This is a genomic window from Caulobacter sp. GW821-FHT09B11 (genome assembly GCF_059418205.1).
Window position 1 is genome coordinate 56356 of record NZ_JBWKPK010000008.1, and the last position, 54731, is coordinate 111086.

At 69.9% G+C, this 54731-nt stretch carries 55 protein-coding genes (1 of these 55 running past the window's edge); 22 read left to right on the top strand and 33 right to left on the bottom strand.

The genetic code is table 11. The features are described from left to right. The first annotated feature begins 63 nt into the window (after positions 1-63). Positions 64-1203, top strand: coding sequence for a YadA-like family protein (locus tag AC07N1_RS07825; protein ID WP_494671284.1), 1140 nt, complete (start codon positions 64-66; stop codon positions 1201-1203). Between the two features lie 95 nt (positions 1204-1298). On the opposite strand, the gene AC07N1_RS07830 is transcribed toward AC07N1_RS07825, so the two are convergent. From AC07N1_RS07830 to tipF, 4 genes are all read right to left on the bottom strand, one after another. Further along, a complete protein-coding gene (locus tag AC07N1_RS07830; protein WP_494671285.1) occupies positions 1299-1985 on the bottom strand; it encodes a 2OG-Fe(II) oxygenase in 687 nt (228 codons plus the stop codon). Beyond that, positions 1982-2746 (bottom strand): methylated-DNA--[protein]-cysteine S-methyltransferase, encoded by a 765-nt coding sequence (locus AC07N1_RS07835; protein ID WP_494671286.1) that lies wholly within the window; start codon positions 2744-2746, stop codon positions 1982-1984. The genes AC07N1_RS07830 and AC07N1_RS07835 overlap by 4 nt, the downstream gene beginning before the upstream one ends. Before the next feature lie 71 nt (positions 2747-2817). Continuing rightward, the gene (locus AC07N1_RS07840) at positions 2818-3285 is read right to left on the bottom strand and encodes a nuclear transport factor 2 family protein (RefSeq protein ID WP_494671287.1); all 468 of its coding nucleotides are present in this window, start codon (positions 3283-3285) and stop codon (positions 2818-2820) included. 145 nt (positions 3286-3430) lie between these two features. Continuing rightward, positions 3431-4702 (bottom strand): flagella assembly cyclic-di-GMP phosphodiesterase TipF, encoded by a 1272-nt coding sequence (tipF, locus tag AC07N1_RS07845; RefSeq protein WP_494671288.1) that lies wholly within the window; start codon positions 4700-4702, stop codon positions 3431-3433. A gap of 199 nt (positions 4703-4901) precedes the next feature. Between tipF and AC07N1_RS07850 the strand changes: the two genes are divergently transcribed. The 4 genes from AC07N1_RS07850 to AC07N1_RS07865 are packed head-to-tail and all read left to right on the top strand — an operon-like array spanning position 4902 to position 7771. Beyond that, positions 4902-5222 (top strand): FeoA family protein, encoded by a 321-nt coding sequence (locus tag AC07N1_RS07850; protein WP_110119101.1) that lies wholly within the window; start codon positions 4902-4904, stop codon positions 5220-5222. Then, complete coding sequence (feoB, locus tag AC07N1_RS07855) at positions 5219-7090, top strand: ferrous iron transport protein B (RefSeq protein ID WP_494671289.1); 1872 nt, start codon at positions 5219-5221, stop codon at positions 7088-7090. The genes AC07N1_RS07850 and feoB overlap by 4 nt, the downstream gene beginning before the upstream one ends. A 37-nt stretch (positions 7091-7127) precedes the next feature. Then, entirely contained in the window at positions 7128-7394 is a 267-nt protein-coding gene (locus AC07N1_RS07860) for a hypothetical protein (RefSeq protein ID WP_494671290.1), read from the top strand. Beyond that, positions 7391-7771, top strand: coding sequence for a type II toxin-antitoxin system VapC family toxin (locus AC07N1_RS07865; protein WP_494671291.1), 381 nt, complete (start codon positions 7391-7393; stop codon positions 7769-7771). Before AC07N1_RS07860 ends, AC07N1_RS07865 begins: the two co-directional genes overlap by 4 nt. Positions 7772-7840: 69 nt before the next feature. Here AC07N1_RS07865 and AC07N1_RS07870 read toward each other — a convergent pair whose 3' ends face one another. The 11 genes from AC07N1_RS07870 to AC07N1_RS07920 all read right to left on the bottom strand — a co-directional run bounded on the left by AC07N1_RS07870 (position 7841) and on the right by AC07N1_RS07920 (position 17003). Then, positions 7841-8719 carry a 3-hydroxybutyryl-CoA dehydrogenase gene (locus tag AC07N1_RS07870; RefSeq protein WP_492853660.1) on the bottom strand — a complete coding sequence of 293 codons (879 nt, stop codon included), beginning with the start codon at positions 8717-8719 and terminating at the stop codon, positions 7841-7843. A gap of 173 nt (positions 8720-8892) precedes the next feature. Beyond that, the gene (locus AC07N1_RS07875; RefSeq protein ID WP_494671292.1) at positions 8893-9165 is read right to left on the bottom strand and encodes a GNAT family N-acetyltransferase; all 273 of its coding nucleotides are present in this window, start codon (positions 9163-9165) and stop codon (positions 8893-8895) included. An 87-nt stretch (positions 9166-9252) separates the two neighbouring features. Next, positions 9253-11691, bottom strand: a complete 2439-nt coding sequence (gene pheT, locus AC07N1_RS07880) for a phenylalanine--tRNA ligase subunit beta (protein ID WP_494671293.1) — start codon at positions 11689-11691, stop codon at positions 9253-9255. Next, complete coding sequence (locus tag AC07N1_RS07885) at positions 11688-12056, bottom strand: hypothetical protein (protein WP_494600818.1); 369 nt, start codon at positions 12054-12056, stop codon at positions 11688-11690. The genes pheT and AC07N1_RS07885 overlap by 4 nt, the downstream gene beginning before the upstream one ends. Beyond that, positions 12056-13129 carry a phenylalanine--tRNA ligase subunit alpha gene (pheS, locus tag AC07N1_RS07890; protein ID WP_494671294.1) on the bottom strand — a complete coding sequence of 358 codons (1074 nt, stop codon included), beginning with the start codon at positions 13127-13129 and terminating at the stop codon, positions 12056-12058. The genes AC07N1_RS07885 and pheS overlap by 1 nt, the downstream gene beginning before the upstream one ends. Positions 13130-13189: 60 nt before the next feature. Further along, on the bottom strand, positions 13190-13741 hold the full coding sequence (locus AC07N1_RS07895) for a hypothetical protein (RefSeq protein WP_494671295.1): 552 nt from the start codon (positions 13739-13741) through the stop codon (positions 13190-13192). A 170-nt stretch (positions 13742-13911) separates the two neighbouring features. Continuing rightward, positions 13912-14268 (bottom strand): 50S ribosomal protein L20, encoded by a 357-nt coding sequence (gene rplT, locus AC07N1_RS07900; protein ID WP_058347692.1) that lies wholly within the window; start codon positions 14266-14268, stop codon positions 13912-13914. A 15-nt stretch (positions 14269-14283) separates the two neighbouring features. Beyond that, complete coding sequence (gene rpmI / locus AC07N1_RS07905) at positions 14284-14484, bottom strand: 50S ribosomal protein L35 (RefSeq protein WP_018061454.1); 201 nt, start codon at positions 14482-14484, stop codon at positions 14284-14286. Between the two features lie 160 nt (positions 14485-14644). After that, positions 14645-15877: an MFS transporter gene (locus AC07N1_RS07910; RefSeq protein ID WP_494671296.1), complete on the bottom strand. Its 1233-nt coding sequence runs from the start codon at positions 15875-15877 to the stop codon at positions 14645-14647. A 98-nt stretch (positions 15878-15975) separates the two neighbouring features. After that, entirely contained in the window at positions 15976-16776 is an 801-nt protein-coding gene (locus tag AC07N1_RS07915; protein WP_494671297.1) for a transglutaminase-like domain-containing protein, read from the bottom strand. Positions 16777-16814: 38 nt separating this feature from the next. Beyond that, positions 16815-17003, bottom strand: coding sequence for a hypothetical protein (locus AC07N1_RS07920; protein WP_494671298.1), 189 nt, complete (start codon positions 17001-17003; stop codon positions 16815-16817). A 219-nt stretch (positions 17004-17222) separates the two neighbouring features. Between AC07N1_RS07920 and AC07N1_RS07925 the strand changes: the two genes are divergently transcribed. Further along, positions 17223-17768 (top strand): cysteine hydrolase family protein, encoded by a 546-nt coding sequence (locus AC07N1_RS07925; protein WP_494671299.1) that lies wholly within the window; start codon positions 17223-17225, stop codon positions 17766-17768. Continuing rightward, a complete protein-coding gene (locus AC07N1_RS07930) occupies positions 17765-18763 on the top strand; it encodes a GlxA family transcriptional regulator (RefSeq protein ID WP_494671300.1) in 999 nt (332 codons plus the stop codon). The genes AC07N1_RS07925 and AC07N1_RS07930 overlap by 4 nt, the downstream gene beginning before the upstream one ends. 183 nt (positions 18764-18946) lie before the next feature. Here the strand turns inward: AC07N1_RS07930 and AC07N1_RS07935 are convergent, their stop codons facing one another. The 3 genes from AC07N1_RS07935 to infC all read right to left on the bottom strand — a co-directional run bounded on the left by AC07N1_RS07935 (position 18947) and on the right by infC (position 22312). Then, complete coding sequence (locus AC07N1_RS07935) at positions 18947-20908, bottom strand: alpha/beta hydrolase family protein (RefSeq protein ID WP_494671301.1); 1962 nt, start codon at positions 20906-20908, stop codon at positions 18947-18949. A 78-nt stretch (positions 20909-20986) separates the two neighbouring features. Continuing rightward, positions 20987-21724 carry a 2OG-Fe(II) oxygenase gene (locus AC07N1_RS07940; protein WP_494671302.1) on the bottom strand — a complete coding sequence of 246 codons (738 nt, stop codon included), beginning with the start codon at positions 21722-21724 and terminating at the stop codon, positions 20987-20989. A gap of 66 nt (positions 21725-21790) precedes the next feature. Continuing rightward, positions 21791-22312, bottom strand: a complete 522-nt coding sequence (gene infC, locus AC07N1_RS07945; RefSeq protein WP_494671303.1) for a translation initiation factor IF-3 — start codon at positions 22310-22312, stop codon at positions 21791-21793. Positions 22313-22561: 249 nt separating this feature from the next. On the opposite strand from infC, the gene AC07N1_RS07950 reads away from it, so the two are divergent. The 3 genes from AC07N1_RS07950 (at position 22562) to AC07N1_RS07960 (ending at position 24568) form a co-directional block, all read left to right on the top strand. Beyond that, positions 22562-23191: a YitT family protein gene (locus AC07N1_RS07950; RefSeq protein WP_494671394.1), complete on the top strand. Its 630-nt coding sequence runs from the start codon at positions 22562-22564 to the stop codon at positions 23189-23191. Positions 23192-23300: 109 nt separating this feature from the next. Further along, positions 23301-24152: an aldose 1-epimerase gene (locus tag AC07N1_RS07955; RefSeq protein WP_494671304.1), complete on the top strand. Its 852-nt coding sequence runs from the start codon at positions 23301-23303 to the stop codon at positions 24150-24152. Beyond that, complete coding sequence (locus AC07N1_RS07960; protein WP_110119119.1) at positions 24149-24568, top strand: response regulator transcription factor; 420 nt, start codon at positions 24149-24151, stop codon at positions 24566-24568. The genes AC07N1_RS07955 and AC07N1_RS07960 overlap by 4 nt, the downstream gene beginning before the upstream one ends. 180 nt (positions 24569-24748) lie before the next feature. Here the strand turns inward: AC07N1_RS07960 and AC07N1_RS07965 are convergent, their stop codons facing one another. Next, the gene (locus AC07N1_RS07965) at positions 24749-25636 is read right to left on the bottom strand and encodes a LysR family transcriptional regulator (RefSeq protein WP_494671305.1); all 888 of its coding nucleotides are present in this window, start codon (positions 25634-25636) and stop codon (positions 24749-24751) included. A 76-nt stretch (positions 25637-25712) separates the two neighbouring features. Here AC07N1_RS07965 and AC07N1_RS07970 point away from each other — a divergent pair, with 76 nt between their 5' ends. Genes AC07N1_RS07970 through AC07N1_RS07985 form a run of 4 tightly spaced genes read left to right on the top strand, consistent with a single transcriptional unit; the run spans position 25713 to position 29808 of the window. Then, complete coding sequence (locus AC07N1_RS07970; RefSeq protein WP_494671306.1) at positions 25713-26933, top strand: MFS transporter; 1221 nt, start codon at positions 25713-25715, stop codon at positions 26931-26933. Then, positions 26926-27639: an alpha/beta fold hydrolase gene (locus AC07N1_RS07975; protein ID WP_494671307.1), complete on the top strand. Its 714-nt coding sequence runs from the start codon at positions 26926-26928 to the stop codon at positions 27637-27639. The genes AC07N1_RS07970 and AC07N1_RS07975 overlap by 8 nt, the downstream gene beginning before the upstream one ends. A gap of 2 nt (positions 27640-27641) precedes the next feature. Next, positions 27642-28031 carry a VOC family protein gene (locus AC07N1_RS07980; RefSeq protein WP_494671308.1) on the top strand — a complete coding sequence of 130 codons (390 nt, stop codon included), beginning with the start codon at positions 27642-27644 and terminating at the stop codon, positions 28029-28031. Between the two features lie 58 nt (positions 28032-28089). Next, positions 28090-29808 carry a hypothetical protein gene (locus AC07N1_RS07985; RefSeq protein WP_494671309.1) on the top strand — a complete coding sequence of 573 codons (1719 nt, stop codon included), beginning with the start codon at positions 28090-28092 and terminating at the stop codon, positions 29806-29808. A gap of 7 nt (positions 29809-29815) precedes the next feature. On the opposite strand, the gene fixJ is transcribed toward AC07N1_RS07985, so the two are convergent. The 4 genes from fixJ to cydD are packed head-to-tail and all read right to left on the bottom strand — an operon-like array spanning position 29816 to position 35215. Continuing rightward, positions 29816-30424 carry a response regulator FixJ gene (gene fixJ / locus AC07N1_RS07990; RefSeq protein ID WP_494595283.1) on the bottom strand — a complete coding sequence of 203 codons (609 nt, stop codon included), beginning with the start codon at positions 30422-30424 and terminating at the stop codon, positions 29816-29818. After that, positions 30421-31917: a PAS domain S-box protein gene (locus tag AC07N1_RS07995; protein WP_494671310.1), complete on the bottom strand. Its 1497-nt coding sequence runs from the start codon at positions 31915-31917 to the stop codon at positions 30421-30423. Before AC07N1_RS07995 ends, fixJ begins: the two co-directional genes overlap by 4 nt. Before the next feature lie 5 nt (positions 31918-31922). Continuing rightward, complete coding sequence (locus tag AC07N1_RS08000; protein WP_494671311.1) at positions 31923-33575, bottom strand: ATP-binding cassette domain-containing protein; 1653 nt, start codon at positions 33573-33575, stop codon at positions 31923-31925. Continuing rightward, positions 33572-35215 carry a thiol reductant ABC exporter subunit CydD gene (gene cydD, locus AC07N1_RS08005; protein ID WP_494671312.1) on the bottom strand — a complete coding sequence of 548 codons (1644 nt, stop codon included), beginning with the start codon at positions 35213-35215 and terminating at the stop codon, positions 33572-33574. The genes AC07N1_RS08000 and cydD overlap by 4 nt, the downstream gene beginning before the upstream one ends. A 124-nt stretch (positions 35216-35339) precedes the next feature. Here cydD and AC07N1_RS08010 point away from each other — a divergent pair, with 124 nt between their 5' ends. The 4 genes from AC07N1_RS08010 to AC07N1_RS08025 all read left to right on the top strand — a co-directional run bounded on the left by AC07N1_RS08010 (position 35340) and on the right by AC07N1_RS08025 (position 38777). Continuing rightward, on the top strand, positions 35340-36905 hold the full coding sequence (locus tag AC07N1_RS08010; protein WP_494671313.1) for a cytochrome ubiquinol oxidase subunit I: 1566 nt from the start codon (positions 35340-35342) through the stop codon (positions 36903-36905). Between the two features lie 13 nt (positions 36906-36918). After that, positions 36919-38061, top strand: a complete 1143-nt coding sequence (gene cydB / locus AC07N1_RS08015) for a cytochrome d ubiquinol oxidase subunit II (RefSeq protein WP_494671314.1) — start codon at positions 36919-36921, stop codon at positions 38059-38061. Positions 38062-38073: 12 nt separating this feature from the next. Then, positions 38074-38193, top strand: coding sequence for a cytochrome bd-I oxidase subunit CydX (cydX, locus tag AC07N1_RS08020; RefSeq protein ID WP_110119140.1), 120 nt, complete (start codon positions 38074-38076; stop codon positions 38191-38193). Between the two features lie 125 nt (positions 38194-38318). Then, positions 38319-38777, top strand: a complete 459-nt coding sequence (locus tag AC07N1_RS08025; protein WP_494671315.1) for a hypothetical protein — start codon at positions 38319-38321, stop codon at positions 38775-38777. Positions 38778-38789: 12 nt separating this feature from the next. Here AC07N1_RS08025 and AC07N1_RS08030 read toward each other — a convergent pair whose 3' ends face one another. The 6 genes from AC07N1_RS08030 to putA all read right to left on the bottom strand — a co-directional run bounded on the left by AC07N1_RS08030 (position 38790) and on the right by putA (position 47589). Next, positions 38790-40961: a hybrid sensor histidine kinase/response regulator gene (locus AC07N1_RS08030; protein WP_494671316.1), complete on the bottom strand. Its 2172-nt coding sequence runs from the start codon at positions 40959-40961 to the stop codon at positions 38790-38792. 90 nt (positions 40962-41051) lie between these two features. Further along, positions 41052-42392: a glycoside hydrolase 5 family protein gene (locus AC07N1_RS08035; RefSeq protein WP_494671317.1), complete on the bottom strand. Its 1341-nt coding sequence runs from the start codon at positions 42390-42392 to the stop codon at positions 41052-41054. A gap of 85 nt (positions 42393-42477) precedes the next feature. Next, positions 42478-43869 (bottom strand): alpha/beta hydrolase family protein, encoded by a 1392-nt coding sequence (locus tag AC07N1_RS08040; protein ID WP_494671318.1) that lies wholly within the window; start codon positions 43867-43869, stop codon positions 42478-42480. Positions 43870-43926: 57 nt separating this feature from the next. Beyond that, the gene (locus AC07N1_RS08045) at positions 43927-44208 is read right to left on the bottom strand and encodes a type II toxin-antitoxin system RelE/ParE family toxin (protein ID WP_494671319.1); all 282 of its coding nucleotides are present in this window, start codon (positions 44206-44208) and stop codon (positions 43927-43929) included. Further along, positions 44205-44462 (bottom strand): antitoxin, encoded by a 258-nt coding sequence (locus AC07N1_RS08050; RefSeq protein ID WP_494671320.1) that lies wholly within the window; start codon positions 44460-44462, stop codon positions 44205-44207. Before AC07N1_RS08050 ends, AC07N1_RS08045 begins: the two co-directional genes overlap by 4 nt. A 37-nt stretch (positions 44463-44499) precedes the next feature. After that, positions 44500-47589: a bifunctional proline dehydrogenase/L-glutamate gamma-semialdehyde dehydrogenase PutA gene (gene putA, locus AC07N1_RS08055; protein WP_494671321.1), complete on the bottom strand. Its 3090-nt coding sequence runs from the start codon at positions 47587-47589 to the stop codon at positions 44500-44502. A gap of 461 nt (positions 47590-48050) precedes the next feature. Here putA and AC07N1_RS08060 point away from each other — a divergent pair, with 461 nt between their 5' ends. Continuing rightward, entirely contained in the window at positions 48051-48512 is a 462-nt protein-coding gene (locus tag AC07N1_RS08060; RefSeq protein ID WP_110119836.1) for an Lrp/AsnC ligand binding domain-containing protein, read from the top strand. Here the strand turns inward: AC07N1_RS08060 and AC07N1_RS08065 are convergent. Further along, positions 48484-48855 (bottom strand): helix-turn-helix domain-containing protein, encoded by a 372-nt coding sequence (locus AC07N1_RS08065; protein ID WP_494671322.1) that lies wholly within the window; start codon positions 48853-48855, stop codon positions 48484-48486. The genes AC07N1_RS08060 and AC07N1_RS08065 overlap by 29 nt on opposite strands. Before the next feature lie 130 nt (positions 48856-48985). On the opposite strand from AC07N1_RS08065, the gene AC07N1_RS08070 reads away from it, so the two are divergent. Continuing rightward, on the top strand, positions 48986-49210 hold the full coding sequence (locus AC07N1_RS08070; protein WP_494671323.1) for a hypothetical protein: 225 nt from the start codon (positions 48986-48988) through the stop codon (positions 49208-49210). On the opposite strand, the gene AC07N1_RS08075 is transcribed toward AC07N1_RS08070, so the two are convergent. The 3 genes from AC07N1_RS08075 to AC07N1_RS08085 all read right to left on the bottom strand — a co-directional run bounded on the left by AC07N1_RS08075 (position 49207) and on the right by AC07N1_RS08085 (position 53157). Next, on the bottom strand, positions 49207-49491 hold the full coding sequence (locus tag AC07N1_RS08075; RefSeq protein ID WP_494671324.1) for a hypothetical protein: 285 nt from the start codon (positions 49489-49491) through the stop codon (positions 49207-49209). The genes AC07N1_RS08070 and AC07N1_RS08075 overlap by 4 nt on opposite strands. A gap of 14 nt (positions 49492-49505) precedes the next feature. Continuing rightward, positions 49506-51095, bottom strand: a complete 1590-nt coding sequence (locus tag AC07N1_RS08080; RefSeq protein WP_494671395.1) for a methyl-accepting chemotaxis protein — start codon at positions 51093-51095, stop codon at positions 49506-49508. Between the two features lie 262 nt (positions 51096-51357). Next, complete coding sequence (locus AC07N1_RS08085) at positions 51358-53157, bottom strand: IlvD/Edd family dehydratase (RefSeq protein WP_494671325.1); 1800 nt, start codon at positions 53155-53157, stop codon at positions 51358-51360. A 447-nt stretch (positions 53158-53604) separates the two neighbouring features. Between AC07N1_RS08085 and AC07N1_RS08090 the strand changes: the two genes are divergently transcribed. Together AC07N1_RS08090 and AC07N1_RS08095 are read left to right on the top strand one after the other, a co-directional pair. Next, positions 53605-54525 carry a Gfo/Idh/MocA family protein gene (locus AC07N1_RS08090; protein ID WP_494671326.1) on the top strand — a complete coding sequence of 307 codons (921 nt, stop codon included), beginning with the start codon at positions 53605-53607 and terminating at the stop codon, positions 54523-54525. A gap of 112 nt (positions 54526-54637) precedes the next feature. After that, positions 54638-54731: the beginning of an aldehyde dehydrogenase (NADP(+)) gene (locus AC07N1_RS08095; RefSeq protein WP_494671327.1), read on the top strand. It continues 1427 nt past the right edge of the window; 94 of the gene's 1521 nt are visible here — the first part of the coding sequence; it begins with the start codon at positions 54638-54640; its stop codon lies beyond the right edge, outside the window.

Consider the following 54731-nt stretch of genomic DNA (forward strand, 5'->3'; position numbering starts at 1 on the left):
GCTAAGAAGTCGGCTCTGTTCTGTTCGGCCGTTGTGATCTCGTTCTTCGCCGTCCAAGGCGCCATGGCCCAAACCGCTGTCAGCAGCGACAACACCGCCACCGCTACCGGCGGCTCGGCGACGGCGGTCGGCGACGGCGCTACGGCCAGCGGCGGCTATTCCAACGCATACGGTGAAAGCGCCGTGGCCAGCGGCTATCACGCCCTGGCCATCGGTCACGACGCGGTCGCCAGCGGCTACGGTTCGATCCAGATCGGCGCGCACGGCGAAGCTTCGGGCGCCTATTCGACCGTGGTTGGCAACTATTCGTCGGCGACCGGCGAATACAGCACCGTGCTCGGCGGCAACGCCTACGCCACGGCGAACAACAGCGTCGCCATCGGCTACGGCTCGATCGCCGATGAAGCCGACACCGTCTCGGTCGGCTCGTCGGGCGCTACCCGCCGCATCACCAACGTCTCGGACGGCGTCAACAGCACCGACGCGGTGAACCTGGGCCAGCTGGAAAGCTACAGCGCCTCGACCCTGTCCAGCGCCAACGCCTACACCGACACGGCCGTGGCCAGCATCGCCTCGACCGCCAACACCTATGCCGACACCCTGGCCGCCCAGACCCTGACGACGGCCAACAGCTACACCGACACCGTCGCGTCCCAGACGCTGACGACGGCCAACGCCTATACCGACACGGCGGCCGCCGCCGCGGTGACGACGGCCAACACCTATACGGACGCCAAGGCGGCCACGACCCTGGCCTCGGCCAACACCTATACCGACACGGCCGCCGCCGCCGCCGTGACCACGGCCAACGCCTTCACCACGGCCACCGCCGCCACGACGCTGTCGTCGGCCAACGCCTATACCGACACCAAGGCCGCCGCGACGCTGACCGCCGCCAACGCCTACACCGACTGGCGCGTCGACACCCTGGCCACCCAGATGGACAACCGCGTCAACGAGGTCTCCAGCCGCCTGAACGGCGTGGGCGCCATGAGCTCGGCCATGTCGATGATGGCCGCCAACAACGCCGGCCAGGGCGCGGGCCTGACCAATCGCCTGGCCGTGGCCGTCGGCGGCTATCGCGGCCAGGGCGCCATCGCCGTGGGCTACTCGCACAACAGCCGCGCCGTCAGCTACAACGTCGGCTTCTCGGCCACGGGCCGCGACGTGATGAGCGGCGGCAGCGTCGGCTTCGCCTGGTAATTTCACCCGGTAATCGGAGCGCAGAAGCGCCAGCCGCGCAGAAGGCGTGAAACGACACGGCCCCGGAGTTCGCTCCGGGGCCTTTTCGCGCGTCGTCAGGCCGCGTCGTGGAAGATCACGCCGAGCGTGCGCCGCGTTCCGCCGCGCACCTCGCTGACGCCGTGGCGCAGGATCCGGCGGTGGACGCCGCGCGAGCCTTCCGCCGGCCGTTCGCGCACGGCGAAGATCACGCCTTCGCCCTGGGCCAGCGGCACGACCTGGGCGGCCGACTGCTGGCGCGGGCGCTGCTCGACCAGCACGAACTCGCCGCCCTCGAAGTCGCGGCCCGGCCGATCCAGCAGCAAGGCGGCCTGCAGCGGGAAGACGTGCTCGCCGTAGAGGTCCTGGTGCAGGCAGTTGTAGTCGCCTGGGCCGTAGGTCAGCAGCAGGGGCGTCGGCCGCGCCTGGCCCGCGCCGTGACAGCGGTCGAGCATGGCCGCCAGGTCGTCTGGAAAGCGGCGCTCCTCGCCCAGCCGCTGCATCCAGCCGTTGGCGATGCGGGCCAGCGGCGGATAGAGGCCGGCCCGCAGCGTCTGCACCGTCTCGGGCAGGGGATAGGCGAAGTACTTGTACTCGCCGCGCCCGAAGCCGTGGCGGGCCATGACCACCCGGCTGCGGAACGGCGTCTCCTCGGCGTAGAGGCCGGCCAGGCGGGCGCAGGTCTCCGGCGTCAGCACCGGGCCGGTGGTCGCCCAGCCGCGGGCGTCGAGTTCGGCTTTGATGCGGGTCCAGTCCAGGTTCAAGCCGCGTGCTCCCCTTGGGCGGCCTCGCGGGCCAGCAGGGCCTGCTTGCGCTCGACGCCCCAGCGATAGCCGGACAGCCCGCCGTCCGAGCGCACCACGCGATGGCAGGGCGTCAGCACCGCGACCGGATTGGCCCCGCAGGCCTGGGCCACGGCCCGCACGGCCGAGGGCCGGCCTATGGCGCGAGCGACCTGCGCATAGGAAGCGGTGGTTCCGGCCGGGATGTCGCGCAGGGCCTTCCAGACGGCGCGCTGCAGGTCGGTGCCGCGCTCGTCGAGCGCCAGGGGGAGCGCCAGGTCGCCGGGGCGGCCGCTGTCGATGGCGGCGACCAGGGCGGCGAGGGCGGGGCCGGCGGCGGCGTCATCTTCCAGCAACCGGGCGCGAGGGAAGCGGGCGGCCAGGTCCTCGCGCATCTCCGCGCGGTCCCAGCCCATGATCAGCAGGACCAGACCCGTCTCAGAGGTCGCCGCCAGGGCCAGGCCCAGCGGCGTGTCGCCGAAGCCGTAGCTGAGGGTCTCGATCGGCTCGTCGGGCCGGCAGCGCAGGCAGGCGCGCAGGCCCGCCGCCCGTGCGGCCTCGCGGGTGTCGTAGAAGGCGACGTTCTTGCGCAGCGGTCGTCCCGAGCAGCTGGGACGGCAATAGACGCCGGTGGTGCGCACGCCGCAGAAGAAGGCGCCGTCGGCGGCGCGGTCGCGGCGCTCGATCGCGGCCCAGCGGGTCGCGTCGGTGGGATAGGCGGAAGAGGAGTGGGCGGTGGTCATGTCGGGCTCCTTTCGGATCTGAGCCCACCATCGAGCCGTCGCTCGCGCCCGTCATTCCGATGCTTGCGGTGTCAGCGTTCCGCCGCCGTGGCCGTGCGATGGCCGTAGCTGAGCACCCGCGTGGCGATCCAGGTTTCGCCCTGCCGCTTCCAGACGATGACGAACTTGGCGATCCCGGCGCAGCCCTGGTCCTTCTGGCAGAAGCGGTGCTCGCCCTCCTCGACCGCGCCGAAGTCCTTGATCGGATAGATGCGCAGTGTGCCGGGGATCAGCTCGCGCCGCACCTTGCCGCAGATGTACTTGCGGGTGTTGTCGATCACCGACTGGCGCTCCCAGGTGACGCCGCCCTCGTCGTGATAGAACTCGACGTCGGGCGCGAAGGCCGCGCCGAAGGTGTCCAGGTCGCAGGCGTTGTAGGCGTCGAAGATCCTGCGGTCCTGGGCCGTGATCGTCTCGGTCAGCGACGGCTCGGCCGCCCATGCCGCGCTCGCCCCGCCCATCGCCGCCAGCAGCGCCGCCGCCATCATCGCCTTGCGCATGATCCCCTCCCTGTCATGTCGCGAGGACCTTGGCGGGGCAGGGGGCGAGAGCCGAGTGAATTCCGGCTCATGACGCAGGCTTAATGCGAAACCGCCGCCCGGGGTGGCCCGGACGGCGGTCGAAAGGATCAGGTTTCTGGAAGGCCTACCAGTTGGCGGCGCGGCGGCGCAGCGGGGCCTGGACGAAGTCGGCCGGCGGGGCGGTCTCGGCCAGCACGGCGTCGCGGATCGCCCGCGGCTCGCCGAACAGGTGGCCCTGGCCGTAGCCGATATCGAGATCGAGGATCTCGGCGATCTGGCGTTCGCTCTCGACCTTCTCGGCGATCACCTCGACGCCGTAGCGGCGCATCAGGGCGGCGAAGTCGGCGGCGTTGAGGTCGGGCAGCGAGCTCAGAACCAGCTTGCCGTCCTGCTCTTCCAGCTGCTCGAGCAGCATCTCGGCGCCGACCTTGACGAACTTGACGTCGGCGCGGGCCAGATCCTGGAAGTCGAGGTCCAAGTCGACGATCTTGTCGAGGCTGAACTGGAAGCCCAGGCTCGCCAGGCGGGCCATGTGGCGGGCCTCGACCGGGCCGCGCTGGTTGAAGGCGGTCTGGCCCAGTTCGAAGATCAGCGAGCCGGCCAGGTCCTTGTGACCCTGCAGGAATTCGAGGAACTGCGGGAAGAAGCTCTCGTCGGCCAGGCTGGCCAGCGAGATGTTGCAGAAGATCCCGACCTTGCGGTCCTGCTTGGCCAGGCGGCGGACGATCTGCACGCAGCGGAACAGCAGCAGGTTGTCGATGGCCGTCATCAGGCCCTCGGACTCGGCGACGGCCAGGTACTCGGCCGGCATCATCACACGGCCGGTCTCGTCGCGCAGGCGCGAGAAGCTCTCGTAGAAGACGGTGCGGCGCTGGGGCAGGCTGACGACCGGCTGCAGGTAGAGGTCGACGCGGTTCTCGGCCAGGGCGTCCTGGACGATCTCCAGCATGGCGTTGACCGGGGCGGCGACGCGGGCGTTGGCGCTGGCGCTGTGACGGGCGGCCGCGACCTGGTGGGTCAGCTGGCTTTCCAGGCGCTCGCTCATGCGCTGCATCAGGTCTTCGAGCTGGTGGACCTCGCTGGTCAGCTCGGCCGAGCGCTTCTCGGCGTCCTCGGCGACGGTCTCCACCAGGGTGGTCATGCGGGCGTCGATCTTCTCGATCTGCTCGACCAGGATGGAATGGGCTTCGCGCACCGTCTCGATATCCAGCTTCAGCTGGGCGTTGTCGAAGACGTTGCTGATGATGCCGTGGAACGCGAAGCACAGGCCCAGCGACCCGATGAAGGCCGACAGGCCGACAGCGGGGGTCGCGCCCATGCGCCACAGCAGCAGGGAGACGATCAGAGCCAGGCAGAGATAGGCGCCGGTCAGAAGAGCCAGCTTTAGCCTTCGCATTTCAGGTCCCTACGAATCGCTTGCAAAAATTAATGCAACCGCTGCGGCCTTGAGTCGAATAGATTAACGCGGCTGGGCCATTACGCCGCGCATCCCCTGTTGATTTTTTTCGAGACCGCCGTTCGCGGCGGCCATCCTTTCGTCGACAGTGGCGGTTAGGGCTGATAACCGTTCGCAAGTTTTCGCCGCGAGGCCCCAGATGACCGACGCCGTCCTCACCGCCGACGCCTCCATAGCTTCCGACGCCCCGACCCGCGCCCTGAGCACGGCCGCGCGAGGCGACAAGGGCGTCATCGTGGCGGTGCGCGGCGAGACCGGCTCGCCCGAGGCGGTGGCCGCCGAGGAGCTGGAGCGCCGCCTGCTGGAGATGGGCTTCGTCGAGGGCGCGCGCATCGAGATCCTGCAGGAAGGCCTCTTCGGCCGTGATCCCATCGCCGTGCGGGTGGACGACACCCGCGTGGCCCTGCGCCGCCGCGAGGCGCGCGCCGTGACCGTTCAGTTCGACGGAAAGACGCTTTGACCGACACCGCTATCCGGCCCTCGCGCATCGCGCTGGTCGGCAATCCGAATTCCGGCAAGACCGCGCTGTTCAACGCCCTGACCGGGGCCCGCCAGAAGGTCGCCAACTACGCCGGCGTCACCGTCGAGCGCAAGGAAGGCCAGCTGGTCACGCCGGGCGGCCGCACGGTCAGCGTGCTCGACCTGCCGGGCACCTATTCCCTGCGCGCCCGCAGTCCGGACGAGGTCGTCACCCGCGACGCCGTGCTGGGCCGCCTGGCGGGCGAGACCGCGCCCGACGTGCTGGTCTGCGTGGCCGACGCCACCAACCTGCGCCTGGTGCTGCGCCTGGTGCTCGAACTGAAGCAGGTCGGCCGGCCGTTCGTGCTGGCCCTCAACATGTTCGACATCGCCCAGCGCCAGGGCCTGCGCATCGACCTCGAGCAGCTGGCCCGCGAGGTCGGCGCGCCGATCGTCACCACGGTGGCGACCCGCAAGCGCGGTCTCGACGAGCTGCTGACCCAGGTCGATACGCTGACGCTGACCCACTCGGGCGCCGGCGACAACAGCTGGCGCGAGCCGAACGCGGGCGAGATTCGCGCCGCCCACGCCGAGGCCCAGCGCATCTTCAAGGCCTGCGTGCGCCCGCCCGAGCGTCCCGACACGGTGACCGGCAAGATCGACTCGGTGCTGCTGCATCCGGTGGCGGGCCTGGCGATCCTGTTCACCCTACTGTTCGTGATGTTCCAGGCGGTGTTCACCTGGGCGACCATCCCGGCCGACGCCATCGACGGCGGCTTCGCCGCGCTCGGCGCCTTCGTCACCGCCCACCTGCCCGAGGGGCTGCTTTCCAGCTTCATCGCCGACGGCCTGATCGCCGGCGTCGGCAGCGTGCTGGTGTTCCTGCCGCCGATCCTGATCCTGTTCTTCTTCATCCTGCTGCTGGAAGACAGCGGCTACATGACCCGCGCGGCCTTCCTGATGGACAAGATCATGGGCGGGGCGGGCCTGCACGGCCGGGCCTTCATCCCGCTGCTGTCGAGCTTCGCCTGCGCGATCCCGGGGATCATGTCCACGCGGGTGATCGACAACAAGCAGGACCGGCTCACCACCATCCTGGTGGCTCCGCTGATGACCTGCTCGGCGCGGATCCCGGTCTACACCCTGATCATCGGCGCCTTCATCCCGCGGACCACGGTCAACGGCCTGTCGCTGCAGGGCCTGGTGATGTTCGGCCTCTACGCCGCCGGCATCGTCTCCGCCCTGCTGGTGTCGTTCGTCATCCGCCGCATCTTCTGGCGGGGCACGGTCGAGCCGTTCATGATGGAGCTGCCGACCTATCGCTGGCCCGAGCCGCGCAACCTGCTGCTCAACCTGTGGACCCGCGCCAAGATTTTCCTGAACCGCGCCGGCCGCATCATCATGCCTCTGATGGTGCTGGTCTGGGTGCTGTCGACCTTCCCCTATCCGCCGGAAGGCGCGACGGGGCCGGCCATCGACTACAGCATCGCCGGGCGCCTGGGCCATTTCCTGGCCCCCGTCATGCAGCCCATTGGTTTTAATTGGCAAATGACCGTGGCCCTGATCCCCGGCATGGCGGCCCGCGAAGTCGCCGTGGCGGCGCTGGGCACGGTCTACGCCGTGGGCGGGGCCGACGGCTCCACCGACGCCCTGTCGGCCACCTTGAACAGCCAGTGGTCGCTGGCCACCGCCCTGGCCTTCCTGGCCTGGTACGTCTTCGCGCCGCAGTGCATGCCCACCCTGGGCGTGGTCAAGCGCGAGACCAACAGCTGGATCTGGCCGACCGTGATGTTCGTCTACATGGTCACCCTGGCCTACCTGGCGGCCTTCGTCACCTACCACGTGGCCGTGGCGCTCGGGGCGGGATAGGTGTTGTTCTGGTTGTGTTCCGTGTTAAGCTCGGAGCATGACGATCCGGGTCGACATCGCAAGTGAGATCACGTTGGCTGAACTCGTCGCCCATGTGCGGGCTGGCGAGGAGGTTCTGCTGACGCAGAACGGCGAGGACGTGGGGACGCTTAACGTCACCGAAAAGAAGCCGCAGGCGCCAGGACGGCGGATTCCCGGCCTGTATGCGCACCTGGGCCAGCTCGAAGATCCTTACCTCTTTCTTCGGCCTGATCCCGAACTGGAAGAGGCGGCCCACGGGCCGATATTCCCACCCAAAGAATGAAATTGCTGATCGACACCCATGTGCTGATCTGGTGGTGGACAGACGTTGATCGTCTTTCGCCGGCGGCGCGCGATCTTCTCGGCGATGACGGCATGGAGATCCACGTAAGCGCCGCCAGCGCCTACGAGATCGAATTCAAGCGGCCACGTGATCCGCTATTGCAGAGATTGCCCGCCGATCTTCTGACGGCGGCGACTGCGGCCGGATTTCTGTGGCGCGACATAGGTGCGGCGGATGCGATCGTCGCGGGAAGATTGCCCACGCACCATCGCGATCCTTGGGATCGGCTGATCGTCGCTCAAGCGATCAACGACGCAGCGCCGATCCTCACTATCGATAGCGCCCTGGCCGCCTACGACGTCCCGATCCTCTGGTAGTCCGACGCGCCTGGAGCTTGCTGATCAGCAAGCTCCAGATTCAAACACTTGGAGCGCGCCTGGCGCGCTCTAGCGCGTCGGGACCGGGACCTCGCCGCGGTAGTCGTAGAAGCCGCGGCCGGTCTTCTTGCCCAGCCAGCCGGCCTCGACGTACTTCACCAGCAGCGGGCAGGGGCGGTACTTGCTGTCGGCCAGGCCTTCGTAGAGCACGTTCATGATGCTCAGCACGGTGTCCAGGCCGATGAAGTCGCCCAGCTCCAGCGGGCCCATCGGATGGTTGGCGCCCAGCTTCATGGCGGTGTCGATGGCGTCGACCGTGCCGACCCCTTCGTACAGGGTGTAGATCGCCTCGTTGATCATCGGCACCAGCACGCGGTTGACGATGAAGGCGGGGAAGTCCTCGGCGTTGCTGGTGATCTTGCCCAGCGACTTGGCGAAGGCCACGGCCGTCTCGTAGGTCGGCACGTCGGTGGCGATGCCGCGGATGATCTCGACCAGCTTCATCAGCGGGACGGGATTCATGAAGTGCAGGCCGATGAAACGCTCGGGGCGATCGGTGGCCGAGGCCAGGCGCGTGATCGAGATCGACGAGGTGTTCGAGGCCAGCAGGGTGTCGGGCTTCAGGTGCGGCTGCAGGCCGCGGAAGATGGCCTTCTTGAGCTCTTCGTTCTCGGTGGCGGCCTCGATGGCCAGATCGGTCTGGCCGATGGCCTCGATGGCCTCGGCGGCCGAGATGCGGGCCAGGGCGGCGTCGGCCGCGTCCTGGTCGATGATGTTGCGGGTGACCTGGCGGGCGAGGTTCTTTTCGATCAGGGCCAGGCCCGCGTCGATGCGCTCGCGCGAGATGTCGTGCAGGCGGACGTCGTAGCCCGCGAGGGCGCAGACATGGGCGATGCCCGAACCCATCTGACCGGCGCCGATTACGCCGACCGTCTTGATATCAACCATGAAAATCCAAGCCTTCGCTCACGATCGCGCAAGCTCCCGGCAGGGCGCGCTGTACCGTCGCCGAAGTTCTAGCACGAGGAACCGCACGCTCGCCAAGGGCTTTGCTGCGCCGCAAACGTCGGGTGAGCGACGTTCCGCGTCCTGTTCCCGGATTATCCGCCTGTCGGAAGGCGTCAGGCGATCAGTTCGGGGTCGTTTCGCCGCAGCCAGGCGGCGGCGTAGGAGCAAAGCGGGGTGATCCGCATGCCCTCGGCGCGGGCCACCTCGGCCACCTTGACCATCAGGCGGCCGGCGGCCCCGGTGCCGCGCAGGGCGGGATCGGCCTCCACATGCGGGATGACCAGGCGATGGCCGCTGCGCTGGTAATCGGCGAAGGCGATCAGGCCGTCGGCCTCCAGCTCGTAGCGGCTCTTGGCGGGGTTATGGCTGAAGAGGTCGTCGCTCATGGGCCTGAAACGCGAAAGGGGCGAAGGTGGATGCAGCGCAGCATCACCTTCGCCCCTCACATGGCGTCTAGGCTTGTACGATCAAGCTCAAGCCCGCAGCTTGCCGCCCGCCTTCTCGACCGCGGCGACGACCTTGGCCGACAGGGCCTCGATCTCGGCCTCGGTCAGGGTGGCGTCGCGCGGCTGGACCAGCACCTCGATGGCCACCGACTTGGAGCCCTCCGGCACGCCGGGGCCCTCGTAGACGTCGAAGACCCGGGCCGAGGCGATCTGGGCCTTGTCGGCGCCGGCCGCGGCCTTGACCAGGTCGCCGGCCGCCTTGGCCTTGTCGGCGACGAAGGCGAAGTCGCGGCTCAGCGGCATCAGGGCCGAGGGGCTGAAGGCTGGCTTGGTCTTCACGGCCTTCTTCTTCGGCTCGGGGATCGCCTCCAGGGTGATCTCGAAGCCGTAGACGGGACCGGTCACGTCCAGGGCCTTCAGCACGGCCGGGTGGATCTCGCCGAACTCGGCGATGACGGCCTTGGGACCCAGCTGCAGGCGGGCCGAGCGGCCGGGGTGCCACCAAGACGAGGCCGAGCCCTGCGCGGTCTGCAGCGAGGCGACCGGCGCGCCGATCTCCTCCAGCAGGTTCATCAGATCCGTTTTGATCGTGAACACGTCCTCGGCCGAGCGCTTGTCCCAGGCGCGCGGCGGGCGCGGGGCCAGGATGCCGGCGACGACCGTGCGCTGGTCCTTGGGGCCATCGCCCAGGAACACCGGGCCGACCTCGAACAGGGCCGCGTCCGGGAAGCCCTGGCGGGCGTTGCGGCCGGCGGCCTCGATCAGGTTGGGCAGCACCGAGGGGCGCATGCAGTCCAGTTCCGAGGCGATCGGATTGGCCAGCACCAGGGCGTCGGCGCCGCCGCCGAACAGCCGGGCGGTCGCGCGACTGGTGAAGCTCCAGGTCACGGCCTCGGCGTAGCCGGCCGCGGCCAGGGCGCGACGGGCGGCGCGGGCGCGCACCTGGCGCGGGGTCAGCACGCCGCCGACGGCGCGGGCGACCTCGGGCAGGGGCGTCGAGGGCAGGGCGCCGTAGCCGGCGATGCGAGCTACTTCCTCCACCAGGTCTGCCTTGCCGTGGGCGTCGCGGCGGAAGCTCGGCGGGGTCACGCAGACCACGCTCTCGGCATGGGTGGCGAACTCGGCGACCGGCGTGTCCTTGGGCGGCTCGACCTTGAAGCCCAGGGCCTGGAGGATCTCCAGGCTCTTTTCCGGCGCGATCTCCAGGCCCGACAGGGCCTGCACATAGGCCGGGTCGAACAGGATCGGGCCTGGCGCGGCCGGAACCTCGCCGGCGACGACCACTTCGGAGGCCTCGCCGCCGCACAGGTCCAGGATCAGCCTGGTGGCCAGGTCCAGGCCCGGAACGACCGAGCCGGTGTCGACCGTGCGGGCGAAGCGGTACTGGGCGTCGCTGTTGATGCCGGTCTCGCGGCCGGTCTGGGCGATGCGGATCGGCTCGAACCAGGCGCTCTCGACGAAGACGTCGACGGTGGCTTCCGAGCAGCCGGTGCTCTCGCCGCCCATGACGCCGCCGAGGCCGATCGGGCGCTCGCCGTTCGCATCGGCGATGACGCACATCGACGGGGTCAGCTCGTAGGTCTTGCCGTCCAGCGCGATCAGGTGCTCGTCGCCGTTCAGGCCGTGGCGGCCCAGGCGCGTCTCGATCTTGGTCCCCGACAGCAGGGCCGCGTCATAGACGTGCAGCGGCCGGGCGCGGTCGTAGGAGATGTAGTTGGTGATATCGACCAGGGCCGACTTCGGATTGATGCCGATGGCCTTCAGGCGGTCCTGCAGCCACTGCGGCGAGGGGCCGTTCCTGACGCCCTTGATCAGCCGGCCGGCGAACACCGGGCAGGCCTCGCCGTCGACCTCGATGGCGATCGGGCAGGGGAAGGTTCCGGCGACCGGGGCGATCGACAGGTCCTTCAGCTTGCCCACGCCCGCGGCGGCCAGGTCGCGGGCGATGCCGGCGACGCCCAGCCAGTCGGGGCGGTTGGGGGTGACTTCGAAGTCGATTACGGCTTCCAGGCCCAGCGCCACGGCGGCCGGGGTCCCGACGGCCAGGTCGCCGGACAGTTCCAGGATGCCTTCCGAACCGTCGTCGGCTTCAAGCTCGGAGCCCGAGCACAGCATGCCGTTGGAGACGACGCCGCGGACCGGCTTCTCGACCAGGGTGACGCCCAGGCCCGGCACATAGGCGCCGATCGGGGCGTAGATGGTGGTCAGGCCGACGCGGGCGTTCGGCGCGCCGCAGACGATCTCCTTGCGGCCGTCGATCGTGTCGACCTGGCAGACCCGCAGGCGGTCGGCGTTGGGGTGCTGAACGGCTTCGACGATCTTGGCGACGCTGAAGGCGGCCAGCTTGGCGGCCGGATCGGTGACGTGCTCGACCTCGAGGCCGGCCATGGTCATGGCGGCGACCACCTGCGCGGCGGTCGCTTCGGTGTCGAGGTGATCCTTGAGCCAGGAAAGGGTGAACTTCATTGCGTGGTTTCCAACGCCAGGATCTGCTGCAGGAAGGTCTCGGGGCCGGTGAAGCCGACCGCGAAGAACTGGCAGCCGATGAAGGCGCAATCCTTGAAGGGTAGGGCGCCGATGACCTTTTCACCGGCCGGGCGCAGAACGAGATTGGCGATGTCGCCGCCGTGGAAGCCGAAGTTGGTCGAGTCGAAGGTCACGCCTTCGAGCGCCAGCATCACCACCGGCCCGTGCAGGCGGCAGTTCCTGAAGGTGCGGCCGGCGACCATGTTGACGCCGCCCTGAAGCTGGGCGCGGAACAGGTCGATCAGCGAGATCTCCAGGTTCTCGAAGACCTTCGCCGAGCCGTCGATGGTCGGACGGGCGTTCATCAGCTGAGCCCCGAGGCCGGGTTCGGCGCGGCGAAGCCCGAGAAGCCGTAGTGAGCGAGCCACCGGCTGTCCGACGACCACATGTCGCGCAGGTCCGGCATGCCGTACTTCAGCATGCCCAGGCGATCGACGCCGACGCCGAAGGCGAAGCCCTGGTACTCGTCCGGATCGATGCCGCAGGCGCGCAGCACGTTCGGGTGAACCATGCCGCAGCCCAGGATCTCGAGCCAGGACGTGCCCTGGCCGATCTTGATCTCGCCGCCGCTACGGTCGCACTGCACGTCCATTTCGGCCGAGGGCTCGGTGAACGGGAAGTGGTGCGGGCGGAACTGGGTGGTCACCGCGTCGGTCTCGAAGAACCGCGCCAGGAAGGTCTCCAGGGTCCACTTCAGGTGGCCCATGTGGATGCCCTTGTCGATCACCAGGCCCTCGACCTGGTGGAACACCGGGGTGTGGGTGGCGTCGTTGTCCACGCGATAGGTGCGACCCGGCGCGATGATGCGGATCGGCGGCTTCTCGCTGACCATGGTGCGCACCTGCACGGGGCTGGTGTGCGTGCGCAGCAGCATGCGCTCGCCGTCTTCCTTGCGATTGAAGAAGAAGGTGTCGTGCATCTCGCGGGCCGGGTGCTTCTCGGGGAAGTTCAGGGCCGTGAAGTTGTGGAAGTCGTCCTCGATGTCCGGACCTTCGGCCACGGCGAAGCCCATCTCGGCGAAGATCGAGACGATCTCGTCCATGGTCTGCATGGTCGGGTGGACGGATCCCTTGCGGCGATAGGGGCCGGGCAGGGTGAGGTCGAGGGTCTCGCGGGCCAGGCGGGCGTCGAGTTCTGCGGCCTCGAGCGAGGCTTTGCGCTCGGTGATCGCCGACTGCACGCGGTCGCGCAGGGCGTTGATCGCCGCGCCGCGTTCCTTGCGCTCGTCGGGGCTCATCGCGCCCAGCGTCTTGAGCAGGCCCGAGATCGAGCCGGTCTTGCCCAAGGCGGCCACGCGGACCGCGTCGAGCGCTTGCAGGTCGGCCGCGCCGGCCACTTGGGCCAGGACGTCGGATTCGAGGGTGTTGAGATCGGTCATGACGGGTGTGGGTCTAGCGATACGAAGCGCGTTCGTCACTCGCGTTGATGGGGTTTGGGCTCATTGCAGCGTGATCTCGGCCGTCATCGGCAGGTCGCGCTTGCCGACGTTGTCGTGCAGGACCACCACGGCCTTGTAGAGACCCTTGGGATCGGCGGCGTCGAAGCTGACCTTCGGCACCACGGCGGTGTTGTCGAACACGGCCTGCGGCGCCGAGACGGGACCCTTGATCACCTTCAGGCCCTTCAGCGAGCCGTTGGGCAGCACCTTGCCGTCGGGGCCGACGAAATCGATGTCGAAGGTGACGTCGGCCTCGGCCTTGGCGTCGAGCTGCGGGCCGATGAAGGTCACCTTCAGCGCGATGACCTCGCCGATGTTCACCTGATGCAGGATCGACACCTTCGGCGCCTCGTGCGGCGGCTTGTGGAATTCCGTCACCTGGGCGTCGGGGATGAACAGCGCCATGCCCGCCAGCGGGCCATTGCGGTTCGGGAACGGGCGCGCTTCCGGCTGGGCGTTCGGCGCAGGCGGGGTCTGGGCCGTGGCGGTGAACGCCGAGGCGCAGGCCAGACCCAGGACCGCCAGGGCGGCGACCGTCTTGCGGATGTTCATCGTTTCCTCCATCGCCGGCTCACGGGCGTTCATGAGCTGTCTAGGTGGTGTCGAGGCGTTTCGAAACCCCGGCGCGAGGTTGTGGGCGGTAGAGCGCGCAGCAAAAAGCCCTCCGGCTCGCGCCGGAGGGCTTTTAAAGGATCGTTCGAGCGGTGAAGCTCGGATGTTCCTTAGGCCAGGGCCGCGCGAACCTTGTCGGCGATGGCCTTGAACGCGACGGCGTCGTTGCCGGCGATGTCGGCCAGGACCTTACGGTCGATCACGATACCCGCCACGTCCAGGCCGTGGATGAATTGCGAGTAGGTGAAGCCTTCGGTGCGGGCGCCGGCGTTGATGCGCTGGATCCACAGCGAACGGAAGGCGCGCTTGCGCACCTTGCGGTCGCGGTAGGCGTACTGGCCGGCCTTGTCGACCGCGGCCTTGGCCGTGCGGATGGTGTTCTTGCGGCGGCCGTAGAAGCCCTTCGCCTGTTCAAGAACCTTCTTGTGCTTGGCGTGGGCGGTGACGCCACGTTTAACGCGAGCCATGTGTCAGCGCTCCTCTTAAAGGCCGTAGGGCAGGTACGAACGGATGGTCTTGGCGTCAGCCTCGCTCATCACCTTCGTTCCGCGGTTTTGGCGGATGTACTTGCCGTTGTGGCCGATCAGGCGGTGGCGCTTGCCGGCGACGCCGGCCTTCAGCTTGCCCGTGGCGGTGATCTTGAAGCGCTTTTTGGCGCCCGACTTCGTCTTCAACTTAGGCATTTCGCGTCGGAGCGTTTAACGGCCCCGTCCTCTGGATAGCGAGACGAACCGCCATGGCATGCCAGATTGGCCAGGCGGTTCCGGAAAGGCGGGGTGAATACGGGAACCCCGGGTGAAAAGCAAGGCCTGACGGACTCTTAGTCCCCAGGTCCGGTCGCCGCTACGGCGCGGCCTTGGCGCGGCGGCCCACCGTCACCGCCAGGGCGACGGCCGGCACGGTCAGCAGCGCCCCGAACCAGTAGGGACCGGCCATGGTCAGGCCGAACAGCGGGCCGGCGATCATCGGGCCGCTCATCCGGGCCAGGGAGCCGCCGGCCATGTTGAGGCCCAGCATGGCGCCCTGCTGGTCGGGCGGCGTCGCGCGCGAGATCAGGGCGGCGATGCACGGGAAGACCAGCGACTGGCCGAAGGCCGTCAGGCCCACGAACAGCGGCACGAAATGGCCGCTGGGCACGAACGGGGTGATCGCCATCGACAGGCAGATGATGGCCAGGCCCGTGGTCAGCACCTTGGGCTCGCCGTAGCGGCGGGCCAGGCGTCCGGTCAGCACGCCTTGGCCGAGCGAGGCCACCACGCCGATGACGGCGAAGCACAGGCCCACCTGCCGCGGCCCCCAGCCGAAGCGGGCCGAGGTCCACAGGCCGAAGATCGCCTCCATCCCCGAGAAGGCGGCGGTGGAGACGAAGGTGACCATCAGCACCCGCGACAGCACCGGATGGGCGAAGGCGGCCTTCAGGGCCTCGCGCCGGGGCGGCGGGGGCGGGGCGTCCTTGCGGGGCGCGCGGCTCTCGACCACGAACAGGAAGACGCCCAGCGAGGCGGCCGCCGCCAGGCCGGCGGCCACGAACAACGGGATCTGGAAGCCCAGGCGGCCGGCGTCCGGATGGGCCAGCAGGCCGCCGAGCGCCGGGCCCACCACGAAGCCGGCCCCGAAGGCGCTGCCCAGCAGGCCCATGCGCCCGGCCCGTTTGTCGGGCGGGGTGACGTCGGCCATGTAGCCCTGGATCGTCGAGATGTTGCCGCTGGCCGCGCCGCTGAAGAAGCGGATGATGAAGGCGACGGCGATGGTCGGGGCGAAGGCCAGGGCCACGTACGACAGGGTGTTGGCCAGGATGGTGACGATCAGCACCGGCCGCCGGCCGATGCGGTCGGACAGGCGTCCCCAGAACGGCTCGGCCAGGAACTGGCCCAGCGAATAGGCCGAGAACAGCGCCGTCACCTGCCACGGACTGGCGTTCAGCGCCTTGGCGTAGAAGGGCAGCAGCGGGATCACCAGCCCGAAACCCACCAGGTTGATGAACACCACCAGCAGCAGGACGTAGAGGGCGCGGGAACTGTGGGCGGGCCCGGGCGCGGGGGCGGGCGCGGCGGCCGGGGCGGAGAGCGTGGACATGACGGGAACCTTCGAGGCGGCTCCTCTACGCCCGATGGCCGCGAAAAGCGACCTGAAATGTCAGTTTCCGGGTGCGGACGATTCGACGCGGGAAGCCGTCAGGCGGCCGGGGTCTCGTCGGCCCGCGTCACCAGGATGGACTTGGCCTCGAACCGCGCGTCGCCGAAGGTCGCGGCGAACGGCACATCGGCGGCGTCGCGGCCGAAGCCGATGGGAACCAGGCCCCCCAGCGGCGCGCGGCGGGTGGCGTCGAAGGTTCGCCAGGCGCCGTCCAGATAGACCTGGAACACCGCGTGGAAGTCGGCCGGCCGCAGGTCCAGCGCGTAGCAGGCGGCGAAGCGGGCCGGCATGTCGAGCGCCCGGCACAGGGCGATGCCGATGTGGGCGAAGTCGCGGCAGACGCCCTTGCGGTCGACCAGGGTGTCGATGGCCGAGGTGGCGTCGCTGCTGGTCCCGGCCTCGTAGGTGATGGTCGCGGCGATCCAGTCGGCGATCGCCTGCACCTGGCCCAGGCCCTGGGGGCGGGCGCCGAAGGTCTGGCGGGCGAAGGCGGTCAGGCGGTCGGACGGGCAGTAGCGGCTGGGGTTCAGGTAGGGCAGCACGGTCGCCGGCAGGTCGTTGACCACGTCGCCGCCGATGAAGCCGCGCTGATCGACCAGCGCCCGGCGTTCGACCTGGGCGACATAGCCGATGTCCAGCGGCCCGGGCTGGGCGAGGAATCGGATGAAGCGGTTGCCGGCGAAGGCGTCGACGAAGAAGTCGGCGCTCACGCCCGGCGGCAGCAGGATGGTCTCGTCGAGCACCGCCTGGTCGGCGCCGTCGGCGGCCTGGATCGCCAGGATGAAGCTGGTCGGGGTCCGCACCTCGTAGCGCAGGCGGCAGTCGATCGAGAGACGCATCGCGCGGGATTCCAGGGCTGGAGCGGAAGGTGGCGTCGCTAAACGCCCGACGACGTCATTCGGACCCGAGACGCCGCGCGCGCGTCCTCGGCGTCGGCCAGATCGCTCCAGGTGCGGGCGGCGTGCTCGTGCTTGGCCTGGACGTGGGGCAGGGCGCATTTGCCGGCCGCTTCGAGAGCGGCGGCGGCCAGCGCGCGGTACTCCGGCGCACGAAGGGGATGTCTCAAAGGGGGAAGCTCCTCGCCGGCGGCGAAGTCCGAGGCGGGCTCCACGAACCATCATATGGGGCCGAACGGCGCCGAAAGCGAGCGGGCGCGACGGACGGGCCGGAGAAGAGCGCGAGCCGTCGATGTCCTTTTCTGTCCGCTCTTCGTCCGGCAGCTTCCTTATTCGCCTTGAAACGCCTCGCTAGCTTGCGGCATCGTCATCGCCACGGAGCTACGCAAATGTCCGCCGCCACCGCCCTGATCGTCGTCGACGCCCAGGACTCCTTTCGCCAGCGCGCCTCGTGGGATCCGGCCGTGGCCGGGGTCTATCTGCAGCGCCAGCAGGCCCTGATCGACGGGGCCAAGGCCAGGGGCCTGCCGATCGTGCAGATCCTGCACGTCGAGGACGAAGGGCTGTTCAGCCTGGCCTCGGGCCATGTGCGTACGGTCGAGGGGCTGTCGCTCGATCCCGACGTCACTTTCCACAAGCCCGCCCACAGCGCCCTGGCCGGCACCGGCCTGCTGGTCTGGCTGATCCGCAACCGCATCGGCAAGGTGATCGTCAGCGGCATCCGCACCGAGCAGTGCTGCGAGACCACCACCCGCCACGCCTCGGACCTGGGCTTCGCCGTCGACTACGTCACCGAGGCCACCCTGACCTTCGACATGACCGACCGCCACGGCCGGGTCTTCACCGTCGACGACATCAAGGCCCGCACCGAGCTCGTTTTGCACGAGCGCTTCGCCCGCATCGCCACCGTCGAGGAGGCGCTGGAAGCCGCATGACGTCCGACTCGCCCGCAGTCATCCCCGTCTTCGTCGTCCTGCCGCCGCGCACCCTGCTGCTCGACGTGGCCGGACCGCTGGAGGTGCTGCGGCGGGCGACGCTGGAGCCCGGCGCGCCGGGCTTCGCCGTGACCTATGTCGCCGCCCGGCCGTCGGTGGAAAGCTCCATCGGCCTGACGCTGGCCGGGATCCAGCCTTTGCCGGACGTTCTGCCGGACGGGGCGCTGGTCATCGTCTCGGGCAATGTCGACCAGGTGCTGGGCGGGCAGGGGGCTTCGGTCGCTGACGCCGAGGACGAGGCCGCCATCGTCGCCTGGCTGGCCCGCGCCGTGCGGCCGGGCGTGACCCTGGCCTGCATCTGCTCGGGCAGCCTGCTGGCGGCGCGGGCGGGGCTGCTGGCCGGCAGGGCCTGCACCACCCACCACGCCTGCACCGAGGAGCTGGCCCGCCTGGCGCCCAGCGCCCGGGTGCTGGAGGACCGCCTGTTCGTCGAGGATGGCGAGCGGCTGACCAGCGCCGGCGTCACCTCGGGCGTCGATCTGATGCTGCATCTGGTCGCCCGACTGCGCGGTCCGGCCCAGGCCGTGTCGATCGCCCGCCAAATGGTGGTCTATCTGCGCCGGGGACCGTCCGACCCGCAGCTGTCGCCGTGGCTGGAGGGGCGCAACCACGTCCATCCGGCCATCCACCGCGTGCAGGACGCCATCGCCGCCGACCCGGCCCGCGACTGGAGCCTGGACGTGCTGGCCGACCTCGCCGCCGCCAGCCCTCGCCACCTGTCGCGGCTGTTCAACGCCCATGCCGGCATGAACCTGACCGACTACGTCAACCGCCTGCGGCTGGCGCTGGCCAGCGAGATGCTGTCGGCGACGCGGCTGGACATGGAAAGCGTCGCCGAGCGGGCCGGCTTCGCCTCGACCCGCCAGCTGCGCCGCGTCTGGGGCCGCCATCACCCCACGCCGCCCAAGGCGGCGCGGGGGAGGGTTTCAGCCTAGCGGGTATCGGTATTCAGGCGCGGTGCGTGGTCCTCGTCCTTCGACAAGCTCAGGATGAGGACCATTGTGCAGGCTCGGGCGATAAAAAACCTCATCCTGAGCCTGTCGGAGCATGCCCTTGGGCGGGCCGCGCAGCGGCGCGACCCGAGGGGACGAGGTTTTCGTCTCAAGCGTCGATCCGTGCTAGCGCGCGGCCGTCGTCTGGGCCGGGACGGCCGGGTCGGGCGGATTGTGCTTCTCGAGGAACTGCACGGTGGCGTTCAGCATCTGCTGGCGGCTGGCCCCGCGCGACAGCCAGTGGTCCTCGCTGGCCAGGGTGACCAGCTCGGTCGGCTTGCCGGCCCGGGCCATGGCGTCGGCCATGATCTTGCTCTGCACATAGGGAACGACCGTGTCGTCCTTGCCGTGGATCAGCAGGATCGGGATGTCGATCTTGTCGGTCAGCCTGGCCGGCGAGATCGCCGCCAGGTCGGGATCACGAATGCCGTCGGCGCCCATGAAGCGCAGCCAGTAGCGCAGGGTCGAGTTGTTGCGCGACAGATGGCGCTCCTGGTCGTCCTGCAGCATGCGCTTGAGGTCGGCGGGGCCGGCCACCGACACCGCGCAGCGATAGACGCCGCGATCGAGCGCCGCGCCGGCCAGGGCCGCGTAGCCGCCGTAGCTGGCGCCGACGATGCAGACGCGCTTGGGATCGACGATCCCCTGCTTCTCCAGCCAGCGGACGCCGTCCGACAGGTCGGTCTGCATCTTGCGGCCCCATTCGCCGAAGCCGGCCTTGATGAAGTCCCAGCCGAAGCCTTCCGAGCCGCGGAAGTTGGGCTGCAGCACCGCGTAGCCGCGCGAGGCCAGGCCCTGGCTCCACCAGTCGAAGCCGGGGGTGTCGCGGCCTTCCGGACCGCCGTGCGGCAGCACGACCAGCGGCAGGTTCTTGGGATCCTTGCCCTTGGGCAGGGTGAGGTAGCCGGTGATCTCCAGGCCGTCGGCGGCCTTGTACTTCACCGGGCGGACCTCGGCGATGTCGGCGGCGGCCAGATCCTTGTACTCGTCGCCGATCCAGGAGGCGGTCTTGGCCGTCATGTCGACCAGGGCGTAGGCCGGGCCGTCAGTCGGCGAGTCGACGCGGACGACCACCTTGCTGCGGTCGCTCGACCACGAGGCCAGCGACACCCGCGAGCCGGCGAAGCCCTTCTCGACGGCGTTCCAGCGCGACTGGTCCTTGGGATCGAAGAAGATGTAGCGCGTCTTGTCGCCGACCAGCGACACGCCGCCGATCAGCGCGTCGTTGCCCGGATCGCGCAGCAGGCCGTCGAACGGGATCTCCATCGGCACGTCGGCCTGCGAGCCGTCGGGGGCGTATTCGCGGTAGATGGTCCGGTTCTCGTCGTCGACGCGGGCCACCAGCACAGACTTGCCGTCGCGGCCCAGGCCCGAGACGCCGTAGGAGCCCATCGGGCTGATCGCCCGGTCGGCGACGGCCCAGCCCTTCGGACCCTTGATGCGCAGCACCCAAGCGCCCTTGCTCTCGTCGTACTGCGACTGGGCCAGCGGCGCGCCGTCGCCGCCGACCAGCCAGTCGTCGGTGTCTTCCGAGCGCGCCTCGATCATGCGGGTGCGGCCGGTCTTCACATTGACCGCGAACAGGGTGTTGCGGCCGATGTTGTCGACGAAGTGGATGCCCTGCACGAAGGCCGTCGGCGCGCCGTCGACCGAGCGCAGCGAGGCGGCGCTGAGCACGACGTTCATCGAATCCGGCTGGTTGTCGAGCAGCAGCCGCGCCTTGTCGGTGTCCAGGTCGTAGAGCGAGGTCATCCAGTATTCGCGCTTGGGGCCTTCCAGCCCGATGACGCTGGCCGTCGACGAGACGGTGACCAGGAGGTGCGAGGCGTCGGCCCACTGCACCCAGCGCAGCTTGTTGTTGCCCATCCGCAGGACCTTGAGCAGCTTGTTGTCGGTCGCGTTGTGAATGGTCAGCACGCGCTGCTCGCCGTCGGTCAGCGACACCGCCAGGCGCGAGCCGTCCGGCGAGATCTCGACGTCCTCGATGGTCGGCAGTTTGCCGTAGGTCGACAGCGGCGCGGCGGCCGCCTGAAAGCCCGACAGCAGGGCGGTCGCGCAGACCGCGATCGCAAATTCCTTGATACGCACGAAGCTACAGCCCCCAGAAAATCCCCGGGGACAATATAAGCTCTACCTTGCCGGGAGGTCGAGGCGGCCCGATCGAAATCAGCGCCGCGAGCGGATCCAGCCGGTGAGCGACAGGCGCGGGCCGGCCGCGTGGGGCGTCACATAGGTCACGGCGTGCTTCTGCGGCACGCGGAAGATGTTGAGGGCGTTGAAGCTGGGCGTGTAGCCCTCAGCCACGTGGCCGTCGCCGTCGAGGAACAGCAGCAGCCCGCCCCAGTCGCTGCGCCATTGCGGCGTCAGGTTCAGGACGTAGGCATAGAGCCGGTCCTTGCCGTCGGCGTGGTCGTCATGCTCGGTCAGGAAGTGGCCGGGGCGATAGCGGGTGGCCTGGCTGTCGCAATAGACGGCCCGGTCGTCGCCGGTCAGCTCGCGCACGAAGTCCAGGAAGGCCTCGCCGTTCAGCAGGTCGTAGGCGGCCTCGACCAGGCGGCCCTCGCGGCGGCCGGCCTCGACCTCGTCGCTGACCCGGAAATTGTCGAACCGGAAGCCGAAGCCGTTGCGGGTTTCCTCGGCCACCTGGCGGTCCAGGGCCAGGTCGTCGGCGGGCGACAGGGCGCCGGGGCCGTCCAGCGGCAGGTTCCACAGCTTCTTGCCGACGCCGACCACGCCGCTCCACGGCGTGTCGATGGCCAGGGCCGCGTGCAGCCGGGCGGCCGAGTCGGCGGTCAGGATCCCCGGCACGTGCAGGCGGCCGTTGCGGGCGAAGGCCTCGCGCCAGGCCCCGGGCGTCAGGCCGGGGTCCAGGAGAAGGGGGGCTTGCTGTTGGGGCTGGGACATCGAGGCGACCGGAAACGAAAAACGCCCCGGCCATGGCCGGGGCGTCTTTGAAGATAGAGCCGAAGCTTAGCGGGGCGCCAGGATCATGATCATCTGGCGGCCCTCCATGCGGGGCTCGTACTCGACCTTGGCCACCTCGTCGAAGTCGGCCTTGACCTGCTGCAGCAGCTTCATGCCGAGTTCCGGGTGGGCCATTTCGCGACCGCGGAAGCGCAGGGTGACCTTGACCTTGTCGCCTTCCTCGAAGAAGCGATGCATGGCCTTGGCCTTCACCTCGTAGTCGTGCGTGTCGATGTTCGGGCGGAGTTTGATCTCCTTGAGCTCGACCACCTTCTGACGCTTGCGAGCCTCGTTCTTCTTCTTCTGCTCCTGGAACTTGAACTTGCCATAGTCCAGGATCTTGCAGACCGGCGGGTTCGCGTTCGGAACGATTTCGACCAGGTCCAGGCCAGCCTCTTCGGCCGCTTCCATGGCGGAGGCGGTCGGCATCTCGCCCTGCTTCTCGCCGTTCTGGTCGATCAGCAGGACTCGGGGGACGCGGATTTCATCGTTGATACGCGGTCCATCCTTGACGGGCGGCGCTTGCATGGGACGGCGAATAGGGGCGGCTCCGGAATTGTTGTAGAGGATTTCGCGCGGCGCCCATGGGGCGTCACGTTCAGATGATATATGACGCCAGACACGAGCGCTATCAAGCGCTCGCCGCGACAAGACCGTTCCACGACCGCGGATAAGTGGCGAAAGGGACGGCGGGACGGGAACGCGATCGGGACGGGACGCCGTTTTCCCCATCCTCCAGACGCGACTCGACAGCCCTTGACCGCCGCCGCTCCCGACATGTCCGCCTCAGGCACGCCCGCCCCCGACAGGCCTGCAACGCGCCACACGCTCATCGAAGACGTCCACGCGCTGCTGATCGGCACGAGCTTCATCGCCGTGGGCCTGATCCTGCTCAAGGCCGCCGGCCTGGTGACCGGCGGCATCGCCGGGATCGCCCTGATCGTCTCCTACCTGACCGACTGGCCGGTGGGGGTGGTGTTCTTCGTGTTGAACCTGCCGTTCTACATCTTCGCCCAGCGGGCGCTGGGCTGGGTGTTCACCGCCAAGACCCTGGCCACCAACGTGCTGCTGACGGCCCTCAGCCTGGCCCTGCCGCACTGGCTGAAGCTTGTGGGCGTCAATCCGGTCTTCGCGGCGGTGTTCGGCGGCACGATCATCGGCATGGGCATCCTGGCGCTGGCCCGCCACCGCTCGTCGGTCGGCGGCGTGGGCGTGCTGGGCCTGTGGCTGCAGGAAAAGCACGGGATCAGCGCCGGCAAGGTGCAGATGGCCACCGATGTGCTGGTGGTGGGCGCGGCCTTCATGGTGGTCAGCTTCGACAAGCTGCTGCTGTCGATCCTGTCGGCCGTGGCGCTGAGCATCGTGATCATCGCCAACCACAAGCCGGGACGCTACGCCGGCTACTGACGCCCCTACTGACGATGATGTCGGCAGGCCCTCTGTTCGAGAGCGGTTCGAACTGGCATATGACGCACCGTAAAGCTCTAGTTAGCGCTAACATAACAATGGGTTCCCAATGACACGTCCCGTCCTGGCGACCGCCCGCGCTCGCGTCGAACTGCTGCCGCAGGTGGGCGGTTCGATCGGCCGCTTCGTGTTCGACGGCCGAGACGTGCTGCGCCCGACGCCCGAGGGGGCAACCGACGCCCTCGACGTCGGCTGCTTCCCGCTGGTCCCGTTCTGCAACCGCATCCCGAACGGCCGCTTCTCGTTCGAGGGCCGCGAGGTGACCCTGGCGCCGAACCTGGCCGGCCATCCGCACCCGCTGCACGGCCAGGGATGGCGCGCGGCCTGGACCGTCACCGGCCTGTCCGACACCCGCGCCGTCCTGACCTACGACCACGCCCCGTCCGACTGGCCCTGGGCCTATCGCGCCGAGCAGATCCTGGCGCTGTCCGACGAGGGGCTGCGCATCGAACTGTCGGTGACCAACACCGGAACCGAGGTCATGCCGGCGGGTCTTGGCCTGCACCCCTATTTCGCGGCTCGCCCGGGCGAGACCCTGCAGGCCGGCGTCGGCGGCGTCTGGATGGTCGACGCCGACGTGCTGCCCACCACCCACCACGACGGCGTCTGGAGGCGCGACTGGAGCGCCGGCGCGCCGACCGCGACCGACACCTTGATCGACAACTGCTGGACGGGTTTTTCCGGCAAGGCCGTGCTCTCGGCTCCGGGCGGGACTTCGACGACCATCGAGGCGTCCGACAACTGCCGCTGGGTGCACGTCTATTCGCCGCCGGGCGCCGACTTCGTCTGCGTGGAGCCGACCGCCAGCCGTCCCGATCCCTTCGGTGAGGGCGAGACCGGGATCGTCGCCCTGGCCCCCGGTCAGATGACGTCGGTCTGGATGACCCTCAAAGTCGCATGATCGCCGACCTGCTGGATTTGCGTCAGATCAAGGCGCGCTGGGCCGACGCCGGCTTGAATGGCGCGATGAGCGCCCCTTCGCCCGCCCGTCCGCTGGTGGTCGTCGTCGAAGCCGACGCGGCCCTGCGCGAGGCCCTGGCCTTCGCCCTGGAGACCGAGGGCTACTGGATCCGCGCCTTCGCCGGGGTGGACGAGGCGTCGCTGTCGGAGATGATCGCCGCCGACTGCCTGGTGCTGGACGTCGACTTCCTGGCCCTGGCGGCCCTGCGCGGCAAGGGCGTGCGCACCCCGGCGGTGCTGCTGGCCGACGGCCCGGTCGACCTCTCGGCCGCCGACGCCCTGTGGGCCGGCGTCGCCCACAAGCCCCTGATCACCGACGCCCTGAGCCTGCAGGTGAAGAAGGCGGTGGGGGCGTAACTCTCCCCAAAACTCCCGTCATTCCCGCCCTTGTGGCGGGAACCCCTCTGTCAGCCGCAAGGGCAGTAGGGGCGGCGCGCTGGGCGCGCCGCTAGCGCTTCACGTGCGGGCTGAACCAGGGTTTCCCGCCACAAGGGCGGGAATGACGGGAGTGGTGGGGGAGGGGTGTGAGTTCGCCCCTCACGCCCGGAACGACGGCCGGATCACCTGGATGAAATTCCTCAGCGCCGGGCTCGGCGTCTTCGTGGCCGCCAGGCTGAGCCGCGCCACGGGGCTCTGGCCGGCGATGTCGCGATAGGCCACGCCCTCGACGGCCAGCTGGCGCATGGAGACGGGCACGATCGAGACGCCCAGCTCGGCCGCCACCAGCACGATCACCGAGGCCATCTGCGGCGCCGCCTGGCCCATCACCGGCTCGACGCCGGCGGCGCGGAACGCCTCCACCGCCGCGTCGTGCACCGTGGGGCCCAGGTGGCGCGGCGTCATGATCAGCGGCTCGCCCCTCAGCAGCGACAGGTCCACCGGATCGGACGCCGCCGCCGGATGGCCCGTCGGCAGCACGGCGATCATCGGCTCGTCGACCAGGTCATGCACGGACAGACCCTCCAGGCTCACCGAGCCCGGCCGCAGGAAGGCCGCGTCCAGCGCGCCCTCGGCCAGGTGGTCGGAAAGGTGGGTGCTGTTGCTCTCGGTCAGCGACAGCTCGACCTCCGGATAGAGCCTCCGATAGGCCCGCACGGCCGTGGAGACCACCGGATGCAGGCTGGCTGAGCCGGTGAAGCCCAGCCGCAGCGAGCCGGTCTCGCCCCGCGCCGCCCGCCGGGCCAGCACGGCGGCCGCGCCGGCCTGGTCGGGCAGGGTGCGCACGGCGGCGTGGAAGGCCTTGCCGGCCTCGGTCAGCTCGGCCCCGCTGGGCACGCGGCGGAAGAGCTGCACGCCGAGCTCGGCCTCCAGGTCCTTGATCTGCTGGCTCAGCGGCGGCTGGCCGATGCCGACCTTGGCGGCGGCGCGGGTGAAGTTGCGCTCCTCGGCCACGGCCAGGAAATAGCGGATGTGGCGCAGCTCCATGCCATCTCCAAAAGCGATCAAGAAAGCCTTCGCCATATATTGGACTATAGGCAGCCTCGGTTCTAGATCGACGGCCATGACCGCCCTCGATCCCACGACAGACTTTTCGCCGCCGCGCATCGCCGCCGGCACGGCGCGGTTTAGGCGCATGTCGCTGGCCCTGTTCCTGGGCGGGTTCTCGACTTTCAGCCTGCTTTATTGCGTGCAGCCGCTGCTGCCGACCTTCGCCCGCGATTTTTCCCTGACCCCGGCCCAGAGCTCGCTGGCCCTGTCGCTGACCACCGGGGCGCTGGCGGTGGCGATCCTGCTGGCCGGGGCGGCGTCGCAGAGCCTGGGCCGCAAGGGGCTGATGTTCGCCTCGATGAGTCTGGCGGCCCTGCTGAACCTCGCCGCCGCCTTCGCGCCGTCCTGGCCGATGCTGCTGCTGGCGCGGGCGGCCGAGGGCTTCCTGCTGGGCGGCGTGCCGGCCGTCGCCATGGCCTATGTCGGCGAGGAGATGGAGCCGCGCGACCTGGGCGCGGCCATGGGCCTGTACGTCGCCGGCACGGCCTTCGGCGGCATGGCCGGTCGGGTCGGCATGGGCCTGCTGGTCGAGGTCGGCTCGTGGCGCTCGGCCATGGCGACGATCGGGGCGCTGGACCTGCTGGCCGCCGCCGCCTTCTTCCTGCTGCTGCCGCGCTCGCGCCACTTCCAGCCGACCCCGGCCCGCGACCGCGCGGCCCAGGCCGCCGCCTGGGGCCAGGCCCTGGCCGACCGGCGGCTGCTGGCCCTGTTCGCGGTGGGCTTCTGCCTGACCGGCGTCTTCGTGACGATCTTCAACTATGCCGGTTTCCGGCTGGAGGACCCGCCCTATGGCCTCAGCCAGGGCCAGACCAGCCTGATCTTCCTGGTCTACGCCTTCGGGGTGGTCGCCTCGTCGACGGCCGGCAAGCTGGCCGACCGCTGGGGCCGCCGCACCCTGCTGACCATCGGCCTGGCCGTCATGCTGGCGGGCGTGGCCCTGACCCTGCCGGCCGGCCTGCCGTGGATCGTGGCGGGCGTGGCCTTGGTCACCATCGGCTTCTTCATCGCCCACGCGGTGGCCAGCGGCTGGGTCGGCGCGCTCGCCGGCAAGGCCAAAGGCCAGGCGGCGGCGTTGTACCTGCTGTTCTACTATGTCGGCTCCAGTCTGGCCGGCTCGGCCGGCGGCGGCTTCTGGCGCGCCGGCGGCTGGCCGGCGGTGGCGGCCTTCACCACCGTCCTGGCCGTGATCGCCGCCGTGCTGGCCCTGCGTCTGAAGGAAGTTTCGCGTGCCTGACCCCGTGAAGAGCCGCGTCCCGCTCGTCCTGCTGCCCGGCCTGCTGTGCGACGCCCGCCTGTGGCGCGAGCAGGCGCTGGCCCTGCACGACGTCGCCGATATCCAGGTCGCCGACCTGACCCTCGACGACAGCGTCGCGGCCATGGCCGCCCGCGTGCTGGCCGAAGCGCCGGAGCGCTTCGCCCTCGGCGGCCTGTCGATGGGCGGCTACGTCGCCTTCGAGATCCTGCGCCAGGCGCCGGAGCGGGTGACGCGTCTCGCGTTGTTCTCGACCAGCGCCGCGCCCGACAGCCCCCAGCGCGCCGAGCAGCGCCGCCGGGCCATGGCGGCCCTGTCGGTCGGCCGGTTCCTGGGCGTCACCCAGCAGATGATGCCGCAACTGCTGCCGCCGTCGCGCCTCTCCGATCCCCTGGCCGGCGAGGTCAAGGCCATGGCCGGCCGGGTCGGCGGCGAGGCCTTCCTGCGCCAGCAGCGGGCGATCCTCGGCCGGCCGGACTCTCGCCCGGACCTGGCTGGCATCCGCGTGCCGACTCTGGTGGCGGTGGGCGACCTCGACCGCCTGACGCCGCCGGCTGAGGCCCAGGCCATCCACGCCGGGATCACGGGTTCGACGCTGCACATCTTCGCCGACTGCGGCCACCTGCCGGCCATGGAGCGGCCGGACGAGACCACGACCCTGCTGCGGGCGTGGCTGGCGGAGGCCTGAAGATGATCGCCATCGACCGGCTCGATCACTTCGTGCTCGTCGTCGCCTCGATCGAGGTCAGCGCCGCCTTCTACGAGCGGGTGCTGGGCGCCGAGCGGGTGGCGACGCCCGGCAAGCCGACGGCCGTGCGTTTCGGCCGCTGGAAGATCAACCTGCATACGGCCGACGCCCCCTTTGCGCCCAAGGCCGCAACTCCTGTGGCCGGCGCCGCCGACTTCTGCCTGATCACCCAGCAGCCGATCGCGGCGGTGGTTGCCCACCTGGCCGCCTGCGCCGTGGCCGTGGAACTGGGGCCGGTCGAGCGCAACGGCGCGCTGGGGCCGATGACTTCGGTCTATTTCCGCGACCCCGACGGCAACCTCGTCGAGGTCAGCCGCTATCACGACGAATAGATTACGCTTGTAGATTTATAGGTCTGTTCGTAGGCTCCCGAAAAATAGGGGGAGCGCCATGCGGCAGTCTTGGTTGATCGGTCTGGCGGCGGCGCTGGCGCTGGGCGCGGCCCCGGCGGCGTGGGCCTGTTCCCCGGCTCCCGGCTATGTCCGGCCCAGCAATTTCGAACTGATGCAGATCGCCGACGCCGTGGTCGTCGCCACGCCGGTGTCCGCGCCGCCCTTCGATGCGCAGACTCCGCCCTTCGAGTGGTCGATGCGCGTGCGGGTGATCGAGAGCCTGAAGGGCGACCTGAGCGGAGAGGTCGAGGTCCAGGGCATGATGCTGGGGCGCACCGTTTCCAGCGATCCGAACGACGTCGCCTTCTCCCATCCCGAAGGCCACAACGGCCCCTGCAATCGCATCACCCTGGCCAAGGGCGGCAGCTACCTGCTGCTGCTCGGCCGTCGCGGCGAAGGCCTGGGCGTGCTGCCCTATCCGTTCTCGCGCGTCAGCGAAGACTATGCCGGTCCCGGCAGCCCGTGGTCGCGAATGGCGCGGACCTATCTCGACGTGCTGCGCGATCCCGACCCGATGGCCCGGCTCGCCCGGCTGGAGGCCATGAAAGCCGAGCTCGACGCCAAGCCGGACCGCACGCCCTACGAAACGGCCCTGGCGCGCGACATCGGCGGCCACCTGGGCTCGATCTCGCCCTGGAAGCCGACGCCGTTCCTGCTGGCCGCCCTGGACGACCTCAAGGCCGGACGGCCGCCGCGGCATGCGCCGCGCGACCCCGCCTTCGACGCCGAGCAGTCCGATGCGGCCGCCTTCACCGACCTGATCATGGCGAGCCTGGGCGATGGCCGGCCGCCGGCCAAGCCGGTCCGCGATCCGCGCGAGACCGCCATCCTGGAAGCGCTGATCGAAGAGGGGCACGCCGACGCCGCGCCGCGCTTCGAGGCGTTCCTGCGCGATGACGCCTCGCTGGACGATCTCGACATCGGCTTGCGCTTCCTGGCCGCCAATGGCCAGTATCGAAGGGCCTACGACCTGATCGAGACCCGCTTTCCGGCCCGCCTGGCGGCGAGCGCTTCCGCCGAAGAGGCTCAGGCCCTGCTGCGGCTGACGGCGGAGGTGCAGGAGGATCCTTACGGCGGCGAGCCGCCGCGCTGGCGTACCGATCCGTCGGTCGCGGCGCGCTGGCCGCGCTTTTCCATGGCCCTGGCGACCGAGGCCAAGACGCGCTTCGACATCGACGCCGACTTCGTGGAGGGCCCGAAGGCCCTGCTGACCGCCGACTATCGCGCCGACCCGGCCCTGGCCCTGATGCTGTCGGGCCATGTGAGCGCCATCACCGACTGGGCCACGGGCGAGCTGCTCCGGCCCGCGGTGCCGGCCTCGCCGACCGTCGGGAGCGCCGACGGTCTTCTGGCTTTGCCGCTGGACATCACCATGCGCTGGTACGGCCTCTCCGACGACAAGCAGGAAGAGGCGGCGGTGACTCGGGTTTTTTGCGCCGGTCCGGGCCCGCGCGGAGCGCTGATCCGGGCCTGGGGGCGGTCTGGCGGCTCCTTCAGCATCGGCTTCGCCAAGCGGATGGCGGCGTCGTCGGATCTCGACGCCGACGACCGGAGCCTGCTGGCCGAAGCCGCGCGAGCGTGGGAGCGCAGAGCGGCCAAGGAAGCATTCGGCGAACCGCCCGCCGCCGATCCGGTGCTGAGCAAGCTGCTCGGGGGCGAGGCGCCGAGCCTCAAGGCGATCAAGCCGCTGAAGCCGATCCGCTGCCCGGCGGCTTAGGGCGAGATCAGCCCCGGACCGACAGCGTCATCCGCACCAGGGCGGCCAGGTTGTCGGCATGCATCTTGCTCATCAGCTTGGCGCGGTAGATCTCGACGGTGCGCGGGCTGATGCCCAGGTCGCGGGCGATGATCTTGTTGGGCTGGCCGGCGACCACGCCGTCGAGCACCTGGCGCTCGCGCTCGGACAGGGTCTCGATGCGGGCCAGCACCTGGGCCTGGTCGTCGCTGACGGCCGGCTGGGCGGGGGCGGCGCTGGCCAGGGCGCGTTCCAGGGCCGCCAGGATGCGGGCCTCCGAGAACGGTTTTTCGATGAAGTCCACCACGCCGTCGCGCATGGCCTCGACGGCCATCGGGATGTCGCCGTGGCCGGTGATCATCACCACCGGCAGGGCCGAGGCCTCGGTGCGCAGGCGCTTGACCAGTTCCTGGCCCGACATGCCGGGCATGCGCACGTCGGTGATCACGCAGCCGGGCTCGGCCTGGGGCAGAGCGGCCAGGAAGGCCTGGGCGTCGGGATAGGTGCGCACCCGGAAGTCGGCCGTCTCCAGCAGGAAGGCCAGGGAGTCGCGGGCGTCGGCGTCGTCGTCGACCACGTGCACAACGGCGTCGCTCATCGGGTGGTCTCCTGGTCGGTCTCTTCTGCGGTATTGGCCGAGGCGGCGGGAGCGGGCGGCAGGGTGAAGCGGAAGATGGTCCCGCCGCCGGGATTGGCGTCGGCCCAGATGCGGCCGCCGTGGGCCTCGATGATCGAGCGCGAGATCGACAGCCCCACCCCCATGCCCTCGGCCTTGGTGGTCATGAACGGCTCGAACAGCCGGGCGCGGAACGCATCATCGACGCCCGAACCGGTGTCGGCCACGGCCACCTCGACGACGCCGTCGTCCTGCCGGCGGCTGGTCACCGAAAGGCGGCGGACGGGCCGGCCCTCCATCGCCTCGACGGCGTTGCGGATCAGGTTGACCAGCACCTGCTGGATCTGCACCCGGTCGGCGATGACGGCGTCGCAGGCCGGGTCCAGGGCGATGCTGACCTCGGCCTGGCCCTCGCGCACGCCGATCAGGGCCAGGGCCCGGGCGTCGTCGACCAGTTCCGACAGGCTCTCGACGTCGCGCTCGGTGGCGCCGCGACGGACGAACTCGCGCATGCGGTGGATCACGTCGCCGGCCCGCAGCGCCTGGTCGGAAGCGCGGTCGATGGCGTCGCGCACCTTGGCCTGGTCTTCCGGGCGACCGCGATCCATCAGCCGGCGCGAGCCGGTCAGCAGGTTGGCGATGGCCGACAGCGGCTGGTTCAGCTCGTGGGCCAGGGTGGTGGCCATCTCGCCCATGGCGGTCAGCCGCGAGACGTGGACCAGCTCGCCCTGCAGCTCCTGCAGACGGCTCTCGGTGGCGTGGCGCTCGGTCAGGTCGCGGATGAAGCCGGTATAGGCGCGGGTGGGGCCCTTGGTCTCGCCGACCGCCAGCTCCATCGGAAAGGTCGTGCCGTCGCGGCGCTGGCCGGTGACCACGCGGCCGATGCCGATCACCCGCTTGTCGCCGGTGCGCTCGTAGCGCTCGAGATAGGCGTCATGGGCGCTCTGGTGCGGCTCGGGCATCAGCATGCTGACGTTCCTGCCGATCACCTCCGGGGCGTTCCAGCCGAACAGGCGCTCGGCGGCGGGGCTGAACGAGGTCATGATCCCGCGCGGGTCGATCACCACCACGGCGTCGGGCACGGTGTCGAGCACCGAGCGCAGGTGGTCGGTGATGTCGGCCATCCGCCGGCGGGCGGCGTGGAACCAGCCGCCGCCGATCGACATGCCCACGCCGATCATCAGGAACACCAGGCTGGAGACGGCCGTCGCCTGGTCGGGCTGGGGCGAGAAGGTCAGGAACCAGACCATGGCCGAGGCCAGGATGGTGGCCACGAGGCCCGGGATCAGGCCGCCCAGCGCCGCGCTGATCAGCACCGAGGGCACGAACAGCAGGAAGGTCGCCGGGGCGGCGTAGCGGCTGGGCAGGGCGAAATAGAGCAGGGCGCAGCCGGCCACCAGGCCGGCGGCGGCCAGGAAGACGCCGAGGCGAAGCTCGCTGTACAGCGGCGCGGGCGGGCGCGTGGGCGCGGCCATGGTCTTCAGTGCGTCGCCGTCGTGATCATGGGCGCGCTTATAGCCGGTCCGACGGCCGGGGACACCGTCTCTGGCGAGACGGTTTTCTCACAAAGGGCCAGCGGCGCGGGGCGGTGGCTGACCAGCACCAGGCCTTGCCCCGTGGCGCGCAGGCGGGCGTCCAGCCGGGCGACGACGCGAGCTTCCGTGGCGGCGTCCAAGCCCTCGGTCGGCTCGTCCAGCAGCAGCCAGGGCGCGTCGCGCAACAGGGCGCGGGCCAGCGACAGGCGCCGGCGCTCGCCGCCCGACAACCGCTCGCCGGCCTCGCCCAGCCAGGTGTCGAGGCCCTGCGGCAGGGCGCGGACGCGGTCGGCCAGGGCGGCGTCGTCGAGCGCGGCCCACAGCGTCGCCTCGTCGGCCTTGGGCGCGGCGAGCTTGAGGTTCTCGCGCACCGTGCCGGCCAGCAGGGCGGCGTCCTGCGGGGCGTAGGCGAAGGCCTGGCGCAGGTCGGCGGGCGATAGGGTCGCGCCGTCCACGCCGTCGAGCGCGAAGACGCAGGCGGGGGCGTCGCGCAGGCCGAGCAGCTGTTCCAGCCGGGTGGTCTTGCCGCAGCCGGTGGGGCCGACGATCGCCAGTCGCGCGCCGGGCGCCAGGTCCTGGCCCAGCAGGCGCAGGGCGGGACGGCCGAGGTCGGTTGCAGGGGCGGTGGTCATGGGCGCGTGGCGCAGGATGGCGTCCAGCCGCTCGCCGGCGGCCTCGGCGGCGCCGTCCTGCTCGAAAGCCCGCGCGATGGGGCCTACGGCTTCGATGGCCATCACCGCGGCCAGGGCGGCCAGCGCCGCCAGCGGTGCGCCGGCCGGCGCGGTCAGGGCCAGGACGGCCGCGACGGCGAGGCCCGTGAGCGCGCCTTCCGACAAGGCCAGCACGCCTTGCGCCCGTACGGCGCGCACCTTCAGGGCGTCGAGCCGGCCGCCCAACTGCGCGATGCGGTCGAGGGCGGGACCCTCGGCGCCGTAGACCTTCAGCTCGGGCGCGGCGGCGGCGAAGGCGGCCAGGGCCTCCTTCAGTTCGCCCGCCACCGCCTGGATCGCCGCGCCGGCCGGGGCGCTGAGCCTGCGAGTCAGGACGCGGGCGAGGATCAGGTGCAGGGCGACGGCCAGGGCGATGGCGACGGCGGGGCCGATCCCGGCGATCGCCGACAGCGCTGCCGCCAACCCGACCCCGGCGGCCGCGCCCCAGGGGGCGGACAGCCGCACGAAACGGGTCTCGACGGCGTCGACGTCCTGCACCAGGCGGGCGGCGGCCTCGCCTCGCGAGACGGCCAGGGCCTCGCGCGGCGGGGCGGCGGCCAGGGCGGCGAACAGGCGCGGGCGGATGGCGGCCAGGGCGTCCAGCGCCGCGGCATGGCCTTGCAACCGCTCGCCGTAGCGGGCGCCGGTGCGCAGTATGGCCAGCAGACGGATCATGGCGCTGGGCAACAGCACGTTGAAGGCCTGGGCCGTCGCCAGCCCCGCGACGCCGGCCAGGGCCGCGCCGGTGATGAACCAGCCCGAAAGGCCCAGCAGGGTGGTCGAGGCCGCGCCGACCAAGGCGGCGCAGGCGGCGGCCAGGATCAGCGGCCGGGCCTGGCGGCGGCGCTGCTCGGCGACGAGCCTGGAAAGAGCGCTGGCGGTCTTCACAGGCGCACCACCTGGTCGGCGACGGCGGCCAGGGCCTCCGAATGGGTGGCGATCAGGGTCGTACGGCCGGCGGCGGCCTCTCTGATCGCGGCGATCATCGCGACCTCGGCGGCGGCGTCGAGATCGGCCGTGGGCTCGTCCAGCAGCAGGATCGGGGCGGGTTTCAGCAGGGCGCGGGCGATGCCCAGCCGCCGGCGCTCGCCGCCCGACAGCCCGCCGCCGCGCTCGTCCAGCGGCGCATCGAGGCCGCCCCGGCGGTCGAGCAGGTCGGACAGGCCCGCGCGACGGGCGGCGGTTTCGAGTTCGACGCGGGAGGCGTCGGGGCGGGCCAAGGCCAGGTTGTCGGCCAGCGACCCGGCCAGCAGCAGCGGCGACTGCCCGGCCCAGGCCAGGTCGGCGGCGAAGGATCCGGCGTCCGACAGCTTCGCGTCACCGACCCGCACCTCGCCTGCGGTGAGCGGAGCCAGGCCCGTCAGCAGGTTCAGCAGGGTGGTCTTGCCGCAGCCGCTGGGGCCGAGCAGGGCGGTGATCGTCCCGCCGGCGGCGATCAGGTCAAAGCCCTCGAACACCGCCGCCTCGCCGCCGGCATAGGTCACGCCGACGCCCTGGAAGCGGATGTTCGGCGCCTTCGTCAGGGCCAGCGGCGCGGCGGCCGGGACGGACTTCGGCAGGCGGGCCAGGGTCAGGGCGGCGGCCTCGGCGGCCTGGCGGTCGTGATAGGCGGCGGCCAGCCTGCGCATCGGGGCGTAGACCTCCGGCGCCAGGGCCAGGGCGAAGAAGGCGCGCTTGAGGTCCAGCGTCTCCGGAACCGGGAAGGGCAGCAGCCGCAGCAGGTTGAAGCCGCAATAGACCGCCACCAGCGCCACCGACAGGGCGGCGAAGAACTCCAGCGCCGCCGACGAGAAGAACGCCACCCGCAGCACCGCCTGGGTGCGCCTGGAAAGGTCGAGCGCCGCGCCGGCGAGGCCGTTCGTCACCCGGCCCTCGGCCTGGAAGGCCAGCACCACGGGCAGGGTGCGCACCCGGTCGAGGAACAGGCTGGAGAGCCGCTCCAGGGCCAGGAACTGCCGGCGCGAGGCGTCGGCGGCGGCCATGCCGGCCAGGGCCATGGCGGCGATGAACGGCGCCAGGGTGAAGAGCTGTATGCCGGCGCAGACCGGGCTGGCGACGGCGGTGAGGGCGATCAGCAAGAGCGGCGCGATCGCCGAGGCGCTGCGGGCGGGCGCAAAGCGCGAGACGTAGCCGTCCAGGGCCTCGACGCCCTCCATGACGGCGGTGACGGCGGCCCCGCCGCGCGGCGCGCCGGGCGCCAGCAGCGAGGCGGCGGCTTCGCGACGGGCGTGGGCCTTGGCCTGGGCGGCGGCCTGCGCGCCCGCCTTGCCGGCCTGCGCCGCCATCGCCCCGCGCGCCAGGGCCGAGACCAGGGCAAGGGCCAGGAAGGGCAGGGCCTCGGTCAGGGAACGCGTCAGGGCGTCGATCCCGAAGGCCAGGCCCGCGGCGAAGCCCGCCGCCCCGGCCACGTCGGCCAGCCGCCACAGCACGGCATGTCGCCCCGCGTTTGGGGTCATCTTGTTCAAGCCGCGCAGCCACGGGCGCGCGAGCGTGAGGATCTCGGTCTCGACGGGGGAGCGGGCGGTCATGGACGGGGTCTAACGCTCCATAGGGGGGCGGCCTTGATCCGGATCAAAGACCCCTTCCGCCGACACGCCTAAGGCGAGATGCTCGTCCGGCGCGACCGATCGCCGTTCGACCCCGGAGCTACCCATGGATCCCGCCGTCGTCGATTTATCCCGCCTGCAGTTCGCCCTCACGGCCCTGTACCACTTCCTCTTCGTGCCCCTGACGCTGGGGCTGTCCTTCATGCTGTTCATCATGGAGGCGGTCTACGTCATGACCAAGCGCCCGATCTGGCGCACGGTTACCAAGTTCTGGGGCACGCTGTTCGGCATCAACTTCGTCCTTGGGGTCGCCACCGGCGTCACCATGGAATTCCAGTTCGGCATGAACTGGGCCTACTACTCGCACTATGTGGGCGACATCTTCGGCGCCCCGCTGGCCATCGAGGGCCTGATGGCCTTCTTCCTCGAGGCCACCTTCGTCGGGCTGATGTTCTTCGGCTGGGACAAGCTGAAGCCGGTGACCCACCTGCTCGTCACCTTCCTGGTGGCGCTGGGCACCAACCTGTCGGCCCTGTGGATCCTGATCGCCAACGGCTGGATGCAGAACCCGGTGGGCGCGGCCTTCAATCCGGACACGATGCGGATGGAGGTGACCGACTTCAAGGCGGTGATCTTCAATCCGGTCGCCCAGGCCAAGTTCGTGCACACGGTCAGCGCCGGCTACACCATCGCCACCGTCTTCGTGCTCGGAGTCTCGGCCTTCTACCTGCTGAAGGGCAAGTGGACGGGCGTGGCCAAGCGGTCGATGACCGTCGCCGCCGCCTTTGGTCTCGCTTCGGCCCTGTCGGTCGTCGTGCTGGGCGACGAGAGCGGCTACGCCCTCACCGACAACCAGAAAATGAAGCTCGCGGCCCTGGAGGCCATGTGGGAGACCGAGCCTGCGCCCGCCGGCCTGACCGCCTTCGGCATTCCCAGCCTCGCCGACCGCAAGACCCACGCCGAGATCAAGATCCCCTACGTGCTGGGCCTGATCGCCACGCGCAGCATCGACAAGCCGGTCGAAGGCATCTTCGAACTGGTGGCCTCGGCGGAAGACCGCATAGAGCACGGCGTCGTCGCCTATGACGCGCTGGAGAAGCTGAAGGCCAACCCCAAGGACATCGAGGCCCGGGCCGTCTTCGAGCTGAACCGCCGCGACCTCGGCTACGCCCTGCTGCTCAAGCGCCATGTCGCCGACCCGCGCACGGCCTCGAAGGAACTGATCGCCAAGACCGCCTGGGACACCGTGCCCAACGTGCCGGTGATGTTCTGGGCCTTCCGCATCATGGCCGGCACGGGCCTGCTGATGATCGCCCTCTTCGCCACCGCCTTCGTGCTGGTGACCCTGCGCAGGCACGATACGAAGTGGTTCCTGCGCCTGGCGGTGCTGGCCATCCCGCTGCCGTGGATCGCCACGGAGCTGGGCTGGGTGCTGGCCGAGGTCGGGCGTCAGCCCTGGGCCGTGGACGGGGTGCTGCCCACCTTCCTGTCGCCCTCCAGCCTCAGCGTGCCGCAGCTGCTGGCCAGCATCATCGGCTTCACCCTGCTCTACGGCGCCCTGGCGGTGGTCGAGGTCGGGCTGATCCTGAAGACCATCAAGAAGGGTCCGTTCGCCGAACAGGACGCCTTCCCAACAGACTCCGGCGCGCCTGTCGCCGAAGCCGTCGCCTAAGGAGGTTCGCATCATGGAACTCCCCCTCGACTATCCGACCCTCCGCCTGATCTGGTGGGGCCTCTTGGGCGTGCTGCTGATCGCCTTCGCCCTGACCGACGGCTTCGACATGGGCGTGGCCGCCCTGCTGCCCTTCGTCGGCCGCAACGACGACGAGCGGCGCACGGTGATCAACACCATCGGCGCCACCTGGGAAGGCAACCAGGTGTGGTTCATCACCGGCGGCGCGGCGATCTTCGCCGCCTGGCCTATGGTCTACGGCGCCACCTTCTCGGGCTTCTACCTGGCGATGTTCCTGGTGCTGTCGGCGATGATCCTGCGACCCGTCGGCTTCAAGTACCGGTCCAAGCGGCCGGAGGCCAAGTGGCGCTCGTTCTGGGACTGGTCACTGTTCATCGGCGGCTTCGTGCCGGCCCTGGTGTTCGGCGTGGCCGTCGGCAACGTGCTGCAAGGCGCGCCGATCAAGCTCGATAGCGACCTGCGCAGCACCTATCACGGCTCGTTCTTCGAACTCTTCACGCCGTTCACCCTGGTCTGCGGCCTGCTGTCGACCAGCATGCTGGTGCTGCACGGCGCGGCCTGGCTGTCGGTGAAGGCCGAGCGGGGCCCGATCGTCGACCGCGCCCGCAAGTTCGGCCTGGTCGCGGGCGTCGCCAGCATCGTGCTCTTCGCCGTCGGCGGCCTGCTGGCCAGCAAGCTCGGCTTCCGCGTCGAGGGCGTGATCGATCCGGCCGGACCCTCCAACCCGCTGCGCGCCACGGCCGTGGCGGCCCCGGGCGCCTGGTTCGACAACTTCGTCCGCTATCCGTGGATGGTCATCGCCCCGGTCCTGGGCTTCGTCGGCGCGGCCTTCGCGACCTTCGGCCTGTGGAAGCGCCAGGAAGGCCTGGCCTTCGGCGGATCCTCGGCCTCGGCCGCCGGCATCATCGCCACCAGCGGCCTGTCGATGTTCCCGTTCATCCTGCCCAGCACGGTCGATCCGCATTCCAGCTTCCTGGTCTGGAACGCCTCGTCCAGCCACTCGACCCTGTTCACGATGCTGATCGTGGTGGTGCTGCTGTTGCCGGTGGTGCTGGCCTACACCGCCTTCGTCTACCGGGTGCTCTGGGGCCGCACGAGCAGCGCCGCCCTGAAGACCGACCCGGCCCTGTACTGAGGAGATCGACCTATGTGGTACTTCACCTGGATCCTCGGCCTCGGCCTGGCCCTGGCCTTCGGCGTTCTCAACGGCGTCTGGTACGAGTTCAACCTCACCGACGAGGGCGACACGGGGCTTTCGGAGCCCTGATCCGCTCCGCCGGTTCGTAGACGCAAGCGCCGCCTCCGGCATCGGGGACGGCGTTTTCGTTTGCGCGGCAGGGTTGCGTCCCGCGCCGTTTTCGCGCTTGCTGGGGCTCTGCCGGGGAGGGCGCGATGGGCGTGAACAAACGCAAGCTGGTGCTCAGCCACAAGGACGTGAAGATCTATCACAGCTGGAAGGGCGCCCAGCCCCAGACCTACTGGTACGCCCTGACGCCGGGCTACAACTGTGAGGGCGAGGACGCGCGCGGAGACTTCGATATCCGCAACCTGCCCACCAAATACCGAGAGGGGCAGACGGTCGAACTGGACTTCTCCCAGATCTCCGCCGACCTCGATCCGGCCAAGGCCCAGCAAAGGTCAAGGCAGGTGTTCGATGCGGTGGAAGCCGCCCACCGAGAAATCCTCCGCCGGGCCATCGACGACGTCCACGACTTCCAGCGCAGCATCGATCAGGCCCATCCGCGCCGCGCGGAGAATGTCCTCACGCGCTTCCTGGATTGGCTGACCGATCAGGAATTGAAGCGTCGGGCCGCCAAGTTCGAAAAGGCCAAGGCGGCCGCGCGGCGATAGCGCCGCTCGCCCTCAGGCCTCGGCCAGCACCGGTTCCGGCGCATCCAGTCTCACGCCCGACCAGCGCTCGACCGCGCCGATCAGCTCCATGGCCGAGATCGGCTTGCCGATATGGCCGTTCATGCCCGCCGCCGCCGTGGCCCCGACATGTTCGGGCAGGACGTCGGCGCTGAGCGCGATGATCGGGGTATGGCGGTTGGCGGAGATCGGCCCGCGGATCGCCCGTGCGGCGGCGAAGCCGTCCATGCCGGGCATCTGCAGGTCCATCAGGATCAGGTCGAACGGCCGGTCCGACGCCATCAGCACGGCCTCGGCGCCGCTGGCCGCCTCGATCACCTCGTGGCCGATCGCCTGCAGCATGGCCCGCACCAGTTCGCGGTTGGCGTCGACGTCGTCGACCACCAGCACCTGGGCGGCGGGGCCGCCCGTGGCCGCGGTTCGCGCGGGGGCCGGCGTCGCGGCCAGGTCGGCCGGCGTCGCGCGGACGTGGAAGCGGAACACCGAGCCGCCGCCGTCGGCCGGGACCATCTCGATGTCGCCGCCCATCAGCTCGACCAGGCCCTTGCAGATCGACAGGCCAAGACCCGTGCCGCCATGCCGGCGGCTGATCGAGCCGTCCACCTGCGAGAAGCGCTGGAACAGGCGCTGGCGCTTGTCGGCCGGCACGCCGCAGCCGGTGTCGGTCACCGCCACGTGCAGCAGGCCGTCGCGGAAGGCGGCGCTGATCCGCACCTCGCCGGCTTCGGTGAACTTCACCGCATTGCCCAGCAGGTTGACCGCCACCTGGCTCAGGCGGCCGGCGTCGGCGGTCAGGGCCGTAGGCGTGTCCGGGTCGATCTCGACGCTCAGCGCCAGGCCCTTGGCCCGGGCCTGCTCGGCGAACATGGCCAGGAGGTCGTCGAGGAACGGCGCCAGGGCGAACGGGGCGGGCGAGAGGGCGACATGGCCGGCCTCCAGCTTGGAGAAGTCGAGGATGTCGTTGACCACCGCCAGCAGGGCCTGGCCGGCGGTGTCGACCCGTCGGACATAGGCGTCGGCCGTCGGCGGCAGGTCGTCCAGCTCGCCCAGCAGGGCGGCGAAGCCGTTGATGGCGGTCAGGGGCGTGCGGATCTCGTGGCTCATATTGGCCAGGAACTCGGCCTTGGCCTCGGCGGCGGCTTCGGCCTGCAGCTTGGCGTCCAGCAGGGCGGCCTCGCGGACATGGGCCTCGGTCACGTCCATGACGGCGCCGAACAGGGTCTCGACCTGGCCGTCGGCGCCGAGTTCGGCCGCGCCGTGACAGACCACGTGGCGCAGGGCGCCGTCGGTGCGGGTCAGCCGCAGGCTCGTCTCGAACGGCTCGCCGGTGACGGCGGCCGATCGGAAGCGGGCTTCCAGTGCGTCTCGCTCGGACGGGTCGAAGAAGGTCAGCTGCTCGGTCAGGCCCGGCGCGACGGCGGCGGGTTCGAGGCCGAAGATCCGGTAGACGCCTTCCGACCAGGTGATGTCGCCGCTGGCGATGTCGGCCCGCCAGTGGCCGACTCCGGCCATGGCCTCGGCCATCAGGGCGATGCGGTGGCTCTCGCGGATGGTGCGAGCGTCGGCCTGGGCGCGGGCCGAGGCGTCGGCCAGTTCGACGCGAGCGCGGGCCAGGTCGACCTGCACGGTGCGCAGGGCGCGGAACACGACGTAGGAGGTGGCCAGCACCGTGGCCAGCCGCCAGGGCTGGTCGGCGCGGATCAGGAAGATGGCCGCCACCGTCTGCACCAGCAGCATCGCCGCCACCATCGGCGACATGTTGATCGCCAGGCGCCGGGGGCGGGCGTAGTCGCGGACCACGATCTCGAACATCACCACCCCGAACAGGGTGACGCCGAAGGTCTGGGCCGCGCCGGTCTCGAAGAAGGTCAGGTAGAAGGCCGCCGCGGCGTAGCCGGCGCTCTGCAGCCAGGAAAACAGGGTCCGGCCCGGCGGCAGGTTCCGGTGCTCGGCCAGCGCCAGGACCGCCATCACCGCCAGCCAGATGACGGGCGGGATCCAGGGCGAATAGGGCAGGGTGGCGACGCAGACGGCCAGGCAGAAGGCCAGTCGCGCGGCCAGGCCGTTCACCCGCGAGGGCGAGGCCAGCAGCGTGTCGCACAGCGCCGCCAGGCGACGGCGTCGCCTCGCCCGGTCGTCGTGGTCCTTCGGATTGACCGTGCTCATTCGGGTTCCCGACGCTCGCTATGTCGGGAACCCTACAGGTCAAGCTTTGAAGGAAGGGTTGAGCATCCGCTTACCGCTTCCTCAGCGTGTTCAGGCCCGCTTGATCGCCTTCACCGCCTTGGCGTGGTCGCGGATGAGCGCGACCGTCGAGGCGTCGGCGTCGAAGATGCCGAACAGGCCCTGCTCCTCCTGCGGCGGATCGCCGACATAGGAGCGGTCGCCCTTCTTGAACCAGGCGTCGGGGTGCTGGGCGCGGCCTTCGCCGTTCCAGGCCCAGAAGTTGACGCCGGCGATCGGGCCGCCGGCCTTGATGTCGGCTTCGACCTCGCTGAACACCATCTTGTAGAAGCGGTCGCGGAAGGTGACCGGCGAGCCGGGCGCGAAGGCTCGCTCGTCTCGGATCAGGCCGAACTCCTCGATGGTCAGCGGCTTGCCCAGGCGCTTGGCCAGGGCGATGTGGCGGCGGATGTAGTCGCGCGACTTCGCCTCGCCGGCCTCGTAGGTCGAGGGCTGGTCGGTCATCGAGATCCAGCCCCAGTTGTTGGGCCAGACGTGCAGGGTCAGGTAGTCGATGGCCGGGGTCTTGTGGCTCTCGGCCACGCAGGCCTCGCTGCCCAGGCACCCCATGTCGCCTTCGCTGCCGCTGGAGACCAGGTGGTTGGCGTCCAGGCTCTTGATGAAGCGGGCGGTGCCGTCGATCCAGGCGTCGTAGGCGGGGCGGTTGGTCTTGCCGAATTCCTCGCTGCCGGCCGGGCGCGGCTCGTTGGCCAGCTGCCAGGCCATGATCGTCGGGTCGTCGCGATAGGGCTTGCCGGTGACGGTGCTTGTGCGGCCGACCAGGGCCTTCACATAGTGGCGGAAGAGGGCGTTGGCCTTCTCGTCGGCGTAGAAGCGGGCCGAATAGTCGGCGAACTGCGGCCAGGGGTGGGCCGGGTCGCCCTGCTGGAACCAGCTCCCGTTGCCGGTCCAGTTCAGATAGGCCGGCATGCCGCCCGACCAGTCCCAGAAGTTGTTGACGTAGATGACGGCCTTCATGCCGCGCTTGCCCATCTCGGCCAGCAGCACGTCCAGGCCCTTCAGCAGGTCCTGGTCGTAGTCCTCGCCGGGGCCGCGGAAGGTGGGGTCCAGCGCCACCTTGGCCGGCGAGCGCTCGCCCGCGCCCAGGACGCGCAGGTTGGTGACGCCCAGCGCCTGCAGCTTGTCGAGTTCGCGGGTCAGGCGCGCGCGGTCGCCGAAGGCGGCCGGAGCCCCCAGCCAGGCGCCGTACCAGAGATTGGCCCCGACGAAGCGATAGGGCTTGCCGCCCAGGGAAAGGCGGCCTTTCTCGACCTTCACGAAGCTCGGACGGGCCGCGGCCAGGGTCGGAACGGCCGCCGAACCGACCGTCAGGCTCGCCGCGCCGGCGGCCAGGATCGCGCGTCGCGAAAGCATTCCCGGTGTCTCCCCACTTGTGATTTGCCGGGACGTTAGCGGAGGCCCTCGGGGCCGGTCCAGCGATTAAACAAATTTGATGAAGTTAATCGGCGTGCCGATGCGGCGGAGCGACGGCGCGGGCGACGGTCCAGTCGACGATGGCCGCCAGGGCCGAAGGCGCGATCGTTTCCTCGATCTGCGCGTACTCCAGCGGCGAACCGGTCTTGGCGGTCTGGAACAGATGGTTGAGGCCGGGCAGGGCCAGGATCGTCACGTCCTTGTCCCCGGCCAGGGCCGTCTTGATCGCCGGCAGGTTCTCAGCCGCCGAGACCTGAAGGTCCTTATCGCCGTTGACCGCCAGGACGGGCGCGCGGACCTGGCGCAGGTAGGTCGCCGGATCGAGGTTCAGGAACGCCTTGTACCAGGCCGAGCTGAACAGCCGGCCCTGGATTTCGGCCATCGAGGCCGGCGCGCCTTTCTCGGTGAACAGGGCGATGATGCGCGGCTTGACCTTGGTCGGATCGGTCTCGCCCAGCACCACGGTGTTGGCCGCGGCGACCAGCTGGGCCTGTTCCTCGGCCTTGGCCGCCGGGACGCCGTTGGCCAGGGCGATGTCGCGCGACTGGGTCTTCAGCACCTCGCCGCCCGGCAGGCCGGTGCCGGCCATCAGTACGACGAAGGCGATCCTGGGGTCCTTGGCCGCCACCATCGGGGCGATCACCCCGCCTTCGCTGTGGCCGATCAGGCCCACGCGGTCCGGGTCAATGTCCTTGCGGCCGCGCAGGAAGGCGACGCCGGCCTCGACGTCGGTGGCGAAGTCGGCGGTGGTCGCGCTCCGCAGGTCGCCCGCCTGCGAGCCGCCGACGCTGCGATCGTCGACCCGCAGCACGGCCACGCCCTTGCGGGTCAGGGCGTCGGCCAGCACCAGGAAGGGCTTGTGCTCGAACAGGGTCTCGTCGCGGTCCTGCGGCCCCGAGCCGGTGATCAGCACGGCGACGGGGAAGGGGCCTTCGCCCGGCGGCAGGGTCAGGGTCCCGGCAAGCTTCAGGCCCGAGGCCGGATTGAGGTAGGATACTTCCTCGGCGCGGTAGGGGTAGGGCGGCTTTGGCGTCTGCGGGCGATTGGCCGGGACGACGACGGGCGGGGTGCGCCCCATGGTCAGCGGCAGGCTGGCGCCGCCTTGCAGCCAGTTCCCGGCCAGGCTCTTGCCGTCGGCTGACAATTGGCCCTCGAACACGGCGGCCGGGACGGTCAGGACCAGGCGGGCCTTGCCATCGGCGAAGCTGGCCGTCGCCTTCAGCCCCAGCGCGCTCTGGGCCGGGCTGTCGACGGCGGCCGAGCCGTCGGCCTTGACGTGAAAGACCAGCGGCAGCTTGGTCGGCCCCACCGCCAGCGTGCCGTACCAGTCGCCGACGATCGGCTCGACCTGGGCGCTGGCGACCGCGGGCGCGACCAGCAGGACGGCGGCGAGGGCCGCGGATCGCAGGAAACGCATGGCTGAAAGGTCTCCGGGAAACTCTCCCGAAGATTGTGCACGCTCGAGCTGCGCCGTCTAGCGTTGCTCCAGGCCGTGCCAGATCCGGGTGATGGTCACATGCTGGCCTTTGACGCGATAGCGAACGATGTAGGCGCTGCGGCCGAAGGGGATGTTGATCTCGCGGGTCGTCGCGCCGACGGCGCGGCCGCGTAGAGGGCTCTCTTCCAAGCTTGTGGCCGCCTCGGCGATCTGGTCGCTCAGTCTGTCAGCCGCGCGCGGATTTTGTTCTCTGAGCCGGGCGTCCAGGCGGGCGGCGTCAAGACTCGCCCGACGGGTGACCGCGACCGTATAGGTCACCGACGGCCGAAGCTGCGAAGCTGGGCGCGGAACTCTTCCAGGGAGATCGTCTCTTCCTCGCCGGCCTCGACGGCGTCGGCGATCGCCTCGTCGATGGCCGGATCAGGATCGATCGTCTTGGGCGGCGGCTCGTCCAGCCCGGCTTCGATCAGCTCGCGCGCATAGTCGAAGGGCGAAACGCCCAGCCGCTTGGCGGCCGCCGTCAACCGGGCGGCCTGGTCGGGATCAAGATGGATGTCGAAGCCGTCGGCCATGGGCGAAGGGTCTCGCCCATGGCCGGGGTCGTCAAGGTCAGAGATTGAGCAGCGTCGGATCGCCGCCCTGGGCGGTGATGTTGACGCTGAGCGCGCGCTCGACGGCGAAGCGCAGCAGGGCGTGGGGGCCGCCGGCCTTGGGGCCGGTGCCCGACAGGCCCTCGCCGCCGAACGGCTGCACGCCGACGACCGCGCCGGTCATCGAGCGGTTGACATAGGCGTTGCCGGCCGGAACCAGGCGCACCACCTCGTCGGCGAAGGCCTGGATGCGCGAATGCACGCCCAGGGTCAGGCCGTAGCGGCGGGCCGCCAGGGCGCCGGCCACCTGTTCCAGGTCCTCGGGCTTATAGCGAACCACGTGCAGGATCGGGCCGAACACCTCGCGCTCGAGAAAGTCGGCGGCCGGGATCTCGGCCAGGACGGGCGCGAAGAACGTGCCATCGGCGGGGGCCTCCAGGGCGTGCAGCACCTTGGCCTCCCGGTTCAGGCGGACCAGGTGCTTTTCGAGCGCCTCCTTGGCCTCGGCGTCGATCACCGGGCCGACGTCGGTGGTCGCGTCGGCCGGATCGGCGACGACCAGGGCGTCCATGGCGCCCTTCAGGCCGTCGATGATGTGGTCGGCGGTGTCGGTCGGCAGGAACAGCAGGCGCAGGGCCGAGCAGCGCTGGCCGGCCGAACCGAAGGCCGAAACGATGACGTCGTCGATCACCTGTTCGCGCTGGGCTGTGGTGTCGACGAACATGCCGTTGAGGCCGCCGGTCTCGGCGATGAACGGCACGATCGGGCCCTGGCGCTGGGCGAGGGTCTGGTTGATCCGCCAGGCCGTGTCGGTGCCGCCGGTGAAGGCCACGCCGTCCAGGCCCTCATGGGCGGTCAGGGCCGCGCCGACGGTCTCGCCGCGGCCGGGCAGCAGGGCCAGCAGGCGCGGGTCCAGGCCCGCGGCGTGATAGAGCTTCACCGCCTCGTAGGCGATGACCGGGGTCTGCTCGGCCGGCTTGGCCAGCACGGCGTTGCCGGCCGCCAGGGCGGCGGCGATCTGGCCGGTGAAGATGGCCAGCGGGAAGTTCCACGGGCTGATGCAGACGAAGACGCCGCGACCCGCGAGAGCCAGCGTGTTGGTCTCGCCGACCGGGCCCTTCAGCACCTCGGGCTCGCCGAACTGCTTTTCGGCCAGCACGGCGTAGTAGCGGCAGAAGTCGACCGCCTCGCGCACTTCCGCAATGCCGTCCGACAGGGTCTTGCCGGCTTCGCGCGACAGGATGGCGATCAGGCGCTCGATATTGGCTTCCAGGGCGTCGCCCATGGCGCGCAGCACCTTGGCGCGGGCCACGCCGCCGGCGCGGTCCCACTCGCCTTGCGCGGCGCGGGCCAGCTTGAAGGCCTTGTCGATCTGCGGCAGCTGGGCTTCCGACACCGCGCCGACCACGCGGCAGGCGTCGACCGGCGAGACCACCGGCAGCGGCGGGCCGCCGGCTTCCAGCTTGCCGCCGACCAGCGGACCCGACTGCAGCGGCGCGGCGTCGATGGCGGCCACGGCGGCGGCCAGGCGGTCGCGGTCGGCCTTCACCGAAAGATCCAGGCCCGCGCTGTTCTTGCGGCCCTCGCCATAGACGTCGATCGGGGTCGGGATCTTGGCGTGGCGGTCGGGATGGGCCTCCACCACCGAGATCGGGTCGACCACCACCTTCTCGACCGGCACCCGCTCGTCGAGCAGGGCGTGGACGAAGCTGGTGTTGGCGCCGTTCTCCAGCAGGCGGCGCACCAGATAGGGCAGCAGGTCCTCGTGCCCGCCGACGGGGGCGTAGGCGCGCAAGGTCACGCCATCATAGAGGTCGTCGGCGGCCTTATACAGAGCTTCGCCCATGCCGTGCAGGCGCTGGTGCTCGATCTTGACGCCGGCGTTCTTGGCCATGCGCACCACGGCCGCCAGGGTGTGGGCGTTGTGGGTGGCGAACTGGGCGTAGAGGTGCGGCGCGGCCTCGATCAGGGCCTTGGCGTTGACCAGGTACGAAAGATCGGTGGCCGGCTTGGTGGTGTAGACCGGATAGTCCGGACGGCCGGCGACCTGGGCGCGCTTGATCTCGCTGTCCCAGTAGGCGCCCTTCACGAGGCGCACCATCAGGCGGCGGCCGGTCTCCTGCGACAGGGCCGACAGGCGGGCGATCACCTCGCCGCAGCGCTTCTGGTAGGCCTGGACGGCCAGGCCCAGGCCCTTCCACTCGGCCAGGGCCGGCTCGCGGCACAGCTTGTCGAGCAGCTTCAGCGACAGGGCCAGGCGGTCGGCCTCTTCGGCGTCGATGGTGAAGTTGATGTCGTACTTGGCGGCGATCAGGGCCAGGCGCAGGGTGCGGGGATAGAGCTCCTCCCAGACGCGGTCCTCGTGCGTGGCCTCGTAGCGCGGGCACAGGGCCGACAGCTTCACCGACACGCCATGACCCTTTTCCGGGCCGGCCTTATTGGACAGCTTGCCGACCGTCTCGATGGCGGCGGCGTAGGACTTTTCGTAGCGCTCGGCGTCGGCGGCGGTGCGGGCGCCTTCGCCCAGCATGTCGAACGAGCACATGGTGTCTTCGCCGGCCGCGCGCTTGATGGCCGCCTCGATGGTGCGGCCCAGCACGAACTGCTCGCCCATGATGCGGATGGCCTGGCCGACGGCGGCGCGGATCACCGGCTCGCCGACGCGGCCGGCGAGCTTCTTGATGAAGCCCGGCAGGTCCTTCTTGGCTTCGTCGTCGGGCTCGACGATCTTGCCGGTCAGCATCAGGCCCCAGGTCGAGGCGTTGACGAACAGGCTGTCGCTGCCGCCCAGGTGGGACGCCCAGTCGGCCGAGCCGATCTTCTCGGCGATCAGGCGGTCGCGGGTATCGTCGTCCGGGGTGCGCAGCAGGGCCTCGGCCAGGCACATCAAAGCCAGGCCCTCGCGGGTGCCCAGGCTGAACTCCTGCAGGAAGCTTTCGACCACGCCCTGCTTGCGGACGGAGCGGCGGGCGCCGCGCACCAGGGCCTCGGCCTCGGCGCGCACGGCGGCGCGGTCTTCGCTCGACAGGGCCTGGGCGGCCAGCAGGTCGGCGATCACCGCCTTCTCGTCACGGTACTTGCCGTCGTCCAGGGAGTCCCAACCAGTCATGACGCGTCCTCGCAGATGATTTATCGTCGCTGTAACCTGGGTCTGATCGAAGGTGCTTCGTTTGTTGGTTCTGGCTTCCGTATGCTGTTCGGCGTAAACGACAAAAAACGTCTTCCGCTCCAAAGGGCCGAAACCGCCCGCGACAGGGCGTCGCGGCCAGCGTGGACGCCGGTCGGCGAACGGCAGACTAGGAGGGCCTCAAGGGCGAGGGAAGGGGAGCACTGGAAGGGACGCGTCTCGGGGGGACTCGCGCGTCCCTTCCGCTCGTCGCCGTCGCTGGGGGATGCGAGGCGATGGTTTCCCGCCGAGCGGGAGGTCCAATGCGAAGCGCGCCGACTGGGGGAAGCGGCGTGGGGGAAGCTTCGCTAGGACGATTGAGGGTGTAGGCCTCTTCGTTCCGAAGGTGCTTTGTTTGTTATCGGTATTTTCAAAACAATCTTCGCTGAAAGTGACGAAATTCCATGTCCGCTCTAGATGACACCGATCGCCGACTGTTGCGCGTGCTGCAGGCCGACGGCCGGATCACCAACGCCGAGCTGGCCAAGCGCTGCAACCTGTCGCCGGCCGCCACCTTCGACCGGGTGCGCCGCTTGCGCGAGCGCGGCTTCATCACCGGCTACGCCGCGCTGCTCGATCCGGCCAAGGTCGACCGGGCGCTGCTGATCTTCGTCGAGGTGGTGCTGGACCGCACGACCGGCGAGGTGTTCGAGGACTTCGCCGCCGCCGTGCGCCGCGCGCCCGAGGTGCTGGAGTGCCACATGGTGGCCGGCGGTTTCGACTACCTGATCAAGGCCCGCGTGCGCGACATGGACGCCTATCGCAGCTTCCTCGGCGACATCCTGGTCAAGATGCCGGGCGTGCGCGAGACCCGCACCTATGCGGTGCTGGAAGAGGTCAAGAGCACGGTTCAGCTGCCGCTCTGAGCAGGGCGAGATTGGCGCTGTTGGCGGCCAGGGCCTCGCGCAGGTCGGGACGGTCGGGCAGGCGGGCCTCGACGGCGCCGTTGGGCGAGCGGACCACGAAACCGCCGGCCTCCAGCTTCAGCAGGTGGCGGCGGGTGGTCTCGATCGGCATCCGCAGCGAGCGCGCGACGGCGGTCAGCCGCACGGGTCGGCCCTCATCGCCCGCCAGCCGCAGCACGGCCAGGAACACCAGTCCCCGCAGGACGTCGCCGTCGAACACCGACCACAACAGGCCCGCGCTGCGTAGCAGGTAGTCGGCCCCCGCCTCGAGATCGGCGTGCGCCGGTGTGACTTGTTCGGACATCGCGTCCCCCTTTCGAAGGGGTGACGTCCCACGACGGAGAAAGCGCCACTTTGATCGCGATCAAGGCGAGAGCGGCGTTCTTCAGTCATCCGGAGGCGATGTCACTCAGTTCAGCAGAGTCGCGGCGCCGATGAGCGCGCCCACCGAAGACGCGCCGTCCTTTTCCGGCGAGGACATCGTCCGCCTGTTCGCCGCCACCTACCTGCCGCTGTGCCGCTCCCTGGAGGAGGCCGGGGCGTTGGACGCCAAGGCCCTGTCGCGCGACATCGCCGCGCGGATCGGACCCGACCCCGACGAGCCCTGGGCCATGCTGGCCGCGGCGCTGTGCAAGGTGCTGGACGGGGAGGGGCGTTAGCCCCGACCACCCGGGATCAGGCGCAGGGCGGGTTTCGGTCGTGCGTCCGCCGTCGGCCGCGCCCGGCGCAGCACGATCTGCAACGCCTCGACCGTCGCCGCGCTGGGACTGTCCTCGCCCGGCCTTACATAGAGCGACATCATATCGGCGAGCCGCGCCCGGTCGATCACGCCCGAGGCCTCCAGCCGTTCGCACAGCGGCAGGTAGGTGGCGGCGAACAGCCTGATCAGGTCCGCGCCGGTGAACCGCACCGCCTCGTCCAGGCTCTGCTCCCCCGCCATAGCCACCTTCTCCCCTAGGCGGCCCGAAGGTCGGCGTCTTCGTCGCGGGTGCGGAAGAGGCCGATGCGCTGGGCGAGTTCCGCGGCCTCGGCCTTCAGCGCGTGGGCGGCGGCGGTGGTCTGCTGGACCATGGCCGCGTTCTGCTGCACCACCCGGTCCATCGCCCCCATGGTGGTGTTGACCTCGCCCAGGTTCAGGGCCTGGTCGTCGGCCGAGCGGGCGATGGCGTCGATCTGGGTGTCGATCTCGGCCACCCGGGCCACGATCCGGCGCAGGGCCTCGCGGGTCTTGCCCACGCGCTCGACGCCGGCGCTGACCTGGCGGCTGGAGACGTCGATCAGGGCCTTGATCTCGCGCGCCGCGTCGGCCGAGCGCTGGGCCAGGGCCCGCACCTCCTGGGCCACGACGGCGAAGCCCTTGCCGGCCTCGCCCGCCCGGGCGGCTTCCACCCCGGCGTTCAGGGCCAGCAGATTAGTCTGGAAGGCGATCTCGTCGATCACCGAGATGATCTGGCCGATCTGGCCCGACGAGGTCTCGATCCGGGTCATGGCGTCGACGGCCTCGGTGACCACCGGGTCGGACAGCTCCGCCTCCTCGCGGGCGCGGGCGGCGGCGGCGTTGGCTTGGCGGGCGTTCTGCGCGGTCTCGTTGACCGTGGTGGTGATCTGGCCCAGCGCCGTGGTGGTCTGCACCAGGCTGGCGGCCTGGTCCTCGGTGCGGTTGGCCAGTTCGTCGGAGGCGCGGCTCATCTCGGCGACGCCGTCGCTCATGCTGGCGGCGTTGCCGGAGATCTCGCCCAGGGCGGCGCGCAGCTTGGCGAGCGCGTCGTTGAAGTCCTGGCGCAGGGGCTCGTACTGGGCGGCGAAGCGGGTTTCGAGCCGCCAGGTCAGGTCGCCCCCAGCCACCTGGCGCAGGGCGCGGGCCAGGGCTTCGACGACCTGCGTCTGCTCGGCCTCCATCACCTGCTTGAGCTTGGCGCGTTCGGCGTTGGCGCGGTCGCGCTCGGCGCGTTCGGCCTGGGCGGCGGCGTTGGCCTCGTCGGCGGCGCGGGCGGCGGTCTCCACCGCCTCGGTGCGGGCCGTGACGGTGACGAACAGGCGCGAGACCCCGGCCGTCAGCCAGATCAGCGACCAGGCGGTGGCGGCGGTCATGCCGACCCGCAGCACGATCGCCAGCAGGCTCTCGTCGGCGGCCAGGCGATGCGGGGCGAGCAGCGGCGCGAGGACGTCGAGGCCGACGAAGGCGGTCGCCGCCAGGGCCACGATCCGCCAGTCGCCATAGGCCACCAGCAGCGCCAGCGCCGCCAGGAAGGCCATGCGGGCGACGTCCTGCTGGGCGCTTCCCTGGAAGGCCAGCACGAACAGCGTCACCTGCCCGACCAGGGCCAGGGCCGCGCAGGTCCGTTGCAGCAGCGTGTCGCGCCACAGGCCGAAGGCGGCCAGGGCCAGCACCGCCAGCCCGGCGGCGCAGGCGAAAGGCGCCAGGATCGGCGTACCGGCGACGAAGCTCGCGGCCGGCACGACCGCCGCCATGGCCGCCACGCAGGCGACGACCAACTGGCCGCCGACCCGACGCTGCGACTGGATGCTGTCAAACTCGATCAAACGCACGCCCGCCTCCGATATTTCGGCCTTAGGTTCGGGCATCGACGTTAATCGGCAGTAATAGAGGTGCGGAAATCTGGCGTTCTATAGATACGTATCAATACGTATTGCCGCTTTCGAGATCAAATATTCTCAAAATGAGAAAGCAAAGGTGCTGAGTTATTTCATCGCAAGCGACGTCGTTTCTTGTGGGAAATAGGCATGAAAAAGCCGCCCGGGCCAAGGTCTGGGCGGCTCGTTCATTCAGCTTTGCGAGTAAGCCTTAGTGGCTGTCGCGCGGCAGGCCCTTGGTCTGGGCGATGCGCTGGTACTTCACGGCGGGCTCCAGCACCGCGCCGGTGTCCATCTGGCCGACGATGGCGCGCTGGATCTCCTGCCACGGGGTCTGGCTTTCCGGATACTTGTAGCCGCCGGCCGCTTCTAGGTCCTTGCGGCGCTGGGCGACTTCCTCGGGCGTGATCAGCACGTCGACGCGCGACTTGCGCAGGTCGAAGCGCACGCGGTCGCCGCTCTTCAACAGGGCCAGGCCGCCGCCGGCGGCGGCTTCGGGCGAGGCGTTGAGAATCGAGGGCGAACCCGAGGTGCCCGACTGGCGGCCGTCGCCGATGCAGGGCAGCTGCTTGATGCCGCGTTTGATCAGGTAGTCGGGGGCGCGCATGTTCACGACCTCGGCCGAGCCCGGATAACCGATGGGGCCGGCGCCGCGCATGAACAGGATCGAGTTCTCGGTGATGCCGACCGACGGGTCGTCGATGCGGTGGTGGTAGTCTTCCGGACCGTCGAAGACGATGGCGTCGCCCTCGAAGGCGTCCAGGTCGTCGGGGTTCGACAGATAGCGGTCGCGGAACTCGCCCGAGATCACGCTGGTCTTCATGACCGCCGAGTTGAACAGGTTGCCGCGCATCACGACGAAGCCGGCGCGCTCGACCAGCGGGTTGTCGAAGGTGCGGATGACGTCCGCGTCCTCGATCACAGCGTCGCGGCAGGCGTCGCCCATGGTCTGGCCCGAGACGGTCAGGGCGTCTTCGTGAATCAGGCCCTGCTTGATCAGCTGGGCGGTGACGGCGGGCACGCCCCCGGCGTGGTAGTAGTCCTCGCCCAGGTACTTGCCGGCCGGCTGCAGGTTGACCAGCAGCGGTACGTCCTCGCCCTTCTCCTGCCAGTCATCGACCGTCAGCTCGACGCCGACGTGGCGGGCCAGGGCGTTGAGGTGGATCGGGGCGTTGGTCGAGCCGCCGATCGCCGAGTTGACGACGATGGCGTTCAGGAAGGCTTCGCGGGTCAGGATGTCCGAGGGCTTGAGGTCCTCGTTGACCATGTCCACGATCCGCAGGCCGGTGTGGTAGGCGTTTTCCTGGCGATCGCGATAGGGGGCCGGGATGGCGGCCGAGCCGGTGAGCGACATGCCCAGCGCCTCGGTCAGCGAGTTCATCGTCGTGGCCGTGCCCATGGTGTTGCAGAAGCCGGTCGACGGGGCCGACGAGGCGACCAGCTTGATGAAGCCGGCGTTGTCGATCTCGCCGGCGGCCAGCATTTCGCGGGCCTTCCAGACGATGGTGCCCGAACCGGTGCGCTCGCCCTTGTACCAGCCGTTCAGCATCGGGCCGACCGACAGGGCGATGGCCGGGATGTTGACGGTGGCGGCGGCCATCAGGCAGGCCGGGGTGGTCTTGTCGCAGCCGATGGTCAGCACGACGCCGTCGATCGGATAGCCGTACAGGGTCTCGACCAGGCCCAGATAGGCCAGGTTGCGGTCCAGGCCCGCGGTCGGGCGCTTGCCGGTTTCCTGAATCGGGTGGACCGGGAATTCGATGGCGATGCCGCCGGCGGTGCGGATGCCTTCACGCACGCGTTCGGCCAGCACCAGGTGGTGGCGGTTGCACGGCGACAGGTCCGAACCGGTCTGGGCGATGCCGATGATCGGCTTGCCCGACTGCAGTTCTTCCAGGGTCAGGCCGTAGTTCAGGTAGCGCTCGAGATAGAGCGCGGTCATGTCCACGTTGTCGGGATTGTCGAACCAGGCCCGCGAACGAAGGGTGCGGGGCGCGGACTTGGTGGTCATGACGGTCCTGTTTTTCCTCGGTCGATCCAATCTGGATCGCCTCGCCGGGCGAGGTTTATACTATTTGTCTGACTATACCGCCGGGCGGGGGTCGTCAACGACCGCCGTGGTGGCGGAAGGTCACGCGCCTTCAAGGCCTTGCGAGCGGCTCGCAAGTGCCGAAAAGGCGCCAGCGCGCCGATGATAGCGCTCCCATTGTGCTGGGAAGGCCTTCGAGTCGCCACCCGTTACGATGTTCATCGAGCGTGGATAATGTAGGACCATTACTCGCTCCGGTCGAGCCTGGACCACGCTTTGCGGTGTGGAGCCTCATCGAGGCCGGCCGAAAAGCGCGATCGGGCCGTGATCTTGTCGTGCCGTTTGACAGGCGCGGGGAGGTCGCTATTTGTCTGACTAATGATATCAGGTCGCGGAGGCGGCCGCTTCCATCGTCAGGTGTTCGTCCAGATGACAATCCGCATCGCCATCGTCGGCCTGGGCAAGATCGCCCGCGACCAGCACCTGCCCGCGATCGCCAAGGATCCGCGCTTCGAACTGGCCGCCGTGGCCAGCCGCAGCGCCGGCGTCGACGGCGTGCCGCACTTCACCGACCTGGCCGAGCTGCTGGCCTCGGACGTCGCCTTCGACGCCGTCGCTCTCTGCACCCCGCCGCAGGTGCGCCACACGATCGCGCGCCTGGCCATCGACGCCGGCAAGCACGTGATGCTGGAAAAGCCTCCGGGCGCGACGCTGAGCGAGGTCGAGGACCTCAAGGCCGCCGCCGCCGCCAAGGGCGTCACCCTGCAGACCACCTGGCACTCGCGCTACGCCACCGCCGTCGCCCCGGCCCAGGCCTGGCTGGCGGGCAAGACCATCCAGTCGGTGCAGATCAACTGGAAGGAAGACGTGCGCGTCTGGCACCCGGGCCAGACCTGGATCTGGCAGGCCGGCGGCCTGGGCGTCTTCGATCCCGGCATCAACGCCCTGTCGATCGCCACCGTCATCCTGCCGGCCTTCTTCCTGGAGAAGGCCACGCTGCACGTGCCCGAGAACTGCCAGTCGCCGGTCGAGGCGCAGCTGTCGTTCGTCACCGTGACCGGCGCGCCGGTGCGGGCCGAGTTCGACTTCCTGCAGACAGGCCCGCAGAGCTGGGACATCATCGTCCAGACCGACGGCGGCGAACTGAAGCTGTCGCACGGCGGTTCGCGCCTGTGGGTCGACGGCGAACTGAAGCACGAGGGTCCGGACGAGGAATATCCGGGCCTCTACGACGCCTTCGCGGGCCTGATCCAGGCCGGCGCCTCGGACGTCGACGTCAGCCCGCTGCGCCATGTGGCCGACGCCTTCCTGCTGGGCGAGCGCGTCATCGCGCCGGCGTTCATCGAATAGTCTCGGCGGGCCATCGAATAAGCGATGGTTGCGCTAACATTGACCTGACAAAATGCGGGGGAAGGGCCTATATGCGGGCCCATTCCCGTCCGCCAAAACCGCGAGCGCCGTCATGACTGAACTCCGCAGCCTGAACCCCGCCACGGGCGAGCACTTCGGTGACGTCTTCCCCGAGCCGACCGCGGCCCAGATCGAGGCGGCCCTGG

Bases quoted from the DNA above. Each gene is read 5' to 3' on its own strand.
- pheS (WP_494671294.1), bottom strand. From the start codon at position 13,129: ATGACCGATCTCAACACCCTCGAATCCGACGTCCTGGCCCAAGTGGCC.
- AC07N1_RS08060 (WP_110119836.1), top strand. From the start codon at position 48,051: ATGTCCGCTCTAGATGACACCGATCGCCGACTGTTGCGCGTGCTGCAG.
- AC07N1_RS07960 (WP_110119119.1), top strand. From the start codon at position 24,149: ATGATCGCCGACCTGCTGGATTTGCGTCAGATCAAGGCGCGCTGGGCC.
- tipF (WP_494671288.1), bottom strand. From the start codon at position 4,702: ATGCGAAGGCTAAAGCTGGCTCTTCTGACCGGCGCCTATCTCTGCCTG.
- AC07N1_RS08025 (WP_494671315.1), top strand. From the start codon at position 38,319: ATGGGCGTGAACAAACGCAAGCTGGTGCTCAGCCACAAGGACGTGAAG.
- AC07N1_RS07885 (WP_494600818.1), bottom strand. From the start codon at position 12,056: ATGAACGCCCGTCCGACCATCGACGGCTCGGCGAAGGTCTTCGAGAAC.
- AC07N1_RS07965 (WP_494671305.1), bottom strand. From the start codon at position 25,636: ATGGAGCTGCGCCACATCCGCTATTTCCTGGCCGTGGCCGAGGAGCGC.
- AC07N1_RS07840 (WP_494671287.1), bottom strand. From the start codon at position 3,285: ATGCGCAAGGCGATGATGGCGGCGGCGCTGCTGGCGGCGATGGGCGGG.
- AC07N1_RS07825 (WP_494671284.1), top strand. From the start codon at position 64: ATGGCCCAAACCGCTGTCAGCAGCGACAACACCGCCACCGCTACCGGC.
- AC07N1_RS07875 (WP_494671292.1), bottom strand. From the start codon at position 9,165: ATGAGCGACGACCTCTTCAGCCATAACCCCGCCAAGAGCCGCTACGAG.
- AC07N1_RS07970 (WP_494671306.1), top strand. From the start codon at position 25,713: ATGACCGCCCTCGATCCCACGACAGACTTTTCGCCGCCGCGCATCGCC.
- AC07N1_RS08075 (WP_494671324.1), bottom strand. From the start codon at position 49,491: ATGGCGGGGGAGCAGAGCCTGGACGAGGCGGTGCGGTTCACCGGCGCG.
- AC07N1_RS07860 (WP_494671290.1), top strand. From the start codon at position 7,128: ATGACGATCCGGGTCGACATCGCAAGTGAGATCACGTTGGCTGAACTC.
- AC07N1_RS07985 (WP_494671309.1), top strand. From the start codon at position 28,090: ATGCGGCAGTCTTGGTTGATCGGTCTGGCGGCGGCGCTGGCGCTGGGC.
- AC07N1_RS07910 (WP_494671296.1), bottom strand. From the start codon at position 15,877: ATGTCCACGCTCTCCGCCCCGGCCGCCGCGCCCGCCCCCGCGCCCGGG.
- AC07N1_RS07955 (WP_494671304.1), top strand. From the start codon at position 23,301: ATGACACGTCCCGTCCTGGCGACCGCCCGCGCTCGCGTCGAACTGCTG.
- AC07N1_RS08040 (WP_494671318.1), bottom strand. From the start codon at position 43,869: ATGCGTTTCCTGCGATCCGCGGCCCTCGCCGCCGTCCTGCTGGTCGCG.
- AC07N1_RS08085 (WP_494671325.1), bottom strand. From the start codon at position 53,157: ATGACCACCAAGTCCGCGCCCCGCACCCTTCGTTCGCGGGCCTGGTTC.
- AC07N1_RS08010 (WP_494671313.1), top strand. From the start codon at position 35,340: ATGGATCCCGCCGTCGTCGATTTATCCCGCCTGCAGTTCGCCCTCACG.
- cydD (WP_494671312.1), bottom strand. From the start codon at position 35,215: ATGACCGCCCGCTCCCCCGTCGAGACCGAGATCCTCACGCTCGCGCGC.
- cydX (WP_110119140.1), top strand. From the start codon at position 38,074: ATGTGGTACTTCACCTGGATCCTCGGCCTCGGCCTGGCCCTGGCCTTC.
- AC07N1_RS07895 (WP_494671295.1), bottom strand. From the start codon at position 13,741: ATGAACATCCGCAAGACGGTCGCCGCCCTGGCGGTCCTGGGTCTGGCC.
- putA (WP_494671321.1), bottom strand. From the start codon at position 47,589: ATGACTGGTTGGGACTCCCTGGACGACGGCAAGTACCGTGACGAGAAG.
- cydB (WP_494671314.1), top strand. From the start codon at position 36,919: ATGGAACTCCCCCTCGACTATCCGACCCTCCGCCTGATCTGGTGGGGC.
- AC07N1_RS07870 (WP_492853660.1), bottom strand. From the start codon at position 8,719: ATGGTTGATATCAAGACGGTCGGCGTAATCGGCGCCGGTCAGATGGGT.
- AC07N1_RS07995 (WP_494671310.1), bottom strand. From the start codon at position 31,917: ATGGCCGCGCCCACGCGCCCGCCCGCGCCGCTGTACAGCGAGCTTCGC.
- AC07N1_RS08065 (WP_494671322.1), bottom strand. From the start codon at position 48,855: ATGTCCGAACAAGTCACACCGGCGCACGCCGATCTCGAGGCGGGGGCC.
- AC07N1_RS08035 (WP_494671317.1), bottom strand. From the start codon at position 42,392: ATGCTTTCGCGACGCGCGATCCTGGCCGCCGGCGCGGCGAGCCTGACG.
- pheT (WP_494671293.1), bottom strand. From the start codon at position 11,691: ATGAAGTTCACCCTTTCCTGGCTCAAGGATCACCTCGACACCGAAGCG.
- AC07N1_RS08030 (WP_494671316.1), bottom strand. From the start codon at position 40,961: ATGAGCACGGTCAATCCGAAGGACCACGACGACCGGGCGAGGCGACGC.
- AC07N1_RS07925 (WP_494671299.1), top strand. From the start codon at position 17,223: ATGTCCGCCGCCACCGCCCTGATCGTCGTCGACGCCCAGGACTCCTTT.
- AC07N1_RS07930 (WP_494671300.1), top strand. From the start codon at position 17,765: ATGACGTCCGACTCGCCCGCAGTCATCCCCGTCTTCGTCGTCCTGCCG.
- AC07N1_RS07850 (WP_110119101.1), top strand. From the start codon at position 4,902: ATGACCGACGCCGTCCTCACCGCCGACGCCTCCATAGCTTCCGACGCC.
- AC07N1_RS08050 (WP_494671320.1), bottom strand. From the start codon at position 44,462: ATGGCCGACGGCTTCGACATCCATCTTGATCCCGACCAGGCCGCCCGG.
- AC07N1_RS07915 (WP_494671297.1), bottom strand. From the start codon at position 16,776: ATGCGTCTCTCGATCGACTGCCGCCTGCGCTACGAGGTGCGGACCCCG.
- AC07N1_RS07950 (WP_494671394.1), top strand. From the start codon at position 22,562: ATGTCCGCCTCAGGCACGCCCGCCCCCGACAGGCCTGCAACGCGCCAC.
- AC07N1_RS07940 (WP_494671302.1), bottom strand. From the start codon at position 21,724: ATGTCCCAGCCCCAACAGCAAGCCCCCCTTCTCCTGGACCCCGGCCTG.
- AC07N1_RS07835 (WP_494671286.1), bottom strand. From the start codon at position 2,746: ATGACCACCGCCCACTCCTCTTCCGCCTATCCCACCGACGCGACCCGC.
- rpmI (WP_018061454.1), bottom strand. From the start codon at position 14,484: ATGCCTAAGTTGAAGACGAAGTCGGGCGCCAAAAAGCGCTTCAAGATC.
- AC07N1_RS08090 (WP_494671326.1), top strand. From the start codon at position 53,605: ATGACAATCCGCATCGCCATCGTCGGCCTGGGCAAGATCGCCCGCGAC.
- AC07N1_RS07865 (WP_494671291.1), top strand. From the start codon at position 7,391: ATGAAATTGCTGATCGACACCCATGTGCTGATCTGGTGGTGGACAGAC.
- AC07N1_RS08070 (WP_494671323.1), top strand. From the start codon at position 48,986: ATGAGCGCGCCCACCGAAGACGCGCCGTCCTTTTCCGGCGAGGACATC.
- fixJ (WP_494595283.1), bottom strand. From the start codon at position 30,424: ATGAGCGACGCCGTTGTGCACGTGGTCGACGACGACGCCGACGCCCGC.
- rplT (WP_058347692.1), bottom strand. From the start codon at position 14,268: ATGGCTCGCGTTAAACGTGGCGTCACCGCCCACGCCAAGCACAAGAAG.
- infC (WP_494671303.1), bottom strand. From the start codon at position 22,312: ATGCAAGCGCCGCCCGTCAAGGATGGACCGCGTATCAACGATGAAATC.
- AC07N1_RS07980 (WP_494671308.1), top strand. From the start codon at position 27,642: ATGATCGCCATCGACCGGCTCGATCACTTCGTGCTCGTCGTCGCCTCG.